Raw genomic sequence first — 41,781 nt, forward strand, 5'->3', positions numbered from 1 at the left:
ATGTGCATCCGCAAGAGACTGGTCGGCTGACAGGCCGCCTTCGCAGGCAAGCCAGCTCCCACAGGGGATGATGTGCATCCGCAAGAGACTGGTCGGCTGTCAGGTCGCCTTCGCAGGCAAGCCAGCTCCCACAGGGGATGATGTGCATCTGCAAGAGACTGGCCGGCTGACAGGCCGCCGTCGCAGTGATGCGGCGACCCGACAAGCCAGCTCCCACAAAAAATCAGAGCGCATCCGCTGTGCTTTTCACCACTCAACAGGCCGAGCGTTAGCTCGCCTGCAGCTTTTGATGTTGACGCACCGCCCCCTCGAGAGGCTGAGTGGAGGTTCTGCGCAGTGGGCAACCCGGCATGGATGCCGGGTTAGCCGCGCACGGCCATGGATGGCCGATCGCGGCGGGCCCACGGAGCAGGACCGGAGCGAGGGCATGCCGAGCCTGGGCGAGGCACCGAACGAAAGGGGCAGAAGCGCTTTGGTTACTTTCGCGCTTTTCGAAAGTGACTCGCTGTAAAAGCGAAACCAATAGAAGCCGTTACCGCAGAAACGGATATGTACACAACCAAAGAGCCGGGAAGGCCCCAAGGCCCACAAACAAAAACGGCCTCTATCCAATAGAGGCCGTTTCCGGTACAGCTCAAGACGTTATCGCAAGACAGCGCCTATCAGCGGTCTTCAAGCCGAGTGATATCACGCGACTCATAGCCAGTGTACAGCTGACGCGGACGGCCAATCTTGTACGGGCTGGAGAGCATTTCCTTCCAGTGGGAAATCCAGCCGACAGTCCGCGCCAGAGCGAAGATCACGGTGAACATGCTGGTCGGAATGCCGATCGCCTTGAGGATGATCCCCGAGTAGAAGTCGACGTTCGGGTACAGCGAGCGCTCGATGAAGTACGGATCGGTCAGGGCGATCTCTTCCAGGCGCATGGCCAGTTCGAGTTGCGGATCGTTGGTGATGCCCAGCTCTTTCAGCACTTCGTCGCAGGTTTGCTTCATGACGGTGGCGCGTGGGTCGCGGTTTTTGTAAACCCGGTGACCGAAGCCCATCAGTTTGAACGGATCGTTCTTGTCCTTGGCCTTGGCGATGTACTTGTCGATGTTCGAAACATCGCCAATCTCGTCAAGCATGGTCAGAACGGCTTCGTTCGCACCGCCGTGGGCAGGGCCCCACAGTGCAGCGATACCGGCGGCGATACAGGCGAACGGGTTGGCACCCGACGAGCCGGCCAGGCGTACGGTAGAAGTCGATGCGTTCTGCTCGTGGTCGGCATGGAGGATGAAGATCCGGTCCATGGCCTTGGCGAGTACCGGGCTGATCGGTTTGATCTCGCACGGGGTGTTGAACATCATGTGCAGGAAGTTTTCCGCGTACGACAGGTCGTTGCGCGGGTACATCATGGGTTGGCCCATGGAGTACTTGTAAACCATTGCGGCCAGGGTCGGCATCTTGGCAACCAGGCGGATCGCGGAGATTTCGCGATGCTGCGGGTTATTGATGTCGAGGGAGTCGTGGTAGAAGGCCGAGAGGGCACCCACTACGCCGCACATGACGGCCATCGGGTGAGCGTCGCGACGGAAGCCGTTGAAGAAGGTCTTCAACTGCTCGTGAACCATTGTGTGGTTCTTCACGGTGCCGACGAACTGGGCCTTCTGTTCTGCGGTCGGCAATTCGCCGTTGAGCAGCAGATAGCAGGTTTCCAGGTAGTCCGACTTTTCAGCCAGCTGTTCGATCGGGTAGCCGCGGTGCAGCAGAATGCCGTTGTCGCCGTCAATATAGGTGATCTTCGACTCGCAGGAGGCAGTCGACATGAAACCAGGGTCAAAGGTGAAACGGCCCGTGGCCGTCAGGCCCCGAACGTCGATAACATCGGGACCAACGGTGCCGGTTAAAATGGGCAGCTCGACGGGGGCTGCGCCCTCGATGATCAACTGCGCTTTTTTGTCAGCCATGTGGCCTCCTATTTATGCTTGAAATCATCAGACAGACCCCCCACGCAGGGCCCGCACCACTATAGTGAGATAAATTCGAATGTCAATTTGCCTAAAGTCTTGCTCCAGAAGGCTTTAACCGGACTTTTTCCTCGAAATTGACTGCCATTTACGCCTTTTATGTCACTTGTGCAATCAGCTATTAGGGGAAGGTGAACGCGTTGTCATTAGTAGCCTAACTGTCTATACTCGGCCACCGACCGCCAGGGGCTTTTGGGCCTGCTTTATTGGGGGTCGCATCCCTGGGTGGTGGTTACCTGACCAGTGCACTCCCCAACAACTTTGCCCTGATTGTTAGGGGCTCTTCAGTGTGAAAAAAAGCCGTGAAAAGCCAACGACCTGTAAACCTAGACCTAAGGACCATCAAACTCCCCATCACCGGCGTTACGTCGTTTCTTCACCGTGTTTCCGGCATCATCCTCTTCCTGGGCCTTGGCTTCATGCTTTATGCATTGGGCAAATCTCTGGGTTCCGAGGAAGGTTTTGCCGAGGTGAAGGCATGCTTGACCAGCCCGCTGGCCAAGTTCGTAGCATGGGGCCTCCTGTCCGCTCTTCTGTATCACCTGGTAGCCGGTGTGCGCCATTTGATTATGGATATGGGCATCGGTGAGACGCTGGAAGGCGGCAAACTGGGCTCGCAAATCATTATCGCCGTATCTGCGGTGTTGATCGTTCTGGCGGGAGTTTGGATATGGTAACCAGCGTTACGAACCTGTCGCGTTCGGGCCTCTATGACTGGATGGCGCAGCGTGTGTCTGCGGTCGTTCTCGCGGCTTATTTCATCTTCCTGATCGGATACCTCGTTGCGAATCCAGGCATTGGCTACGACCAATGGCATGCCCTGTTCGCCCACAACGGGATGCGTATCTTCAGTCTGCTGGCCCTTGTAGCCCTGGGCGCTCACGCCTGGGTCGGCATGTGGACCATCGCGACTGACTACCTGACGCCGATGGCGCTGGGCAAGTCCGCGACTGCAGTACGTTTCCTTTTCCAGGCAGTATGCGGCGTTGCGATGTTCGCTTACTTCGTCTGGGGTGTGCAGATTCTCTGGGGTATCTGATCCATGGCTAACATTCCAACGATTTCTTTCGACGCCATCATTATTGGTGGCGGCGGTGCCGGCATGCGCGCAGCGCTGCAACTGGCACAAGGCGGTCACAAGACTGCCGTGATCACCAAGGTTTTCCCGACGCGTTCGCACACCGTATCGGCTCAGGGTGGCATCACCTGCGCTATCGCTTCTGCGGACCCGAACGATGACTGGCGCTGGCACATGTACGATACCGTCAAGGGTTCCGACTACATCGGTGACCAGGACGCTATCGAATACATGTGTCAGGAAGGCCCGGCTGCGGTGTTTGAACTGGACCACATGGGTCTGCCGTTCTCCCGTACCGAGCAAGGCCGTATCTATCAGCGTCCATTCGGCGGTCAGTCGAAGGATTACGGTAAAGGCGGGCAGGCTGCCCGTACCTGCGCCGCTTCCGACCGTACCGGTCACGCGCTGCTGCACACCCTTTATCAGGGCAACCTGAAAGCTGGCACCACGTTCCTTAACGAGTACTACGCTGTTGATCTGGTGAAGAACCAGGACGGCGCATTCGTCGGCGTGATTGCCATCTGCATCGAAACCGGCGAAACCACCTACATCCGCGCCAAGGCTACCGTACTGGCCACCGGCGGTGCAGGTCGTATCTACGCTTCGACCACCAACGCCCTGATCAACACCGGTGACGGCGTTGGTATGGCGCTGCGTGCAGGCGTGCCGGTACAAGACATCGAAATGTGGCAGTTCCACCCGACCGGCATCGCCGGCGCCGGTGTACTGGTTACCGAAGGTTGCCGTGGTGAAGGTGGTTACCTGATCAACAAGCACGGCGAGCGTTTCATGGAGCGTTATGCTCCGAACGCCAAAGACCTTGCCGGTCGTGACGTCGTTGCCCGTTCGATGGTTAAAGAGATCATCGCCGGCAACGGTTGCGGTCCGAATGGCGACCACGTAATGCTCAAACTCGACCACTTGGGCGAGGAAGTGCTGCACAGTCGTCTGCCAGGCATCTGCGAACTGTCCAAGACTTTCGCACACGTTGACCCTGTTGTTGCTCCAGTTCCGGTCGTTCCGACCTGCCACTATATGATGGGCGGCGTTCCGACCAACATTCACGGTCAGGCAATCACCCAGAACGACGAAGGCGTCGACCAAATCATCCCTGGCCTGTTCGCAGTGGGTGAAGTGGCGTGCGTATCGGTTCACGGCGCCAACCGTCTGGGCGGCAACTCGCTGCTCGACTTGGTGGTATTCGGCCGCGCTGCCGGCCTGCACCTGGAAAAAGCGCTGAGCGACGGTATCGAATACGATGACGCCACCGACGCTGACATCAACGCGGCCCTGGCACGTCTGTCCGCTCTGAACGAGCGTACCGAAGGTGAAGACGTGGCAACCCTGCGTCGCGAACTGCAAAGCTGCATGCAGAACTACTTCGGTGTGTTCCGTACCGGCGAATACATGCAGAAGGGTATTGCTCAGCTGGCTGATCTGCGCGTGCGTATCGCCAACGTCAAGATCAACGACAAGAGCCAGGCCTTCAACACCGCGCGTATCGAAGCGCTGGAACTGCAAAACCTGCTGGAAGTGGCCGAAGCCACTGCTATCGCTGCAGAAGTGCGCAAAGAGTCCCGCGGCGCTCACGCCCGTGAAGACTTCGAAGACCGTGACGATGAAAACTGGCTGTGCCACACCCTGTACTTCCCGGGTGACAAGCGCGTTGCCAAGCGTGCTGTGAACTTCTCGCCGAAGACTGTTCCGACTTTTGAACCTAAGATTCGGACTTATTAAGGGTGGCCGCCATGTTGCAAGTCAGTGTTTATCGTTACAACCCTGATCAGGACGCTGCGCCGTTCATGCAGGAATTCCAGGTTGATACCGGTGGTAAAGACCTGATGGTGCTGGACGTGCTGGCCCTGATCAAAGAGCAGGACGAAGGTTTCTCCTATCGTCGCTCTTGCCGTGAAGGTGTTTGCGGTTCCGACGGCATGAACATCAACGGCAAAAACGGTCTGGCATGCATCACGCCGCTGTCTGCCGTCGTGAAACGTAACAAGCTGATCGTTCGTCCGCTGCCAGGTTTGCCGGTTATCCGTGACCTGGTCGTCGATATGAGCATCTTCTACAAGCAATACGAAAAGGTTAAGCCATACCTGCAGAACGACACGCCGGCTCCGGCCATCGAGCGTCTGCAGTCCCCTGAAGAGCGTGAAAAGCTCGACGGTCTGTACGAGTGCATCCTGTGCGCTTGCTGCTCGACTTCGTGCCCGTCCTTCTGGTGGAACCCGGACAAGTTCCTGGGTCCGGCTGCTCTGCTGCAAGCCTATCGCTTCCTGGCAGACAGCCGCGACAACAAGACATCCGAGCGTCTGGCTTCGCTGGATGACCCGTTCAGCGTATTCCGCTGCCGGGGCATCATGAACTGCGTCAACGTTTGTCCGAAAGGCCTGAACCCGACTAAGGCCATCGGTCACATCCGTAACATGCTGCTGCAAAGCGGCGTGTGATTCAGCTGCTGTAACCCGGCTGTTGTAAAAGTTGTACCGCTGTACCCGTAGATGCTACGGCGCAGGCTTCAACCGGCGCCGTAGTTTTAACCTGGGCAGCAGCTTATAAGGCTGCGGCTCTTATTTTGAAGAAATGAGACAAGCAGGGGCATCCGGGCTGGTACCCGGACTATCAGCGTGATCCTAAGTGGCTTGTTTTAGTCGCTGCATTCGGACTTCTGCAAGTTTTCTCGGTGTCGACGCCGGTGGTGTTCCCCTAACCGAGGGTGACCAAGCATGCAAGAAAGCGTGATGCAGCGCATGTGGAACAGCGCCTACCTATCCGGTAGTAACGCTGCCTATGTGGAAGAGCTCTACGAGCTCTACCTGCACGACCCTAACGCTGTGCCAGAAGAGTGGCGCACCTACTTCCAGAAGTTGCCTGCTGATGGCAACACTGCCACCGATGTTTCGCACTCCACAATTCGCGATCATTTCGTCTTGCTGGCAAAGAACCAGCGCCGCGCCCAACCGGTTTCCGCCGGTAGCGTGAGCAGTGAGCACGAGAAGAAGCAAGTTGAAGTGCTGCGATTGATCCAGGCCTACCGTATGCGTGGCCACCAGGCAGCCCAGCTTGACCCGCTGGGGCTGTGGCAGCGTCCTGCACCTGCAGACCTGTCAATCAATCATTACGGCTTGACCAATGCCGATCTTGATACGACCTTCCGTGCCGGCGACCTGTTCATCGGCAAAGAGGAGGCGAGCCTACGCGAAATTCACGAAGCGTTGCAGCAGACATATTGCCGCACCATCGGCGCTGAATTTACGCATATCACCGATTCCGAGCAGCGCCAGTGGTTCCAGCAGCGTCTGGAAAGCGTGCGCGGCCGTCCGACGTACTCCGTCGACATCAAGAGCCACCTGCTTGAGCGCGTCACCGCCGGCGAAGGCCTGGAAAAATACCTCGGGACCAAATACCCGGGTACCAAGCGTTTCGGTCTGGAAGGCGGCGAGAGCCTGATTCCGATGCTCGACGAGCTGATCCAGCGTTCCGGTTCTTACGGCACCAAGGAAATCGTGATCGGCATGGCCCACCGTGGCCGTCTCAACGTGCTGGTCAACACCTTCGGCAAGAACCCGCGCGAGCTGTTCGACGAGTTCGAAGGCAAGAAGAAGGTCGAGCTGGGTTCCGGTGACGTTAAGTATCACCAGGGCTTCTCGTCCAACGTGATGACCACCGGCGGTGAAGTTCACCTGGCCATGGCGTTCAACCCTTCCCACCTGGAAATCGTTTCCCCGGTGGTCGAGGGTTCGGTTCGCGCCCGTCAGGATCGTCGTAACGACCCTACCGGCGAGAAGGTTCTGCCGATCTCCATCCACGGTGATGCGGCATTCGCCGGTCAAGGCGTGGTGATGGAAACCTTCCAGATGTCGCAGACCCGCGGTTTCAAGACCGGCGGCACCGTGCACATCGTGATCAACAACCAGGTCGGTTTCACCATCAGCAACCCGCTGGACTCGCGCTCCACCGAGTACGCGACCGACGTTGCGAAGATGATCCAGGCGCCGATCCTCCATGTGAATGGTGATGATCCGGAAGCCGTGTTGTTCGTGACCCAGCTGGCCATCGACTACCGCATGCAGTTCAAGCGTGACGTGGTGATCGACCTGGTCTGCTACCGTCGTCGCGGCCACAACGAGGCCGACGAGCCTAGCGGCACCCAGCCAATCATGTATCAGCAGATCACCAAACAGCGCACTACCCGTGAGCTGTATGCCGATCGTCTGACCCAGGGCGGTGTGCTGGACGCAGAGCGTGTTCAGGCGAAAGTCGACGAATACCGCAATGCGCTGGACAACGGCCTGCACGTGGTAAAAAGCCTGGTCAAAGAGCCGAACAAAGAGTTGTTCGTGGACTGGCGTCCGTATCTGGGCCACGCCTGGACCGCGCGTCACGACACTCGCTTCGATCTGAAAACCTTGCAGGAACTGTCCGCCAAGCTGCTGGAAATTCCGGAAGGCTTCGTGGTTCAGCGCCAGGTCTCGAAAATCTACGAAGACCGTCAGAAAATGCAAGCCGGCGGCCTGCCGATCAACTGGGGTTACGCCGAAACCATGGCGTACGCGACCCTGGCGTTCGAAGGTCACCCGATTCGCATGACGGGTCAGGACATCGGTCGCGGTACGTTCTCGCACCGTCACGCTGTCTTGCACAACCAGAAAGACGCGGGTACCTACGTCCCGCTGCAAAACCTGTACAAGGGCCAGCCACGTTTCGACCTGTACGATTCGTTCCTGTCCGAAGAAGCCGTGCTGGCGTTCGAATACGGTTACTCGACCACCACGCCTGAGGCGCTGGTGATCTGGGAAGCCCAGTTCGGCGACTTCGCCAACGGTGCCCAAGTGGTTATCGACCAGTTCATCACCAGTGGCGAGCACAAGTGGGGCCGTCTCTGCGGTCTGACCATGCTGCTGCCGCACGGTTATGAAGGTCAGGGTCCGGAGCACTCTTCGGCTCGTCTGGAGCGTTACCTGCAACTGTGCGCCGAGCACAATGTTCAGGTTGCCGTCCCGACCACCCCGGCTCAGATCTACCACTTGCTGCGTCGTCAGGTGATTCGCCCGCTGCGCAAGCCGTTGATCGTCCTGACTCCGAAGTCGCTGCTGCGTCACAAACTGGCCATCTCGACCCTGGAAGATCTGGCCGAAGGTTCGTTCCAGACCGTTATCCCGGAAATCGATGCCCTGGACCCGAAAAAGGTCGAGCGCGTTGTTCTGTGTAGCGGCAAGGTCTACTACGACCTGCTGGAAAAACGCCGTGCCGAAGGTCGTGATGACATCGCCATCGTGCGTATCGAGCAGCTGTACCCATTCCCTGAGGACGACCTGAAAGAAGTCCTGGCTCCTTACACCAACGCCAAGCATGCCGTTTGGTGTCAGGAAGAGCCGATGAACCAGGGTGCCTGGTACTGCAGCCAACACCACTTGCGTCGTAGCATCAGTACGCTCAACAAGTCTCTCGTACTCGAGTACGCGGGCCGTGAGGCTTCTGCTGCACCTGCTTGTGGTTATGCATCGATGCACGCTGAGCAGCAGGAACAACTGCTGCAAGACGCCTTTACTGTTTAACGCCTTCGCGCACCTGAAACCGAATTTAAGGACCCACAGATAATGGCTATCGAAATCAAAGCCCCCACTTTCCCGGAATCGGTTGCCGATGGCACCGTTGCCACCTGGCACAAAAAACCGGGCGACGCCGTCAAGCGTGATGAGCTGATCGTCGACATCGAAACCGACAAAGTCGTGCTGGAAGTGTTGGCTACCGCTGATGGCGTGCTGGGCGCTATCGTCAAGAACGAAGGCGACACCGTTCTGTCCGACGAAGTTCTGGGCTCCATCGGTGAGGGCAGTGCTGCCGCCGCTGCTCCAGCCGCCGCTGCTGCACCTGCTGCTGCCGCTGCTCCTGCCGAAGCGGGCGAAGACGATCCTGTTGCTGCACCGGCTGCTCGCAAGCTGGCTGAAGAAAACGGCATCAACATCGCTTCCGTTGCCGGCACCGGCAAAGGCGGTCGTGTGACCAAGGAAGACGTTGTTGCCGCTGTAGCTGCCAAGAAAGCCGCTCCGGCTGCCGCACCTGCCAAGGCTGCTGCGCCTGCCGCTGCTGCTCCAGTGTTCGCTGCCGGCGATCGCATCGAGAAGCGCGTACCGATGACCCGCGTGCGGGCCACCGTCGCCAAGCGTCTGGTTGAAGCTCAATCGAACATGGCGATGCTGACCACTTTCAACGAAGTCGACATGACCGAAGTCATGGCGTTGCGTTCGAAGTACAAGGATCTGTTCGAGAAGTCCCACAACGGCGTGCGCCTGGGCTTCATGTCGTTCTTCGTCAAGGCTGCCACCGAAGCACTGAAACGCTTCCCGGCTGTCAACGCGTCGATCGACGGTGCCGACATCGTTTACCACGGCTACGCTGACGTCGGTGTTGCTGTTTCCAGCGACCGCGGCCTGGTTGTACCGGTTCTGCGTAACGCCGAACTGATGAGCCTGGCTGAAATCGAAGGCGGCATCGCCACCTTCGGCAAGAAGGCTCGTGACGGCAAGCTGTCGATGGACGAAATGACCGGTGGTACGTTCACCATCACCAACGGTGGTACCTTCGGTTCGATGATGTCGACTCCGATCGTCAACCCGCCACAAGCGGCCATCCTGGGCATGCACAACATTCTGCAGCGTCCTATGGCGATCAACGGTCAAGTCGTTATCCGTCCGATGATGTACCTCGCTCTGTCCTACGATCACCGTTTGATCGACGGCAAAGAAGCTGTGACCTTCCTGGTTACCATCAAGAACCTGCTGGAAGACCCGGCTCGTTTGCTGCTGGATATCTGATTTCGTTGCACGGGCCGCTCAGTGATGGACGGCCCTTCTGTAATGACCAGCTTCGTCCCACGACGGTCCCCAAAAGGGGCCGTCCGGTTTGATTCGAGAAGGAATGACACATGACTCAGAAATTCGACGTGGTAGTGATTGGCGCGGGCCCTGGCGGCTACGTGGCTGCCATTAAAGCAGCGCAACTGGGCCTCTCCACTGCCTGCATCGAGAAATACACCGACAAGGAAGGCAAACTGGCCCTCGGCGGTACTTGCCTGAACGTCGGCTGCATTCCATCCAAGGCGCTGCTGGACAGCTCCTGGAAGTTCCACGAAGCCCAAGACGGCTTCGCGATCCACGGTATCAACCACGCTGGCGTGACCATGGACGTGCCAGCAATGGTCGGCCGTAAAGCCAACATCGTTAAAGGTCTGACCTCGGGTGTTGCCACCCTGTTCAAGGCAAACGGTGTGACCTCGATCCAGGGCCACGGCAAACTGCTGGCCGGCAAGAAAGTCGAAGTCACCAAGCCTGACGGTTCGGTAGAAATCATTGAAGCCGAGAACGTGATTCTGGCTCCAGGTTCGCGTCCGATCGACATTCCACCGGCTCCGGTCGACCAGAATGTGATCGTCGATTCGACTGGCGCGCTGGAATTCCAATCGGTTCCAAAACGTCTGGGCGTGATTGGCGCTGGCGTGATCGGTCTGGAACTGGGTTCGGTCTGGTCCCGTCTGGGCGCAGAAGTTACCGTTCTCGAAGCGCTGGATACCTTCCTGATGGCCGCTGACGCTGCCGTTTCCAAGGAAGCGCTGAAAACCCTGACCAAACAAGGTCTGGACATCAAGCTGGGTGCTCGCGTTACCGGTTCCAAAGTGAACGGCGACGAAGTCGTTGTGAACTACACCGATGCCAACGGCGAACAGAACATCACTTTCGACAAGCTGATCGTAGCCGTTGGTCGCCGTCCGGTGACCACTGATCTGCTGGCTGCCGATTGCGGCGTGACCCTGGACGAGCGCGGTTTCGTGCACGTTGACGATCACTGCGCCACCACCGTACCGGGCGTTTACGCCATCGGTGACGTGGTTCGCGGCATGATGCTGGCACACAAGGCTTCGGAAGAGGGCATCATGGTTGTCGAGCGCATCAAGGGTCACAAAGCCCAGATGAACTATGACTTGATCCCGTCAGTTATTTATACTCACCCGGAAATCGCGTGGGTCGGCAAAACCGAGCAGACCTTGAAGGCTGAAGGCGTTGAAGTTAACGTTGGCACCTTCCCGTTCGCAGCCAGTGGCCGTGCCATGGCAGCCAACGACACCGGCGGTTTCGTGAAAGTCATTGCCGATGCCAAGACTGACCGCGTATTGGGCGTCCACGTGATTGGCCCGAGCGCTGCAGAACTGGTTCAGCAGGGCGCGATCGGTATGGAATTCGGCACCAGCGCTGAAGACCTGGGCATGATGGTTTTCTCCCATCCGACCCTGTCTGAAGCCTTGCACGAAGCAGCTTTGGCTGTGAATGGCGGCGCCATCCACATCGCCAACCGCAAGAAGCGTTAAGACAATAAGAAACCACGGCGGTACGGCCCGTCGTGAGCCTTGCGTGCAAGACTCACCGCGGAATGTCCGCTGGACGCAGTCTTGCGTAGCTGCACCGGGTAACTGGAAAGCTACGCAAGCAGCAGTCACAGGTGGTGCGGCACCAGAACGGTGCAGCACCGAATGCGCAGTACCTAACGAAGACGGTAATAAGCATGAATCTTCACGAGTATCAGGGTAAGCAGCTGTTCGCTGAATACGGCCTGCCAGTTTCCACCGGCTACGCAGTAGACACCCCGGAAGCAGCAGCAGAAGCTTGCGACAAAATCGGCGGCACCGAGTGGGTTGTCAAAGCCCAGGTCCACGCTGGTGGTCGCGGTAAAGCGGGCGGCGTAAAGCTGGTTCGCAGCAAAGAAGACGCCAAAGCATTCGCTCAACAGTGGTTGGGCAAGCGTCTGGTGACTTACCAGACTGATGCCAATGGCCAGCCAGTCACCAAGATCCTGGTTGAATCGTGCACTGATATCGCTAAAGAGCTGTACCTGGGCGCTGTCGTTGACCGTTCGAGCCGTCGCATCGTGTTCATGGCTTCCACCGAAGGTGGCGTGGACATCGAGAAAATCGCTCACGACACCCCTGAGAAAATCCTCAAGGCCACTATCGATCCACTGGTTGGCGCTCAGCCATTCCAGGGTCGCGAGCTGGCATTCCAGCTGGGTCTGGAAGGCAAGCAAGTTGCTCAGTTCGCCAAGATCTTCGTAGGTCTGGCCAAGCTGTTCAAGGATCACGACCTGGCTCTGCTGGAAGTGAACCCGCTGGTGATCAAGGCTGACGGCGATCTGCATTGCCTCGACGCCAAGATCAACATCGACGCCAACGCCATGTACCGTCAGCCTAAGCTGAAGACTTTCCACGATCCGTCGCAAGACGATCCGCGCGAAGCGCACGCTGCCAAGTTCGAACTGAACTACGTAGCACTGGAAGGCAACATCGGTTGCATGGTCAACGGTGCTGGCCTGGCCATGGGTACCATGGACATCGTCAACCTGCATGGCGGCAAACCAGCCAACTTCCTCGACGTGGGCGGCGGTGCTACCAAAGAACGCGTTACCGAAGCGTTCAAGATCATCCTGTCCGACACTAACGTCGCTGCAGTATTGGTCAACATCTTCGGCGGCATCGTTCGTTGCGACATGATTGCCGAAGGCATCATCGGCGCTGTGAAAGAAGTCGGCGTGAAAATCCCGGTTGTTGTTCGCCTTGAAGGCAACAACGCTGAGCTGGGCGCTAAAGTACTGGCAGAAAGCGGTTTGAACATCATCGCTGCTACCAGCCTGACCGACGCTGCTCAACAAGTCGTTAAAGCTGCGGAGGGCAAATAATGAGCGTCCTGATCAATAAAGACACCAAAGTTATCTGCCAGGGTATTACCGGTTCGCAAGGTAGTTTCCACACCCAGCAAGCCATCGAATACGGCACCAAGATGGTTGGTGGTGTAACTCCAGGCAAAGGCGGCACCGAGCACCTGGGTCTGCCAGTGTTCAACACCGTGAAAGACGCTGTAGCTGCCACTGGCGCCACCGCCAGCGTGATCTACGTTCCAGCTCCTTTCTGCAAGGACTCCATCCTGGAAGCAGCATTCGGCGGCATCAAGCTGATCGTTTGCATCACTGAAGGCATTCCTACCCTGGACATGCTGGACGCTAAAGTTAAGTGCGACGAACTGGGCGTAGTCCTGATCGGTCCTAACTGCCCAGGCGTGATCACTCCAGGCGAATGCAAGATCGGCATCATGCCAGGTCACATTCACTTGCCAGGCAAGGTCGGTATCGTTTCCCGTTCCGGCACCCTGACCTACGAAGCTGTGAAGCAGACTACTGACGCCGGTTTCGGTCAGTCGACTTGCGTCGGCATCGGTGGTGACCCGATCCCGGGTTCGAACTTCATCGACATCCTGAAGCTGTTCCAGGAAGACCCGAAGACCGAAGCGATCGTGATGATCGGCGAGATCGGCGGTTCGGCTGAAGAAGAAGCGGCTGCCTACATCAAGGCACACGTGACCAAACCGGTTGTTTCCTACATCGCTGGTGTGACTGCTCCTCCGGGCAAGCGCATGGGCCATGCTGGCGCAATCATCTCTGGCGGCAAAGGCACTGCAGACGAGAAATTCGCTGCTCTGCAAGACGCAGGCGTTAAAACCGTGCGTTCGCTGGCAGACATCGGCAAGGCCCTGGCCGAGCTGACCGGTTGGGCTGTCAAGTAAGCCTCGCGCTTAACTGACGCTTCACCAGGCAAAGGCCACCTTCGGGTGGCCTTTGTCGTTTCCGGGTGATCGTTCCCACGCTCTGCGTGGGAATGCCGCCAGGGACGCTCCGCGTTCCGCCTTTGAATGTGACGCGGAGCGTCATGGGATGCATTCCCACGCAGAGCGTGGGAACGATCTGTGCCAAGGTAGGAAAATTAGGTATGTAAACGCGACATTGAAATGTCGCGTATCGGATAGTTCGCCCTGTAACAGTGCGTTTGTCGTGCAAATTCGTTAGGCTAGCAGCCATTTTTGCGTCCGCGGCCCACAAGGCAGCGACGCGCTAAACGGGTTAGTCCTATACGGGCCGACAGCATTTCCCTCACCCATAAGGGAAATCCCTCTCTAAATTCCGATTCAGTAGTGTGGTATTTCCTTAATGAAAGTGTTGAAAGGCCAGGACATCCTGGCACTGGGTTTTATGACATTTGCCCTGTTCGTCGGGGCTGGCAACATCATCTTCCCGCCTATCGTCGGTTTGCAGTCCGGGCCTAATGTCTGGATGGCGGCGCTGGGTTTTCTGATCACCGCGGTTGGTTTGCCGGTGATCACCGTTGTCGCCCTGGCCAAGGTCGGTGGTGCAATGGATGCCTTGAGCAGCCCGATCGGTAAAGTCGCTGGTGGCCTGCTGGCAGCCGCGTGCTACCTCGCTGTCGGCCCGTTGTTCGCAACGCCGCGCACCGCGACCGTGTCGTTCGAAGTGGGCCTGGCGCCGCTGACTGGCGAGAGCCCGCTGGCGTTGTTTCTCTATAGCTCGGTGTACTTCCTGGTGGTGTTCTTCATCTCGCTCTACCCGGGCCGCCTGCTCGATACCGTAGGACGTTTCCTCGCACCGCTGAAGATTATCGCCCTGGCCGTTCTTGGCATCGCCGCGTTTGCGTTGCCGGCCGGTGATATCGGCGTGGCCACTCCTGAATATGTCGCAGCACCGTTCTCCCAGGGTTTTATCAATGGTTACCTGACCATGGATACCCTGGGTGCGCTGGTATTCGGCATTGTCATTGTCAATGCGATCCGCTCCCGTGGCGTGGAATCACCAGCGCTGATCACCCGTTACGCGATCATCGCCGGTCTGATTGCCGGCGTGGGTCTGGCGCTGGTTTACGTCAGCCTGTTCCGTCTCGGTTCGGGGAGCCATGAAGTGGCCGCCGGTGCTGCCAACGGCGCGGCGGTATTGCACGCGTATGTTCAACACACGTTTGGTTCGTTGGGCAGCGGCTTCCTTGCGGTACTGATCTCCCTGGCCTGCCTGGTAACAGCGGTCGGCCTGACGTGTGCCTGTGCCGAATACTTCAGCCGTGTACTGCCACTGTCCTACAAGACGCTGGTGATCATCCTGGCTGCGTTCTCCCTGTTGGTGTCCAATCTGGGCCTCACCAAGCTGATCGCGTTCTCGATCCCGGTGCTGACCGCCATCTACCCGCCGTGCATCGCCCTGGTAGCGCTGAGCTTCTGCAAGGACTTCTGGCATGAGCAGGGCCGCATCGTCGGTCCGGTGATGCTGGTGTCGTTCATCTTCGGTCTGATCGACGCCCTCAAGGGTGCCGGTCTGGCAGACTGGATGCCGACTCAATTGGCTCATCTGCCGCTGAGCGAGCAGGGGCTGGCGTGGCTGGTGCCGTCGGTCATGACCCTGGTGGTTGCGGTGGTCTGCGATCGCCTGCTGGGCAAGCGCGAAGAAGCGCTGGCTTAAGCTGCTTCCTGGCTCGCCACAAGCGGGCCTCGCGCTGAGTCCTGGCAAAAATGGAAATGCCCCGTATCAATCGATACGGGGCATTTTTTATGGCCGTACACAAATCTAATGTGGGAGCGGGCTTGCTCGCGAAGAGGGCTTAACATTCAATAGCGATATTGACTGGAAGTCCGCTTTCGCGAGCAAGCCCGCTCCCACAGGATTTCGGTATTCCTCCTATACCTCACAAGGAACTGCATGTCGTTCATCCACGCCAATCTGATCCACATCCTCGCCGCGCTCTGGTTTGTCATCTGCTGGGGTGGCTACACCCGTTATGCGACATGGAAAGGCCGCGACACCGCGTGCCTGGCCAGCGTGTTGCACCTGTATCGCGAAGACTGGATGCGCCGCATGCTGTTGCGCGACAACCGCATTGCCGATGCCAGCGTGATCGGTAACCTGGAGCGCAATGCCTCGTTCTTCGCTTCCAGCACGTTGATTATCCTGGCCGGTATTCTCACGGTATTGGGTGCGTCCGACAGAGCCGTGTCGTTACTGGCGGATATCCCGATGGTGCAACAGGCTTCCCAGGGCATGTCGGAGATCAAGTTGTTGTGCCTGGCGCTGGTGTTTGTCTATGCGTTCTTTACGTTCAGCTGGTGCATGCGTCAGTACAACTTTGCGGCCATTCTCGTGGGCTCGGCGCCGATGATCGGAGAGCGCCACGTGTCCGAGCAAGAGCGTAAAGCCTTCGCTTCCCGAGCGGCACGTGTCATTTCCATGGCGGCCAACCAGTTCAACTTCGGTCTGCGTTCCTATTACTTCGGCATGACCATGCTGGCGTGGTTCGTCAGTCCCTGGTTGTTCATGTTGATGAGTGCCGGCGTCGTGCTGGTGTTGTATCGCCGCGAGTTTCACTCCGACGTTCTTGATGTGATGGTCTATACCCCTACGGAGGCGCCATTGCCTGAAGCAAACAAAGAGGCTGCTTGATGAGTATTCCGTTCTGGTGTGTGTTTATCAGCGCATTGTTGATTTTCGTGGCAAAGATTCCAGTGGCCAAGGCCATGAACGAGCAGGGTGGTTACAACAATCATCTGCCGCGCCAACAGCAGGCGCAACTTACAGGCTTCGGTGCCCGTGCATTGGCGGCCCATCAGAACAGTTTCGAGGCGTTCATGATCTTTGCGGTGGGGGTGTTGATGGCGCATACCACGCAGACAGCGGGATGGCTGATCGATACGCTGGCGATCGTCTTTGTGGTCGCGCGCATCATATATCTGTTGTGCTATTGGGCGGACTTGGCCTGGCAGCGCAGCCTGGTGTGGTTCGTCGGCTTAGTGTGTTCATTGTTGCTGATGATTAGTCCGACTTTTAGGACGATTTTGCTCTAAGGCTGCACGACAAACAAAAGTCGCAGGCAAAAGAAAACCCGCACTTGGCGGGTTTTCTTTTAGCACTAAAAACGCGTTTAGTTTTTAGGTGCTTCTGGCGCGGCTTCTTTTGTCGCTGCTGCGTTAGATTCGGCCTGAGCTTTGGCAGCTTCGGCGTTTTCTTTTGCTGCCTCGTTCACTTTATCCTGAGCTTCACCCATTTTTTCCTGAGCTTGCTCAGCATGTTTGGTGGCTTCTTGAGCTTTGTCCTCGGATTTTTTATCGCAGGCAGCGAGACCGAGGGAAGCGGTCAACATCAAGGCAATAGCTAAAGTCTTACGCATGGGGTGTTTCTCCTGATGGAAAGTATCTACTGGCCTTTCGAGCGCAGCGATCAGGGTTAAGTTCCTTAATTCGCACAGATATATAAGTTTGTTTTTCTACGGAACTTTTACCCACTAGCCTGCTACTTTCCCGGAACACTAAGAAGAGTTTAATCCAATGGCCGAAAACCCCGTTTTTGAGCGTGCGACGCGATTCCTGTCGGCATTGCGGCATTGTCAGGTACTCGGCATGCGCGTTCACAGCGCCAGCAGCGAAGGATTGACGGTGATTCTGCCGTACAGCCCGCAGATCGTCGGCAATCCGCAAACCGGGGTGATTCATGGCGGAGCGTTGACCTCGCTGATGGACACCGCCTGCGGCATGGCTACCCTTTGCGTGCTGCCTGAGTTCGAAGTCTGTCCGACGCTCGACTTGCGGATCGACTACATGCACGCCGCCGAGCCGCACAAGGACGTGTACGGCTTCGCCCAATGCTACCGAGTGACCACCGACGTGATCTTTGCGCGCGGTTTTGCCTATCAGGACGACCCCGAACAGCCTATCGCCCATGTGGTGGGCACCTTTATGCGCATGGGCAAGGGCATCAAAGGCACCAAAGGTTTTGCCGGTGCCATAGCTGGAGGTGCGAAATGACCGACGCGTTCAAGGAGCAACTTCAACAGGCCCATGCGCAGGGGGACTACGCCTCTCTGCTGCACCTGATTCCTTACGCCAGACTGATCGGCGTCGAATGTTCGCGTGTCGGGGATGAGCTGCTGTTTCGCCTGCCGGCCAACAAGGACAACATTGGTAACCCTTTATTGCCGGCGATCCATGGCGGGGTGATTGCCGGGTTCATGGAGCTCTCGGCGGCACTGCACCTGCTGATCTTCACCGGCTCGCCCGGCGTGCCGAAGATTATCGACTTTTCCCTCGACTACCTGCGCGCGGGGCAGTTTCGCGATACCTGGGCCAGATGCCAGGTGTGCCGACAGGGGCGGCGGGTGGCAAACGTGGCGATTACCGCCTGGCAAAGCACTGAAGCCGAGCCCATTGCCACGGCCCGCGCTCATTTCAAAATCGAAGAGCCCTTGAAATCCTGATCTCAGCCCCCAACTCTGAGGACAACCCGCCGTCGACCTTCAAGGTCGCGGCTTATGCCATCTGATTGGAGTTTGATGACCATGAGTGTGGAAACTCAAAAGGAAACCCTGGGCTTCCAGACCGAGGTGAAGCAACTGCTGCACCTCATGATCCATTCGCTGTATTCCAACAAGGAAATTTTCCTTCGCGAATTGATCTCGAACGCCTCTGACGCTGTCGACAAATTACGCTTTGAAGCGCTGGCCAAACCTGACTTGCTGGAAGGCGGCGCGGAACTGAAAATCCGTGTGAGCTTCGACAAAGACGCTAAAACCGTCACCCTCGAAGATAACGGCATCGGCATGAGCCGTGACGACGCGGTCACCCATCTGGGTACCATCGCCAAGTCCGGCACTGCCGATTTCATGAAACACCTGTCTGGCGATCAGAAAAAAGACTCGCACCTGATCGGTCAATTCGGTGTCGGTTTTTACTCGGCCTTCATCGTTGCCGATAAAGTCGACGTATTCAGCCGCCGTGCCGGCCTCGCTGCCAGCGAAGGCGTGCACTGGTCGTCCAAGGGCGAAGGCGAATTCGAAATCGCCACCGTCGAGAAAGCTGACCGTGGTACCCGCATCGTCCTGCACCTGAAGTCCGCTGAAGACGAATTCGCCGATGGCTGGCGTCTGCGCAACATCATCAAGAAGTACTCCGACCACATCGCTTTGCCGATCGAGCTGCCGAAAGAAGTGGCCGCTGCCGAAGGCGAAGAGCAGCCGGCCGTCGAGTGGGAAACCGTCAACCGCGCCAGCGCCCTGTGGACTCGTCCTCGCACTGAAGTGAAAGACGAGGAATACCAGGAGTTCTACAAACACGTCGCTCACGATTTCGAGAACCCGCTGAGCTGGAGCCACAACAAGGTCGAAGGCAAGCTCGAGTACACCTCGCTGCTTTATGTACCGACCCGTGCGCCATTCGATCTGTACCAGCGTGAAGCGCCGAAAGGCCTGAAGCTGTACGTGCAGCGTGTGTTCGTCATGGATCAGGCCGAGTCGTTCCTGCCGCTGTACCTGCGCTTCATTAAAGGCGTGGTCGACTCCAACGACCTGTCGCTGAACGTGTCGCGGGAAATCCTGCAGAAAGACCCGATCATCGATTCCATGAAGTCGGCGCTGACCAAGCGCGTTCTGGACATGCTGGAAAAACTGGCGAAGAACGAGCCTGAGCAATACAAAGGCTTCTGGAAGAACTTCGGTCAGGTCATGAAAGAAGGCCCGGCAGAAGACTTCGCCAACAAAGAAAAAATTGCTGGCCTGCTGCGTTTCGCGTCCACTCAGGGCGACGACGGCGAGCAAGTTGTGGGTCTGGCCGACTACCTGGCTCGCGCCAAGGAAGGTCAGGACAAGATCTACTACCTGACTGGCGAAACCTACGCGCAAGTCAAAAACAGCCCGCACCTGGAAGTCTTCCGCAAGAAAGGCATCGAAGTGCTGCTGCTGACCGACCGCATCGACGAGTGGCTGATGAGCTACCTCAACGACTTCGACGGCAAGAGCTTTGTCGACGTGGCACGCGGTGACCTGGACCTCGGCAACCTGGACTCGGAAGAAGACAAGAAAGCCGCGGAAGAAGTCGCCAAGTCCAAAGAAGGCCTGGTTGAGCGTCTGAAGACTGCACTGGGCGACTCCGTTGCTGAAGTGCGGGTCTCCCATCGTCTGACCGACTCCCCGGCGATTCTGGCCATCGGCGAGCAGGACCTGGGCCTGCAAATGCGTCAGATCCTGGAAGCCAGCGGTCAGAAGGTTCCGGATTCGAAGCCGATCTTCGAATTCAACCCGGCTCACCCGCTGATCGAGAAACTCGACAACGAGCAGAGCGACGAGCGCTTCGGCGATCTGTCGCACATCCTGTTCGATCAGGCGGCCCTGGCGGCCGGCGACAGCTTGAAAGACCCGGCCGCTTATGTGCGCCGTCTGAACAAGCTGTTAGTTGAACTGTCGGTTTAACCGCGTTGTAAAAAAACCCGCTTCGGCGGGTTTTTTGATCGTTCCCACGCTCTGCGTGGGAATGCCTCTAGGGACGCTCCGCGTCCAGTGATGCGGAGCGTCACGGGCTGCAACCACGCAGAGCGTGGAACGATCAGCCGATCAATTACAGGGGCGTTGGCGGGCTTCGGTGTTTCGGCAATTCGATCCGCTCACTTTCCCCCGGCACTGTCGGCCAGTCCCCGGCCGCCCAGCGCCGACGTGCTTCATCGATCAATGCCGGATCACTGGCCACGAAATTCCAGTTGATCCGCCGTGGTCCATCCAGCGGCGCGCCGCCAAACAGCACGGCATGACAGTCGCTCTCGGCGAACAGTGTCATCTCTTCCCCGGCCGGCAACACCACCAGCGAGTGCGGTTCCAGCGGCTCGCCATCCAGTTGCGCTTCACCGCTCAGCACATACAGTGCCCGTTCTTCATGCTCGGTGGGAATCAGCAATGTGGTCGCCGTTTGCAGGTTCAATTCGGCATACAGCGTAGGAGAAAGCACCGGAACCGGCGATTCGAGGCAAAAGCCTGACCCGGCGATCATCCGTATCTTCACGCCAAGGTTATCGCTGACAGGCAGCGTGGCAGCCGGATGGTGGCTGTAGTGTCCTGGGCCGTGTTCACGATCTTTGGGCGAAGCCAGCCAGATCTGTAAGCCATGCATCGTAAATTCGCTGTCTTTCAATGGTTCGGGTGTGCGTTCGACGTGGGCGATTGCGCTACCCGCCGTCATCCAGCTGACATCGCCGGCATTGACCACCTGATCGGAACCGAGGCTGTCCTTGTGCTGGATTTGCCCTTCGAACAGGTAGGTGAGGGTGGACAGGCCGATGTGTGGATGCTGACGGATGTTCATGCCTTTGCCCGCCGGATAACGGGTTTCGAGCATGTGGTCGAAAAACACGAAAGGCCCGACGTTGCGGCATTTGGCTGACGGCAACGGGCGAAGAATCGGCTGGCCTTCGACATCTTCGGCGCGAGGGCGGATCACGAGTGGCGTGTTCATGGTGCATTCCAGGCTGAGCGGGTGACGCAGGGAGCATAACCCGCTTGCGCAGCCCTTGCCGCTATTGGCTGAAGGCACCTTCGGACAGATGGGTTTCGATGCTGACTTCAGAGGTGGTCATCAGCTTGTGTACCGGGCAGCGGTCGGCCACGCGGTGCAACTCGTCACGCTGGGCGTCGGTGAGCACACCCTTGAGCGTGAGTTCGACGTGCAGAGCGTATTTGCCTTTCTGCTCTTCACTGTTGTCGCGCGTGACCTCAACCTCGACGCCCGTCAGCGGGATGCCCTTTTTCCTGGCATACATTTTCAGCGTCAGGGCCTTACAGGCACCCAGTGCTGCGTCGAAGTAGTCGTGTGGTTCAGGCGCGGAGCCTTCGCCGCCAGAGGTTTTCGGCACATCGGCAAAGAGTTCGTGGTCATCGATCTGGACGCTGTGACGAAAACCTTCGGCGGAGACGGTGTTGACGGTAACAGTCATAAGAAACCTCGCAGACATTGGGAAAAGTCATTCGATCAAAAAAGACCCTGAAGTTATAGAGCATCCCTTCAAATTCGCGTTCCACTTTCTTGCCTGGCGATTTGACTAAGATGCAGAACCTGTAGGAGCGAGGCTTGCCCGCGAAGAATGCACCGCGGTTTTTCAGGCATTACGCGTCATCGTTCTTCGCGGGCAAGCCTCGCTCCTACAGGATTTCACTGAACTTGTCATCGTCCTGTCACCCCGGCGTCATACCCTCGCGCTCATCTCAATCAAGGAGCGCACCATGCACCTCACCCGTTTAACCGCCCTGGCCACAATGATGTTTGTCAGTGGTCTGGCCAGTGCCGAAGTCCGCGTCGAAGGCCCAGTGGAATACGGCGTGTTCGCTGGCCCCAAAGCCGAACTGCAATCGGGCGAGCGAGTTTTGCGCCGCAGCAATGAACAGATCCAGCAAACCGAAATCGTCCCCGCCAAACTCGGCACCAAGTTTGGTATGCGCTACCAGTTGGCCGGCAAGGTCGCCGAAGACCAGCCGCTGACGTTGCTCTATTTCACGCCGGGCATTCGTACTCCGGATGGCGTTCGTCACGACAAACTGGAAGTGACTCAAAAACTGGTACCCGGTGCTCCGCAGGACCTGATGGCCTTCGAGTTCACCGAAAGCCATGAAGTCGTTCCCGGTGAATGGCGCTTCATGGTGTTCCAGGGCGACCGTCTGCTGGCCCAGCAACGCTTTACCGTGCGCTGATCGCGCTCGCCCAGCCCAAATTCGGACGAAAAAAAGCCCCGCGTTTGCGGGGCTTTCATGTCGTTGCAAATCAGCTGCCTTTGACCGTCTTGCCGTTGACCGTACCGTCAAGGAGCATGATGTTGTACTCCTTGCCGTCGGTTTCAACCTGTTGCAGGCGAACCAGCAGGTAATCCCAGTCCTTGGCGAACCACAGGACGGTGATGCGCTTGCTTTGTGTCGGGTCGCGCACGCGCTCGACCTTGATTGCATCGATCTGGCCAGCCTTGGTGTCGACTTTTTCCGAACCCAGCACGCGGAAGTCATAGGTATCGACTTCGCCATCGTCGACGACCTGATAGCTCATGCTTTTCTTGCCAGCGGCGACGTCATGCTGCAGAGCCAGTTGATAAGTGGATTTATCGACCATGCCGCGGTTCAGTGGGATCTTGACCGCGTCGCCGCGATCGGTGCCGGTGACCATCTTGTTGGTCCAGTCGAAATCCAGATCAGCCTTCTTGGCTTTGCCCAGGCCACCACGTTCGAAATGGTAGGACTGCGGCAGCAGCGTGTCCTTGTCCAGGGTCAGGGTGCTTTCTTCAGTCAGGCTGGCGATCATCATCGACGCCTTGAAGCTGAGTTTCCAGACGCCGTTGGCGCCCTTGGTCAGGCTGCGTTCGGCGGTGCCGCTCATGGGCAGCTGCTTCCAGTCGGCGGTGTAGCTGGCGGAGAAAGGTTGAAGGTCTGCGGCCTGCGCAAACGGCAGGGCGAGCAGAGCGCAAGCGAAGAGCAGGGCGCGACGCATAAAATCTCCTAGGTTCGAATCAAGTGGCCGCTGGCCGCGAGTAACTGTCCGTCCAGTAAAGCACCTTGTTCGCCGAGTGATAAACGACCTTCGGCAAACCAGCGTACGGCCATCGGGTAGATCAGGTGTTCCTGGGTATGGACTCGCTGCGCCAGACTCTGCGGCGAATCGTGCAACTCTACCGGTATTACTGCCTGTACGACCAGTGGTCCGCCATCGAGTTCCTCGGTGACGAAGTGCACGGAACAGCCGTGTTCAGTGTCGCCGGCTTCCAGCGCGCGCTGATGGGTGTGTAACCCTTTGTATTTGGGTAGCAGCGAGGGATGGATGTTGAGCAGGCGACCCGCGTAGTGGCGCACGAAGTCAGCGCTGAGAATGCGCATGAAACCGGCCAGTACCACGAGTTTGGGGTTGAAGGCGTCGATCAGTTCGATCAGCGCGGCATCGAAGGCCTCGCGACCTTCGAAAGCCTTGTGATCCAGGGTGCGGGTATCGATACCCGCATCCCTGGCGCGATGCAGGCCGTAGGCGTCGGCGCGGTTGGAGATCACCGCAGCGATGCGGGCCGGGCTGTCGCCGGTCCGCGTGCTGTCGATCAAGGCCTGCAAGTTACTGCCGGTGCCGGACAACAGCACCACCACATCACAGGTCTGGGACATCAATGAGCCTTGAGGTTCTTCAGTTCAACCTGGGCCGCGCCTTCGGCAGCGGTGGCGATCTGGCCGATGACCCAAGGCTGCTCGCCAGCTTCACGCAGCACATTCAGCGCGGTTTCAACGTGCTCTTGCGCAACGCAGATAACCATGCCGACGCCGCAGTTCAACACGCGATGCATTTCGTTTTCGTCGACGTTGCCTTTCTCTTGCAGCCAGTCGAACACGGCAGGACGGGTCCAGCTCGCGACGTCAACCACCGCTTGTGCGCCTTTTGGCAGAACGCGCGGGATGTTGTCCAGCAGGCCACCACCGGTGATGTGGGCCATGGCTTTGACGGCGCCGGTTTCCTTGATCAGCTTGAGCAGCGGCTTCACGTAGATACGGGTCGGGGCCATCAGCAGGTCGGTCAGCGGTTTGCCGTCGAGCTGGATGTTTTCGATGTCTGCACCGGACACTTCGATGATCTTGCGGATCAGCGAGTAGCCGTTGGAGTGCGGGCCGGAAGACGGCAGGGCGAGCAGGGCATCGCCGGCAGCGACTTTGGAACCGTCGATGATTTCGGACTTTTCCACGACGCCGACGCAGAAGCCGGCCAGGTCGTAGTCTTCGCCTTCGTACATGCCAGGCATTTCAGCGGTTTCGCCGCCGACCAGGGAGCAGCCGGACAGTTCACAGCCAGCGCCGATGCCGGTCACGACCTGGGTCGCGGTTTCGACGTTCAGTTTGCCGGTGGCGTAGTAGTCGAGGAAGAACAGCGGCTCGGCGCCGCAGACCACCAGGTCGTTCACGCACATGGCAACCAGGTCGATGCCGATGCTGTCGTGCTTGTTCAGGTTCAGCGCCAGGCGCAGTTTGGTGCCGACGCCGTCAGTGCCCGAGACCAGTACCGGTTGCTTGTAACCGGCCGGGATTTCGCAGAGGGCGCCGAAACCGCCCAGGCCGCCCATGACTTCCGGGCGCGCAGTGCGCTTGGCGACGCTCTTGATGCGTTCGACCAATGCTTCACCGGCGTCGATGTCTACACCGGCGTCCTTGTAGCTCAGGGAGGGTTGCTTGCTCATGATCCAGGCCTTTAGGGGGGATTCAGGGGTAACGACCGAGTCCAGTGGGGCCACTGAAGCTGGCGAAGGGCAATTGCCGTACGCGAATTTCAGGGTGCCCGGCTGTTGCCGGTCTGCGAAGGCGCGCGATTTTATCAGGCTTGAGGGGCAGCGGCCATCCTCGTGCCGACGGGCAGGGGCATATCGCGTTAAAAAAACCGATATTGCCCGTGTTGGTGGCGTCCCGGATGGCTGTATAAGGTATCGACATTAACCGTCTATCGTTATGACAGTGCGAAAACTTACCGGGATCGGGTGAATGTTTTGCTTGAGCGTGTGGTCAACAGACCCTTGGTTCAATCATCTTCACGCGGTCTGTTCCAGCCGCTCTTGTCGTCAGGAATCTTTTTATGCGTTTTCTTAAATTCTTGTTCGTGGGCTGTTTAACCATGGTCAGCCTGACCGGTCATGCCGAAACCGTCAAAGGCCTCTATCAAGTACGCGAGCCTGTCAGCAGCCAGACACCGGAGGAGCGCGATCAGGCGACTCAGCGGGCGCTGGATACGTTGGTGTTGCGCCTGACTGGCGACCCCAAGGCGGCGCAGAGCCCGGGGTTGGCGACCGTGCGCAAAGACCCTCAGCAGATCATCAGTCAGTTCGGTTATGAGGCCGGGCCACCGCAAGTGCTGAAAGTCGATTTCGACCCGGCCACCACCGAACAGGCCTTGCGGCGTGCCGGGTTGGCCGTATGGGGTGCCAATCGGCCGTCGATCCTCGGCTGGTGGTTGAACGATTCCACTGAAGGTTCGAGCCTGGTCGGCGATGGCCAGGCCAGCGCTACGCCACTGCTTCGAGCGGCGCAACATCGTGGTCTGCCGCTGCGTTTGCCGCTGGCGGACCTGGACGAGCAGATTGTCGCCACTGCGCCGAATCTGGAAAGTGCAGACCCGGCGCCGTTGCGTGACGCATCCGACCGTTACAATGCCGACGCTTTGCTGGCGGTGCATGCCCGTGAAGAGGGTGGCCAATGGCAAGCCAAGTGGCGTTTATGGTTGGGCGATCAGAAAGAAGCCGGTAGCGTGCAGGGCGCCGATACCGCTGCGCTGGCCGATGCGGTGATGCTGGCTGTCAGTCAACGCCTGGCGCCGCGTTTTGCCGCCAAACCGGGTGCCTCGAGCGAGCAATTGCTGGAAGTGCAGGGAATGAGCCTGGAGCGTTATGCGACGCTCGGGCGTTTGCTGGAGCCTTTTGGTGCACGCCTGCAAAGTGTCGACGGCGACCGCGTGCTTTATCGGGTCAACGGCAGCCCCGATCAGCTGCGCGCGCAGTTGTCCTTGGGCAGGTTGCAGGAAATCCCGGCCGGTGAGGCGCAGGTTCCGACGGCGCCTGTTCAGCCCGTGGTTGTTGGCTCGACACCGGCCGTAGCGCCAGCCCCGGCACCGACACCACAGTTACGTTTTCGCTGGTAGTTTTTCTTTATATAGAAGCAGGAGTGGTACATGGCCGATACACGGCGTTGGTTCTGGCTCGGTGGGGTGGTCCTGCTTTGCGCGTTTGTTTACCTGTTGCACCCGATCCTGACGCCTTTTTTGGTGGCGCTGTTGCTGGCTTATCTGTTCGACCCGCTGGTGGATCGGCTGGAAAAGTACGGCCTTTCACGGACCTGGGGCGTGGTGGCGGTGTTTGCCTTGTTCACATTGCTCGTCACCGCGTTGCTGTTGGTGTTGGTGCCGATGCTCGCCAAGCAACTGTTTCGCTTGTATGAACTGGCGCCGCAAATGCTCGACTGGTTGCAGCACACCGCCGTGCCGTGGGCGCAATCGAAGATGGGGTTGTCGGACGGTTTCTGGAAGTTCGACAAGCTCAAGGCGGCGTTCAGCGAGCACATGGGCCAGACCACCGACGTCGTCGGCGTGGTGCTGAGTCAGGCGACGGCTTCAGGTCTTGCGCTGATTGGCCTGCTGGCCAATCTGGTGCTGATTCCGGTGGTGAGTTTTTATCTGCTGCGCGACTGGGATCTGATGATGGCCAAGATCCGCAGCCTGCTGCCGCGTGATCGTGAAGAGCGCGTGATGTCCCTGGCGGGAGAATGCCATGAGGTACTCGGGGCGTTCGTGCGCGGGCAGTTGCTGGTGATGCTGGCGCTGGGCGTGATCTATGCCGCAGGCTTGATGATCGTCGGGCTGGAACTGGGGCTGTTGATTGGTCTGATTGCCGGGTTGGCGGCGATCGTGCCGTACATGGGGTTCGTCATCGGGATTGGTGCGGCATTGATTGCCGGTCTGTTCCAGTTCGGTGGCGATTTGTATCCCATGATCGGTATTGTCGCGGTGTTCATGGTCGGCCAGGCGCTGGAAGGCATGGTCCTGACACCATTGCTGGTGGGAGACCGGATCGGCCTGCACCCGGTGGCGGTGATCTTCGCGATCCTGGCCGGCGGCGAGCTGTTTGGTTTTACCGGTGTGTTGTTGGCATTGCCGGTGGCGGCGGTGATCATGGTGTTGGTGCGTCACATGCATGATTTGTATAAGGACTCGGATATCTACGGCGGTGTCGAAGAATCCGAGGTGTAAGGTTTTTTGATCGCTCGTAGCGGGCAGTCTGGTTGTGTGCCAGGTTTGCCCGTCTCCCTCGTGTGGCTGTCACATGCGCCGCCAAAGAAACTGTCAAAAAACCAGTGTGTTAACGCAAACCTTTGATTTTGCTTGTGGTCTGTCGCATTGTGCGGCCAGCCCCACGGGTATAAACTTCGCAAACTTTACACAGAGGCCACTAACGGTTCCTTTGGAACTGTTCAGTCAGCATGAAACCGATTCAGCTGCCCCTAGGTGTGCGTCTGCGTGATGACGCTACCTTTATCAATTACTACCCAGGCGCCAATGCCGCTGCACTCGGCTATGTCGAGCGGCTCTGCGAAGCCGACGCTGGCTGGACGGAAAGCCTGATTTACCTCTGGGGCAAGGACGGGGTAGGGCGCACGCATTTGTTGCAGGCGGCGTGTCTGCGCTTCGAACAACTGGGGGAGCCGGCGGTGTACCTGCCGTTGGCCGAGTTGTTGGACCGCGGCATTGAAATCCTCGATAACCTCGAACAATACGAACTGGTCTGTCTGGACGATCTGCAGGCAGTCGCCGGCAAGGCGGATTGGGAAGAGGCGCTGTTTCATCTATTCAATCGCTTGCGTGACAGCGGCCGGCGTCTGCTGATCGCCGCCTCGACGTCCCCGCGTGAACTGCCGGTGAAGCTGGCAGACCTCAAGTCGCGGCTGACGCTGGCACTCATCTTCCAGATGCGTCCACTCTCTGATGAAGACAAACTGCGTGCCTTGCAGTTGCGCGCATCCCGTCGTGGTCTGCACCTGACCGACGAAGTCGGGCATTTTATCTTGACCCGTGGGACCCGCAGCATGAGTGCGCTTTTCGAGCTGCTTGAACGCCTCGATCAGGCCTCCCTTCAAGCTCAGCGCAAGCTGACAATCCCGTTCCTGAAAGAAACGCTGGGTTGGTAAAAAACTGATCAAGCCCAGGTTTTACGCAGGTTTCGGCATATTCCAGGCGTCAACAAACCCGCTTTCCTGCAAGAGGGCAGGCTGCGCAAAGGTTCAAAATGGGCTTAAGCGCTTAGATGTAAACGAGAAACCGAAAAGTCACATACAGATCGATTGAATTTGCAAATGAGGTCGATAGCGGGCATAGTCGCGGCTTCTTTAGAAACTATCAGCCACGGTCGTGCCCATGCTAAATCGCTTCGCACCCCTCGTGCCTCTCGCACTCGTCACCCTGTTGTTCGGTTGCGCTGCCCACTCTCCAGTGTCCCAGCAAGAGCCAAAACAGCAGGTTTCAAATTCAGTTACCGCGCAGTCTTCTTCCGTTCTTTTCCAGGAAGAGCTAGCCACCGATAAAGAACTGGCAGACTTCGCCGGCGGCAAGTCTTACCAGCTTCCGGTTCTCGCCGACAGCATCCTCGAACGTGGCATGTCCCTGATCGGTACCCGTTACCGTTTCGGCGGCACCTCCGAGGCTGGTTTCGACTGCAGCGGCTTCATCGGTTATCTGTTTCGTGAAGAGGCCGGCATGAACCTGCCGCGCTCCACCCGCGAAATGATCAATGTTGACGCTCCTCTGGTTGCTCGCAGCGCCCTCAAACCGGGTGACCTGCTGTTCTTCGCCACCAATGGTCGTCGCGGTCGTGTCAGTCACGCCGGGATCTACCTGGGTGACAACCAGTTCATCCACTCCAGCAGCCGCAAAAGCGGTGGTGTCCGGATTGATAGTCTGGGCGACAGCTACTGGAGCAAAACCTTCATCGAAGCCAAGCGCGCACTCGCGATGGCGCCGACTGCGGCCCCGGCTATCGTCACGGCACGCAAGTAAGCGGACAGTTTGTAAGGCGAACTTAAAGTCTTACTTGAAGTTTGCCGCGTAGCCGCTAGAATCCTGATCTATTATTGATGGCAAACCGCCTGCGTTCTGCGCAGGCGGTTTTCTTTTCTGCCTTTTCGGTGGAAAAAGCCGCAGCCAGATCAGGATGTTCTGTTTATGACGATGTCGGCCCGCCTCACACTCATATTCTTCGCAGCGCTGCTCAGCGCCTGCGCCAGCCGCACACCGCCACCTGCGCCAGTGGTTCGCGCTCCCATTGTTTTCGGTCCTTCCCAAGCCTTTTCCCCTGCGGCAGAAGACGTGCTGTTTCGCGCGCTGGGCCTGGTGGGAACACCTTATCGCTGGGGCGGCAACACGCCGGATTCCGGATTCGATTGCAGCGGTCTGATCGGTTACGTTTATCGCGATGTCGCCGGCATTTCCTTGCCGCGCTCCACTCGCGAGATGATCGGCATGCAAGCCCCCAGTGTCGGCAAGGAAGGCCTGCAAACTGGCGACCTGATTTTCTTCGCCACCAATGGCGGCTCCCAGGTCAGCCACGCCGGTATCTACGTCGGCGAAGGCCGCTTCGTCCACGCGCCAGCCACGGGCGGCACGGTCAAGCTGGACAGCTTGTCCAAGGCTTACTGGCAGAAAGCGTACCTGAGCGCCAAGCGCGTCTTGCAACCTGAGCATTTGGCACATAATCCGTAGCGGAAGTTGTCATGGCCGCTCGCACGCTCTGTCGTAAACGCTGATCCTCTGTGGGAGCGGGCTTGCCCGCGATGACGTCGGCACATTCAACATCGATGTAGTCTGGGCTGTCGCTATCGCGGGCAAGCCCGCTCCCACAGGGTTTTCGTCTTGCAGTAATCACATTACTTAGCCGCGGACACGCGCCACACCTTGTTCCCCACATCATCCGCCACCAGCAAGCCTCCTTGCTGATCGATCACAACACCCACCGGCCGGCCCATGGCTTTTTCGTCGTCAGTGAGAAAGCCGGTGAGCACATCCACCGGCTGCCCGGTCGGTTTGCCGGCGGTGAACGGCACGAAAATCACTTTATAGCCGCTGTGAGGTTTGCGGTTCCACGAGCCGTGTTGGCCGATGAAGGCGCCTTGGGTGAACGGCGCGGGCAACTTGCTGCCTTCGGCGAACGTCAGGCCCAGTGACGCGGTATGCGGCCCCACCGCGTAGTCCGGTGCAATCGCCTTGGCCACCAGATCGGGGTTTTGCGGCTCGACGCGAATGTCGACATGCTGGCCATAATAGCTGTAGGGCCAGCCGTAGAACCCGCCATCCTTCACTGAAGTGATGTAGTCCGGCACCAGGTCGCTGCCGATTTCGTCACGCTCGTTGACGGCTGTCCACAGTGCGCCGCTCTGCGGTTCCCAGGCCAGGCCGTTTGGATTGCGAATCCCCGAGGCGAAGATCCGATGGTTGCCGGTGGCGCGGTCCACTTCCCAGATCGCCGCGCGGCCTTCCTCCTGATCCATGCCGTTTTCACCGACGTTGCTGTTCGAGCCCACGGTGACGTACAGCTTGCTGCCATCCTTGCTGGCGATGACGTTTTTGGTCCAGTGGTGATTCAGCGTGCCACCCGGCAGATCGACCACCTTGATGGGCTGCGACTTGATCGCCGTCTCACCGTTTTCATAGTGGAAACGCAGCAGGCGATCAGTGTCAGCGACGTACAGGTCATTGCCGACCAGGGTCATGCCGAAGGGCGAGTTGAGGTTTTCCAGGAATACCGTGCGGGTTTCGGCAACGCCATCGTGGTCCTTGTCCCGGAGCAGGGTGATGCGGTTCGGGCTGGGGACGCCAGCACCGGCACGGCCCATGACTTTACCCATGACCCAGCCGCGAATGCCTTGGCCATCATCGGGTTTAGGCGGTGCGTTGGTTTCGGCCACTAGCACATCGCCGTTGGGCAACACATAGAGCCAGCGCGGATGATCGAGGCCTTCGGCAAACGCCGCCACTTGAGTTCCGGTCGCGGCGACAGGTTTCTTACCTTCAGGCCAGCCGATCGCCGGGGCGATGTTCACCGTCGGGATCAGGGTTTTATTCGGTTCTGGCAGCTTGGGCGAGGGGCCTGTGCCATCCGAGACTTGCAGGCTGGAGGTTTCACCACAGGCGGCGAGCCCTCCGGCGAGCGCGATGATGAAAACGAGTTGGGGGTTGCGCATTACTGATCTTCCCTATGAATGCATTGACGTAATCATAGAGAAGCGTAGACGTTCGATGGTTCAACCGGTCAGCCGCGGGCTTCCTTGAGCAGAACAGCGATGCCTGGATGGTAGTTGCCGGCTTCATTGCGCAACTTGCGGTAGGCGTAAGGGAAATACCAGGCCACGGCGCAGGTATGTTGCTTTTGCAGGTCGTCGACCATGTCCTGGAGTTCTTCCGGGGTGGCGCTGTGTTGGGCTTTTTGTGGCGCGACAAACAGACAGCCGAGTTTCAGATCGCTGGCGTAGCTGATTCGCTTCGCGTCACTGGTGATGTCCGCCAGTGCCTGCGTCAGGTTCAGGCTATTGACCCGTGGCCAGCGCTGGGTGGCCTGGAGATACGCGCGTTCTTCGCTGCTGGCGATAAACAGATCGGCGCGGGCGTTGCGTTCGCCTTCTTCGATCTGTTTGCGGGTCGACGTCTGTGCCAGCGTGACCATTTCTGCCATCCAGGCCGCGGCGGAGAGCAGACCGAGGTTGGCGTTTTCGTCGTACCAGTAAGGTGTATCGTTATCGCCGCGCACAGTGTTGTAGCGGTCGATACAGTCAAACCAGCGTTCCAGTACCGGCCGCAGGAATTCCAGCTTCGGATTGCTGATGATCATGCCTTGCATGTGGCTCACCCTTGTTATTGTGTTGTCAGGTTGTGGCTCTTTGATATCACTGCTGGCAGTGTGGCACAAGATTGGCGTCAGTTAATTGATCGGCGGCAGTTATTCGCTCAGCGGCAGTTATTCGCTCAGCGGCGCCCCGGCTTTAATTGACGCTCCACCCCCAACCCTCTAACCTTCGCGGCTTGTTTCAGGTGCTCTGTGGCGGTGGCCGACAGAGTGAAACAGGGAAGCCGGTGAGTGAATTTCTTCCAGTGAAGAATGATCACGATCCCGGCGCTGCCCCCGCAACGGTAAATGAGAGAAGACTGCGCCTTGAGCCACTGTGTTGATGTCAACATGGGAAGGCGCGCAGTCAGGCAAAACGCCGCTCATGAGCCCGGAGACCGGCCTGATTCATCCAACGGCATCACGGTGGGCGATGCCAGGCTTCTTGCCGTCTATTCTTGTGCCTGCCCGCCGTTATCCAGCCTCAACGGAGAGCTCCCCCATGACTGATACCCCCGATCGTGACGAACGCCATCTGGCGCGCATGCTGCGAAAAAAAGCGGTGATCGACGAACGCATCGCCAACTCGCCGAATGAATGCGGTTTGCTGCTGGTGCTTTCCGGTAACGGCAAAGGCAAAAGCAGCTCGGCGTTCGGCATGCTTGCGCGGTCCATGGGCCACGGCATGCAATGCGGCGTGGTGCAGTTCATCAAGGGGCGCACCAGCACCGGCGAGGAGCTGTTCTTCCGACGCTTTCCGGAGCAGGTGCGTTTTCATGTGATGGGCGAGGGCTTCACCTGGGAAACCCAGGATCGCCAGCGTGACATCGCCGCCGCCGAAGCCGCTTGGGCGGTGTCCCGCGAATTGCTGCGTGATCCGGCCATTGGTCTGGTGGTGCTCGATGAGTTGAACATCGCCCTCAAGCACGGCTACCTCGATCTCGATCAGGTGCTCAGCGACTTGCAGGCGCGACCGCCGATGCAGCACGTGGTGGTCACCGGTCGCGGCGCCAAGCCCGAGATGATCGAACTGGCCGACACTGTCACTGAAATGGGCATGATCAAGCACGCCTTCCAGGCCGGAATCAAAGCGCAAAAAGGCGTCGAGTTGTGAACTGCACTTTATGAATAGCCATCGTCAATGCCCGGCGGTACTGATCGCCGCACCGGCCTCCGGTCAGGGCAAGACCACCGTCACCGCCGCGCTTGCCCGTTTGCATCGCAATCAGGGGCGCAAGGTTCGCGTGTTCAAATGCGGCCCGGATTTTCTCGACCCGATGATTCTCGAGCGCGCCAGCGGTGCGCCGGTTTATCAACTCGACATGTGGATGGTCGGCGAGCAAGAAAGTCGGCGTCTATTGTGGGAGGCCGCTGGTGAAGCCGATCTGATCCTCATCGAAGGCGTCATGGGGCTGTTCGACGGTACGCCGTCCAGCGCCGATCTGGCGCGGCACTTTGGTGTGCCGGTGCTCGGCGTGATCGACGGCACCGCGATGGCGCAGACGTTTGGCGCGCTGGCCCTGGGTCTTGCACGCTATCAGCCGGATTTGCCTTTTGCCGGTGTGCTGGCCAACCGGGTCGGCACCGTGCGCCATGCGCAGTTGCTCGAAGGCAGCCTGACTGAAGGCTTGCGCTGGTATGGCGCGCTGTCCCGGGAGACCGGCATCGAATTGCCAAGTCGGCATCTCGGCCTGGTTCAGGCCAGCGAATTGAACGATCTCGACCTGCGTCTCGATGCAGCCGCCGAGTCACTGGCCAGCAGTTGCGATGTGGCTCTACCGCCAGCCGTGGAATTCGCCGCGCCTGAAATGATCGCAGCCGAACCATTGCTGGCCGGTGTGCGGATTGCCGTGGCCCGGGACGAAGCTTTCGCGTTTACCTACGGCGCGAGCCTGGATCTGCTGCGGGCCATGGGCGCCGAATTGACTTTCTTTTCGCCGATCCGCGACAGCGAGTTACCTGAGGCAGACAGCCTCTATCTGCCGGGCGGCTACCCCGAATTGCACCATGTAGCGTTGTCGCAAAACACGCCGATGCTGACCGCGATCCGCGCTCACCACGCGGCGGGCAAACCGTTGCTGGCCGAGTGTGGCGGCATGCTGTATCTGCTGGATTCCTTGACCGATGTCGAGGGCACTCGCGCTGAACTGGTTGGCTTGCTGGCCGGTGAGGCGGTGATGCAGAAGCGTCTTGCCGCGTTGGCCTTGCAGGCGGTCGAATTGCCGGAAGGTTTGCTGCGTGGGCACACCTATCACCACTCGTTGACCAGCACTGATCTTGAGCCGATTGCTCGAGGTTTGAGCCCCAATGGCGGGCGAGGGGCGGAGGCGGTTTATCGTGAGGGGCGGATGACGGCTTCTTATGTGCACTTTTATTTCCCGTCCAATCCATCGGCGATTGCTGCGTTGTTTGTGCCTGACCTTGAGGACGCCTTCGCGAGCAAGCCCGCTCCCACAGGGGAATGCAATTCAAATGTGGGAGCGGGCTTGCTCGCGAAGAGGCCATGACGGACAACGCATTTTCGGAAGCCGAACGCGCAGCCGTTTACCGAGCCATCGCCGAACGCCGCGACATGCGGCACTTCAGCGGCGGCACGGTCGAACCCGAGTTACTGAGGCGTCTGCTCGAAGCCGCGCACCAAGCGCCGAGTGTCGGCCTGATGCAACCCTGGCGTTTCATCCGCATCAGCGATCGGGCATTGCGCGGCAAGATCCAGCATCTGGTGGAAGACGAACGCATCCGCACCGCCGAAGCCCTCGGCGAGCGCTCCGACGAATTCATGAAGCTCAAGGTCGAAGGCATCAACGACTGCGCCGAGGTACTGGTTGCCGCGCTGATGGACGATCGTGAACGGCACATTTTCGGCCGTCGTACGCTGCCGGAAATGGACATGGCCTCGCTGTCCTGCGCCATCCAGAACCTTTGGCTGGCGTCCCGCGCCGAAGGCCTGGGCATGGGCTGGGTGTCGCTGTTCGAGCCGCAAGCGTTGGCGGACTTGTTGGGCTTACCGGCCGGGGCCAAGCCTTTGGCTGTTCTTTGCCTGGGGCCGGTCAAGGAATTCTATCCGGCGCCGATGCTGGTACTTGAAGGCTGGGCGCAGGCGCGTCCACTCAGCGAATTGCTGTATGAAAATTATTGGGGAGTGAGTCAATGAGTGTGGCGTTGTTGAGTGTCGCCGCGGTCGCGCTGGATGCGCTGCTGGGTGAACCCAAACGCTGGCATCCGCTGGTGGCGTTCGGTCGTTTTGCCGATCGCATCGAGCAACGTTTCAACTCCGGTGGCCGCGGCTGGCGCAGTCACGGCGTTACGGCCTGGGTGATGGCGGTCGTGCCGCTGACCTTGTTGGCCACCGCACTTTCCTGGGCGCCTTACGTTGGCTGGATTGTCGAGATTCTCTTGCTCTATTGTGCCCTCGGCATGCGCAGTCTCGGCGAGCACGTCGAGCCGGTGGCCAAGGCCCTGCGCAGCGATGATCTGATCGAGGCGCGCAAACGTGTTGGTTATCTGGTCAGCCGTCAGACCAGCGAACTGGATGAAACCGAAGTCGCCCGCGCCGCCACCGAGTCGGTGCTGGAGAACGGCAGCGATGCGGTGTTCGCCGCGCTGTTCTGGTTTGCCGTGGCGGGTGCGCCCGGCGTGGTGCTCTATCGCCTGAGCAACACCCTTGATGCGATGTGGGGTTATCGCAACGATCGCTTCGAACGTTTCGGTTGGGCCGCGGCGAAGATCGATGATGTTCTGAACTACATTCCTGCACGCCTGGTGGCGTTGACCTACGCGCTGCTGGGTAAAACCCGACTGGCGCTGAAGTGCTGGCGTACCCAGGGTCCGACCTGGGACAGCCCGAATGCCGGGCCGGTGATGGCGGCCGGTGCTGGCGCGCTGGGTGTCGAGTTGGGCGGGGCGGCGATTTATCACGGCGAACTGCATCAGCGGCCGCAATTGGGCGAAGGCGTGCCGGCGGATGCCGATTCCATCGACCGTGGCTGGCAATTGGTCCAGCGCGGGGTATGGTTATGGCTGCTGATTCTCTGCGTGGGGGCTGAATTCTATGCTTGAACACGGTGGCCGCTTGCGCAAGGCGGCGCTTGAATACGGCATTGCCGAAGCCGATTGGCTCGACCTGTCCAGTGGCCTGGCGCCTTGGCCATTCCCGGTTCCGGACATCCCGCTGCGGGCCTGGGCGCGGCTGCCGGAAACCGATGACGGTCTGGAGCAGGCTGCCTGCGACTATTACGGTGCGGCTCAGGTGTTGCCGGTGGCCGGGTCGCAAATGGCGATTCAATTGCTGCCGCGTTTGCGCCGGGCCGGCAAGGTCGGCGTGCTGTCACCGTGTTACGCCGAACACGCCGAAGCCTGGCGTCGCAACGGGTACATCGTGCGTGAAGTGCTGGAATCGGAAGTTGATTTCTTTCTCGACAGCCTCGACGTGCTGGTGGTGGTCAACCCGAACAATCCCACGGGGTTGAGCCTGACTCCGGCTCGCCTGCTGGATTGGCATGCGCGGCTGGCCCAGCGCGGAGGCTGGCTGGTGGTGGACGAGGCGTTCATGGACAACACCCCGCATTTGAGTCTGGCGCCGTTTGCCAATCAGATCGGTTTGATCGTGCTGCGCTCCTTCGGCAAATTCTTCGGCCTGGCCGGTGTGCGACTGGGGTTTGTGCTGGCCGAGCGCAAGTTGCTCAAGCTGCTGGCCGAACAGGTCGGACCCTGGGCGGTCAGTGGGCCGACCCGAGTGCTGGGTCAGGCGTGCCTGACGGATACGGACGGGCACACCCGACAGCGCATTCGTACTGACGAGGCCGGCGAACGTCTGGCGTTGCTGCTTGAACAGTACGGTTTCAAACCTCAGGGCGGCTGCGCATTGTTCCAATGGCTGATCACCGAGTGCGCCGAAGCGCTGCATGAATTCATGGCCCGGCGCGGCATTCTGCTGCGGTTGTTCACCCACAACAGCAGCGTGCGGTTTGGCTTGCCCGCCGATGAAGCGGATTGGCTGCGTCTTGAGCAAGCGCTTGAAGCCTACGTTAAGGAAGCGCAATGACTACGTTGAAGGTGCAGGGCGCGACTTTGATGGCGCAAGGCGCGACTTTGATGGTGCAGGGCACCACGTCCGACGCCGGTAAAAGCACGCTGGTGACGGCGCTGTGTCGCTGGGTCACGCGCCAGGGCGTGAGTGTCGTGCCGTTCAAGCCGCAGAACATGGCTCTCAATAGCGCGGTGACTGCTGACGGTGGCGAGATCGGTCGCGCTCAAGCGGTGCAGGCCCAGGCCGCCAACCTTGAACCGCACACCGACATGAACCCGGTGCTGCTCAAACCCAATAGCGATACCGGCGCCCAAGTGATCATTCATGGTCGCGCGGTCACGACGATGAACGCGGTCGCCTATCACGACTACAAAGCCATCGCCATGCAAGCGGTACTGGCCTCCCATGAGCGGTTGAGTGCGGCGTATCCGGTGGTGATGGTCGAAGGCGCGGGCTCGCCGGCAGAGATCAACCTGCGGGCCGGCGACATCGCCAACATGGGGTTTGCCGAGGCGGTGGACTGCCCGGTCGTACTGATTGCCGACATCAATCGCGGTGGAGTTTTCGCGCATTTGGTCGGTACGCTGGAGCTGCTGTCCCCCAGCGAACAGGCAAGGGTCAAAGGCTTCATCATCAACCGGTTTCGCGGCGACATCGCCTTGCTGCAACCAGGCCTCGATTGGCTGGAAGAGCGCACCGGCAAGCCGGTGATCGGCGTTTTGCCTTATGTGATGGATCTGCATCTTGAGGCCGAGGACGGTATCGATCAGCGTCAGACCGACAAGGCCGATCAAGTATTGAAAGTGGTGGTGCCGGTACTGCCGCGTATCAGCAACCACACCGATTTCGATCCGCTGCGCCTGCATCCGCAAGTGGACCTGCAATTCATCGGCCCCGGTCAGGCGATTCCGCCGGCCGACCTGATCATTCTTCCGGGCTCGAAAAGCGTGCGCAGCGACCTTGCGTATCTGCGGGCCAACGGCTGGGACACGGCGATCTCGCGGCACTTGCGCTACGGCGGAAAAGTGCTGGGGATCTGCGGCGGTCTGCAAATGCTCGGCGAGCAGGTGCACGACCCGCTGGGCCTTGAAGGCGCGCCGGGTTCCAGTGCCGGTTTGGGCTTGCTGGCGTTCGAAACGCAGCTCGAAGAAGAAAAGCAGTTGCGCAATGTGCGTGGGCGCTTGGCGCTAGAAGATGCGCAGGTCAGCGGCTATGAAATTCATGCCGGCGTGACCACCGGGCCGGCGCTGGAAAACGCTGCGGTGCAGCTCGACGATGGTCGCTGCGATGGCGCGCAAAGTGTTGATGGGCAGATATTCGGCACGTACTTGCATGGGCTGTTCGAGTCACCGGCGGCGTGCAGTGCGCTGTTGCGCTGGGCCGGGTTGCAGGATGTGCAGGAGGTCGATTACCACGCTTTGCGCGAGCGCGATATCGAACGATTGGCGGATCTGGTGGAGAAGCATCTGGATACCGGATTGTTGCGGGAGCTCTGTGGGATTTGAGGTGGCTGCACAAGCCTCATCGCGGGCAAGCCCGCTCCCACAGGTTCCGCGGGTGGACAAAAATCTGTGAACAGCCTCGATCCTTGTGGGAGCGGGCTTGCCCGCGATGAGGCCCGTCCCGACACCGAAGATTTTAAGGAATGAACATGCTGCAACTGATCCTCGGCGGCGCCCGCTCCGGCAAAAGCCGTCTGGCTGAAAAACTGGCGACAGACAGTCAGCTCCAAGTCACTTATATAGCCACCTACATCGCCACCAGCCAATCTCAAGACGGTGAAATGAACGAGCGGGTGGCCCATCACCGTGCCCGTCGTCCGGCCGAGTGGGCGTTGATCGAAGAACCGCTGGAGCTCGCCCGTGTGCTGCGTGAAACCGCCAGTGCCGATCGTTGCTTGCTGGTGGATTGCCTGACGCTGTGGCTGACCAATCTGCTAATGCTCGACGATGCCGAGCGCTTGTCGGCCGAGCGCGAAGCCCTGCTGGACTGCCTGGCGTCATTGCCGGGTGAAATCATTTTTGTCAGCAACGAGACCGGGATGGGTGTCGTGCCGTTGGGCGAATTGACTCGCCGCTATGTCGATGAAGCCGGTTGGCTGCATCAAGCCTTGGCCGAGCGCTGTCAGCGAGTCGTCCTGACCGTCGCCGGCCTGCCCCTGACTTTGAAAGGAACTGCGTTATGACTCACGCCTGGTGGCTGAACCCGTGCAAGCCCATCGACGCGCAAGCGGTCGAACAGGCGCAGGCGCGTCAACAGCAACTAACCAAACCCGCGGGCTCACTCGGCCGGCTCGAATCGGTGGCGGTGCAACTGGCCGGGTTGCAGGGGCAGGTCAAACCGACGCTCGATCAGCTGTGGATTGCGATTTTTGCCGGTGACCATGGTGTGGTTGCTGAAGGCGTGTCGGCGTTTCCGCAGGAAGTCACCGGGCAGATGCTGCACAACTTTGTCAGCGGCGGCGCGGCGATCAGCGTGTTGGCGCGGCAGTTGGGGGCTTCCCTGGAAGTGGTCGACCTCGGCACCGTGACGCCGTCGTTGAACCTGCCGGGTGTGCGTCACCTCAACATTGGCCCGGGCACGGCGAATTTCGTCCAGGGACCGGCGATGACTCAGGCTCAGGGTGAACTCGCCTTGCAGGCCGGCCGCGACAGTGTACAGCGCGCCATCGCGGCAGGCGCACAGTTGTTCATCGGTGGCGAAATGGGCATCGGCAACACCACGGCGGCCAGCGCGTTGGCCTGTGCGTTGCTCGATTGCCCGGTGGTGCATCTGGCTGGCCCGGGCACCGGGTTGAACGCGGCGGGTGTCAGCCATAAAGCCCAAGTCATTGAACGTGCCTTGGCGTTGCATGGCGCTCAGCGTAGCGATGCGCTGCAGACCTTGTTCAACCTCGGCGGTTTCGAAATCGCTGCGCTGGTCGGCGCGTACCTGGCCTGTGCTCAGGAAGGCGTCGCGGTGTTGGTCGACGGGTTTATTTGCAGCGTCGCTGCGTTGGTGGCGGTGCGTTTGAATCCGGCCTGCCGGGAGTGGTTACTGTTCGGTCATCGCGGCGCCGAGCCAGGCCATCGCCATGTGCTCGAAACCCTGAACGCCGAACCGTTGCTGGACCTTGGCCTGCGACTGGGCGAGGGCAGTGGTGCGGCATTGGCGGTGCCATTGTTGCGTCTGGCGTGTGACCTGCACGGGCAGATGGCGACGTTCGCCGAAGCCGCAGTGGCGGATCGCCCGGCATGACCTTGCGCCTGGACCTGTTGCGCCATGGCGAAACCGAACTCGGCGGCGGTTTGCGCGGCAGCCTCGACGATGCACTGACCGGCAAGGGTTGGGCGCAGATGCGCGCCGCGGTGATCGAGCAGGGGCCCTGGGATCGACTGGTCAGTTCGCCGTTGCAGCGTTGCGCACGCTTTGCGGACGAGCTTGGGGTGCAACTGGGGTTGCCAGTGCAGCTGGATAAGGACCTGCAAGAGCTGCACTTCGGCGCCTGGGAAGGGCAGAGCGCGGCGGCGCTAATGGAGACCAGCGCCGAGGCGTTGGGCTTGTTCTGGGCCGATCCTTATTCGTTCACGCCGCCCGAGGGTGAGCCGGTTGCGGACTTTTCAGCGCGGGTGTTGGCGGCCATCGAACGGCTGCACACGGCCTATGCGGGTGAGCGAATCTTGCTGATCAGCCATGGCGGCGTCATGCGTTTGTTGCTGGCTCAAGCGCGCGGATTGCCGCGTGAGCAGTTGCTCAACGTTGAAGTTGGCCACGGTGCGTTGTTCTCGTTGTCGGTCGAACCCGGCGTCTTGTTAAGGGAAGCGATCTGACCATGTTGCCGTTCTGGATCGCCCTGCAATTTTTGAGCAGCCTGCCGATTCGTTTGCCGGGTATGCCGACACCCGAGGAATTGGGCCGGTCGCTGCTGTTTTATCCGCTGGTCGGTTTGCTGTTCGGTGTGATTCTGTGGGGGCTGAACTGGTTATTGCTGGGCGCGCCATTATTGCTTCACGCCGCACTGTTGCTGAGTGTTTGGGTCGTGCTCAGCGGGGCATTGCACCTGGATGGCCTGGCCGATAGCGCCGATGCGTGGCTCGGGGGTTACGGCGACCGTGAACGCACCTTGACCATCATGAAAGACCCGCGCAGCGGGCCCATCGCGGTGGTGACGCTGGTCTTGGTATTGCTACTCAAGTTTGCCGCGTTGCTGGCGTTGATCGAGCAGCAGCACAGCGTGATCCTGATCATCGTCCCACTGCTTGGCCGCAGCGCGTTACTGGGTTTATTCCTCACCACACCTTACGTGCGTCCCGGTGGGCTGGGACAGGCGCTGGCCGACCATCTGCCGCGTTTGGCCGGCAAACAGGTGTTGGCGATCAGTGCTTTGGCCTGTGTGCTGATGGCTGGCTTCAGCGCCGTATGGGCGCTTGCACTGGCGGCAGCGATGTTTGTCTGGTTGCGGCAAGTGATGGTGCGACGATTGGGCGGGACGACGGGCGATACCGCGGGAGCGTTGCTGGAATTGCTGGAAGTGGCGGTGCTGGTGGGGGTGGCGCTGCTCTGAACCCCTGTAGGAGCGGGGGGGGGGGGGGGGGGGGGGGGGGGGGGGGGGGGGGGGGGGGGGGGGGGGGGGGGGGGGG

40 protein-coding genes and 1 riboswitch are annotated in these 41,781 nt (G+C 59.3%); of the genes, 31 read left to right on the plus strand and 9 right to left on the minus strand.

All coding sequences use genetic code 11. From position 1 onward, the window contains the following. Window positions 1-662 precede the first annotated feature (662 nt). Window positions 663-1,949, minus strand: a complete 1,287-nt coding sequence (gene gltA / locus AC1RQB_RS23995; protein ID WP_008071464.1) for a citrate synthase — start codon at window positions 1,947-1,949, stop codon at window positions 663-665. A 362-nt stretch (window positions 1,950-2,311) separates the two neighbouring features. Between gltA and sdhC the strand changes: the two genes are divergently transcribed. The 12 genes from sdhC (at window position 2,312) to AC1RQB_RS24055 (ending at window position 16,808) form a co-directional block, all read left to right on the plus strand. Then, window positions 2,312-2,686 carry a succinate dehydrogenase, cytochrome b556 subunit gene (sdhC, locus tag AC1RQB_RS24000; RefSeq protein WP_032830362.1) on the plus strand — a complete coding sequence of 125 codons (375 nt, stop codon included), beginning with the start codon at window positions 2,312-2,314 and terminating at the stop codon, window positions 2,684-2,686. Further along, window positions 2,680-3,048, plus strand: coding sequence for a succinate dehydrogenase, hydrophobic membrane anchor protein (gene sdhD / locus AC1RQB_RS24005; RefSeq protein ID WP_008071469.1), 369 nt, complete (start codon window positions 2,680-2,682; stop codon window positions 3,046-3,048). The genes sdhC and sdhD overlap by 7 nt, the downstream gene beginning before the upstream one ends. A 3-nt stretch (window positions 3,049-3,051) precedes the next feature. Continuing rightward, window positions 3,052-4,824 (plus strand): succinate dehydrogenase flavoprotein subunit, encoded by a 1,773-nt coding sequence (sdhA, locus tag AC1RQB_RS24010; RefSeq protein WP_008071470.1) that lies wholly within the window; start codon window positions 3,052-3,054, stop codon window positions 4,822-4,824. A gap of 11 nt (window positions 4,825-4,835) precedes the next feature. Further along, window positions 4,836-5,540 (plus strand): succinate dehydrogenase iron-sulfur subunit, encoded by a 705-nt coding sequence (locus AC1RQB_RS24015; RefSeq protein ID WP_007898989.1) that lies wholly within the window; start codon window positions 4,836-4,838, stop codon window positions 5,538-5,540. Window positions 5,541-5,816: 276 nt separating this feature from the next. Beyond that, window positions 5,817-8,648 (plus strand): 2-oxoglutarate dehydrogenase E1 component, encoded by a 2,832-nt coding sequence (locus AC1RQB_RS24020; RefSeq protein ID WP_008071472.1) that lies wholly within the window; start codon window positions 5,817-5,819, stop codon window positions 8,646-8,648. A gap of 42 nt (window positions 8,649-8,690) precedes the next feature. After that, window positions 8,691-9,908: a 2-oxoglutarate dehydrogenase complex dihydrolipoyllysine-residue succinyltransferase gene (gene odhB / locus AC1RQB_RS24025; protein ID WP_008071474.1), complete on the plus strand. Its 1,218-nt coding sequence runs from the start codon at window positions 8,691-8,693 to the stop codon at window positions 9,906-9,908. Window positions 9,909-10,018: 110 nt separating this feature from the next. Beyond that, the gene (gene lpdA, locus AC1RQB_RS24030) at window positions 10,019-11,455 is read left to right on the plus strand and encodes a dihydrolipoyl dehydrogenase (protein WP_007898983.1); all 1,437 of its coding nucleotides are present in this window, start codon (window positions 10,019-10,021) and stop codon (window positions 11,453-11,455) included. A gap of 194 nt (window positions 11,456-11,649) precedes the next feature. Then, complete coding sequence (gene sucC, locus AC1RQB_RS24035; protein ID WP_007898980.1) at window positions 11,650-12,816, plus strand: ADP-forming succinate--CoA ligase subunit beta; 1,167 nt, start codon at window positions 11,650-11,652, stop codon at window positions 12,814-12,816. Next, on the plus strand, window positions 12,816-13,697 hold the full coding sequence (gene sucD, locus AC1RQB_RS24040) for a succinate--CoA ligase subunit alpha (protein WP_007919877.1): 882 nt from the start codon (window positions 12,816-12,818) through the stop codon (window positions 13,695-13,697). The genes sucC and sucD overlap by 1 nt, the downstream gene beginning before the upstream one ends. A 421-nt stretch (window positions 13,698-14,118) precedes the next feature. Then, window positions 14,119-15,432, plus strand: a complete 1,314-nt coding sequence (gene brnQ / locus AC1RQB_RS24045) for a branched-chain amino acid transport system II carrier protein (RefSeq protein WP_063342945.1) — start codon at window positions 14,119-14,121, stop codon at window positions 15,430-15,432. 237 nt (window positions 15,433-15,669) lie between these two features. Continuing rightward, window positions 15,670-16,407: a DUF599 domain-containing protein gene (locus AC1RQB_RS24050; protein ID WP_008071484.1), complete on the plus strand. Its 738-nt coding sequence runs from the start codon at window positions 15,670-15,672 to the stop codon at window positions 16,405-16,407. Further along, window positions 16,407-16,808 carry an MAPEG family protein gene (locus AC1RQB_RS24055; RefSeq protein WP_063342946.1) on the plus strand — a complete coding sequence of 134 codons (402 nt, stop codon included), beginning with the start codon at window positions 16,407-16,409 and terminating at the stop codon, window positions 16,806-16,808. The genes AC1RQB_RS24050 and AC1RQB_RS24055 overlap by 1 nt, the downstream gene beginning before the upstream one ends. A 77-nt stretch (window positions 16,809-16,885) precedes the next feature. Here AC1RQB_RS24055 and AC1RQB_RS24060 read toward each other — a convergent pair whose 3' ends face one another. Beyond that, entirely contained in the window at window positions 16,886-17,131 is a 246-nt protein-coding gene (locus AC1RQB_RS24060) for a hypothetical protein (protein WP_008071487.1), read from the minus strand. 157 nt (window positions 17,132-17,288) lie between these two features. Between AC1RQB_RS24060 and AC1RQB_RS24065 the strand changes: the two genes are divergently transcribed. The 3 genes from AC1RQB_RS24065 to htpG all read left to right on the plus strand — a co-directional run bounded on the left by AC1RQB_RS24065 (window position 17,289) and on the right by htpG (window position 20,200). Further along, window positions 17,289-17,765 carry a PaaI family thioesterase gene (locus AC1RQB_RS24065; protein ID WP_008013863.1) on the plus strand — a complete coding sequence of 159 codons (477 nt, stop codon included), beginning with the start codon at window positions 17,289-17,291 and terminating at the stop codon, window positions 17,763-17,765. Next, window positions 17,762-18,214, plus strand: coding sequence for a PaaI family thioesterase (locus AC1RQB_RS24070; RefSeq protein WP_063342947.1), 453 nt, complete (start codon window positions 17,762-17,764; stop codon window positions 18,212-18,214). Before AC1RQB_RS24065 ends, AC1RQB_RS24070 begins: the two co-directional genes overlap by 4 nt. Before the next feature lie 81 nt (window positions 18,215-18,295). Further along, window positions 18,296-20,200, plus strand: coding sequence for a molecular chaperone HtpG (gene htpG, locus AC1RQB_RS24075; RefSeq protein WP_008071491.1), 1,905 nt, complete (start codon window positions 18,296-18,298; stop codon window positions 20,198-20,200). A 145-nt stretch (window positions 20,201-20,345) separates the two neighbouring features. On the opposite strand, the gene AC1RQB_RS24080 is transcribed toward htpG, so the two are convergent. Further along, the gene (locus tag AC1RQB_RS24080; protein WP_063342948.1) at window positions 20,346-21,233 is read right to left on the minus strand and encodes a pirin family protein; all 888 of its coding nucleotides are present in this window, start codon (window positions 21,231-21,233) and stop codon (window positions 20,346-20,348) included. A gap of 61 nt (window positions 21,234-21,294) precedes the next feature. After that, window positions 21,295-21,711: an OsmC family protein gene (locus AC1RQB_RS24085; protein ID WP_063342949.1), complete on the minus strand. Its 417-nt coding sequence runs from the start codon at window positions 21,709-21,711 to the stop codon at window positions 21,295-21,297. A 286-nt stretch (window positions 21,712-21,997) separates the two neighbouring features. On the opposite strand from AC1RQB_RS24085, the gene AC1RQB_RS24090 reads away from it, so the two are divergent. After that, entirely contained in the window at window positions 21,998-22,462 is a 465-nt protein-coding gene (locus AC1RQB_RS24090; RefSeq protein WP_008071496.1) for a DUF3859 domain-containing protein, read from the plus strand. Between the two features lie 70 nt (window positions 22,463-22,532). Here AC1RQB_RS24090 and AC1RQB_RS24095 read toward each other — a convergent pair whose 3' ends face one another. Genes AC1RQB_RS24095 through purM form a run of 3 tightly spaced genes read right to left on the minus strand, consistent with a single transcriptional unit; the run spans window position 22,533 to window position 24,963 of the window. After that, on the minus strand, window positions 22,533-23,246 hold the full coding sequence (locus AC1RQB_RS24095; RefSeq protein ID WP_063342950.1) for a DUF3108 domain-containing protein: 714 nt from the start codon (window positions 23,244-23,246) through the stop codon (window positions 22,533-22,535). An 8-nt stretch (window positions 23,247-23,254) separates the two neighbouring features. Continuing rightward, complete coding sequence (gene purN, locus AC1RQB_RS24100) at window positions 23,255-23,905, minus strand: phosphoribosylglycinamide formyltransferase (protein WP_063342951.1); 651 nt, start codon at window positions 23,903-23,905, stop codon at window positions 23,255-23,257. Beyond that, entirely contained in the window at window positions 23,905-24,963 is a 1,059-nt protein-coding gene (gene purM / locus AC1RQB_RS24105) for a phosphoribosylformylglycinamidine cyclo-ligase (RefSeq protein WP_008013877.1), read from the minus strand. The genes purN and purM overlap by 1 nt, the downstream gene beginning before the upstream one ends. 389 nt (window positions 24,964-25,352) lie before the next feature. Between purM and AC1RQB_RS24110 the strand changes: the two genes are divergently transcribed. From AC1RQB_RS24110 to AC1RQB_RS24130, 5 genes are all read left to right on the plus strand, one after another. Beyond that, on the plus strand, window positions 25,353-26,411 hold the full coding sequence (locus AC1RQB_RS24110; RefSeq protein WP_063342952.1) for a DUF2066 domain-containing protein: 1,059 nt from the start codon (window positions 25,353-25,355) through the stop codon (window positions 26,409-26,411). Between the two features lie 30 nt (window positions 26,412-26,441). Continuing rightward, window positions 26,442-27,515 carry an AI-2E family transporter gene (locus AC1RQB_RS24115; RefSeq protein ID WP_063342953.1) on the plus strand — a complete coding sequence of 358 codons (1,074 nt, stop codon included), beginning with the start codon at window positions 26,442-26,444 and terminating at the stop codon, window positions 27,513-27,515. A gap of 230 nt (window positions 27,516-27,745) precedes the next feature. Beyond that, entirely contained in the window at window positions 27,746-28,450 is a 705-nt protein-coding gene (gene hda / locus AC1RQB_RS24120) for a DnaA regulatory inactivator Hda (RefSeq protein ID WP_007898944.1), read from the plus strand. A gap of 226 nt (window positions 28,451-28,676) precedes the next feature. Further along, window positions 28,677-29,315 carry a C40 family peptidase gene (locus AC1RQB_RS24125; protein WP_008071506.1) on the plus strand — a complete coding sequence of 213 codons (639 nt, stop codon included), beginning with the start codon at window positions 28,677-28,679 and terminating at the stop codon, window positions 29,313-29,315. 165 nt (window positions 29,316-29,480) lie between these two features. Beyond that, complete coding sequence (locus AC1RQB_RS24130; protein ID WP_063342954.1) at window positions 29,481-30,017, plus strand: C40 family peptidase; 537 nt, start codon at window positions 29,481-29,483, stop codon at window positions 30,015-30,017. Between the two features lie 164 nt (window positions 30,018-30,181). Here the strand turns inward: AC1RQB_RS24130 and AC1RQB_RS24135 are convergent, their stop codons facing one another. Both AC1RQB_RS24135 and AC1RQB_RS24140 read right to left on the minus strand, forming a co-directional pair. Further along, window positions 30,182-31,495, minus strand: a complete 1,314-nt coding sequence (locus AC1RQB_RS24135; RefSeq protein ID WP_008071508.1) for a PQQ-dependent sugar dehydrogenase — start codon at window positions 31,493-31,495, stop codon at window positions 30,182-30,184. Window positions 31,496-31,563: 68 nt separating this feature from the next. Further along, window positions 31,564-32,148, minus strand: a complete 585-nt coding sequence (locus tag AC1RQB_RS24140; RefSeq protein WP_008071510.1) for a hypothetical protein — start codon at window positions 32,146-32,148, stop codon at window positions 31,564-31,566. A gap of 172 nt (window positions 32,149-32,320) precedes the next feature. Continuing rightward, window positions 32,321-32,554: riboswitch (cobalamin riboswitch) on the plus strand. An 81-nt stretch (window positions 32,555-32,635) separates the two neighbouring features. On the opposite strand from AC1RQB_RS24140, the gene cobO reads away from it, so the two are divergent. The 10 genes from cobO to AC1RQB_RS24190 all read left to right on the plus strand — a co-directional run bounded on the left by cobO (window position 32,636) and on the right by AC1RQB_RS24190 (window position 41,705). Next, the gene (gene cobO / locus AC1RQB_RS24145; protein WP_008071512.1) at window positions 32,636-33,247 is read left to right on the plus strand and encodes a cob(I)yrinic acid a,c-diamide adenosyltransferase; all 612 of its coding nucleotides are present in this window, start codon (window positions 32,636-32,638) and stop codon (window positions 33,245-33,247) included. 10 nt (window positions 33,248-33,257) lie between these two features. Beyond that, window positions 33,258-34,640 carry a cobyrinic acid a,c-diamide synthase CobB gene (locus AC1RQB_RS24150; RefSeq protein WP_063342955.1) on the plus strand — a complete coding sequence of 461 codons (1,383 nt, stop codon included), beginning with the start codon at window positions 33,258-33,260 and terminating at the stop codon, window positions 34,638-34,640. Then, window positions 34,637-35,287, plus strand: coding sequence for a 5,6-dimethylbenzimidazole synthase (gene bluB / locus AC1RQB_RS24155; RefSeq protein ID WP_063342956.1), 651 nt, complete (start codon window positions 34,637-34,639; stop codon window positions 35,285-35,287). The genes AC1RQB_RS24150 and bluB overlap by 4 nt, the downstream gene beginning before the upstream one ends. Then, window positions 35,284-36,192 carry an adenosylcobinamide-phosphate synthase CbiB gene (gene cbiB / locus AC1RQB_RS24160; protein ID WP_063342957.1) on the plus strand — a complete coding sequence of 303 codons (909 nt, stop codon included), beginning with the start codon at window positions 35,284-35,286 and terminating at the stop codon, window positions 36,190-36,192. The genes bluB and cbiB overlap by 4 nt, the downstream gene beginning before the upstream one ends. Beyond that, window positions 36,185-37,177 (plus strand): threonine-phosphate decarboxylase CobD, encoded by a 993-nt coding sequence (gene cobD, locus AC1RQB_RS24165; protein ID WP_063342958.1) that lies wholly within the window; start codon window positions 36,185-36,187, stop codon window positions 37,175-37,177. Before cbiB ends, cobD begins: the two co-directional genes overlap by 8 nt. Window positions 37,178-37,206: 29 nt before the next feature. Next, a complete protein-coding gene (locus AC1RQB_RS24170) occupies window positions 37,207-38,667 on the plus strand; it encodes a cobyric acid synthase (RefSeq protein ID WP_063343933.1) in 1,461 nt (486 codons plus the stop codon). 146 nt (window positions 38,668-38,813) lie between these two features. Next, on the plus strand, window positions 38,814-39,347 hold the full coding sequence (gene cobU / locus AC1RQB_RS24175; RefSeq protein ID WP_063342959.1) for a bifunctional adenosylcobinamide kinase/adenosylcobinamide-phosphate guanylyltransferase: 534 nt from the start codon (window positions 38,814-38,816) through the stop codon (window positions 39,345-39,347). After that, complete coding sequence (cobT, locus tag AC1RQB_RS24180; protein ID WP_063342960.1) at window positions 39,344-40,399, plus strand: nicotinate-nucleotide--dimethylbenzimidazole phosphoribosyltransferase; 1,056 nt, start codon at window positions 39,344-39,346, stop codon at window positions 40,397-40,399. The genes cobU and cobT overlap by 4 nt, the downstream gene beginning before the upstream one ends. Then, on the plus strand, window positions 40,396-40,971 hold the full coding sequence (gene cobC, locus AC1RQB_RS24185; RefSeq protein WP_008071525.1) for an alpha-ribazole phosphatase family protein: 576 nt from the start codon (window positions 40,396-40,398) through the stop codon (window positions 40,969-40,971). The genes cobT and cobC overlap by 4 nt, the downstream gene beginning before the upstream one ends. A 2-nt stretch (window positions 40,972-40,973) precedes the next feature. Further along, complete coding sequence (locus AC1RQB_RS24190; RefSeq protein WP_063342961.1) at window positions 40,974-41,705, plus strand: adenosylcobinamide-GDP ribazoletransferase; 732 nt, start codon at window positions 40,974-40,976, stop codon at window positions 41,703-41,705. The last annotated feature ends 76 nt before the right edge of the window (window positions 41,706-41,781 follow it).

This window comes from Pseudomonas sp. GW822-FHT02E03 (genome assembly GCF_058802325.1).

Coding starts and splice junctions, on each gene's coding strand:
- gltA (WP_008071464.1), bottom strand. CDS start 1,949: ATGGCTGACAAAAAAGCGCAGTTGATCATCGAGGGCGCAGCCCCCGTC.
- sdhD (WP_008071469.1), top strand. CDS start 2,680: ATGGTAACCAGCGTTACGAACCTGTCGCGTTCGGGCCTCTATGACTGG.
- sdhA (WP_008071470.1), top strand. CDS start 3,052: ATGGCTAACATTCCAACGATTTCTTTCGACGCCATCATTATTGGTGGC.
- AC1RQB_RS24015 (WP_007898989.1), top strand. CDS start 4,836: ATGTTGCAAGTCAGTGTTTATCGTTACAACCCTGATCAGGACGCTGCG.
- AC1RQB_RS24020 (WP_008071472.1), top strand. CDS start 5,817: ATGCAAGAAAGCGTGATGCAGCGCATGTGGAACAGCGCCTACCTATCC.
- odhB (WP_008071474.1), top strand. CDS start 8,691: ATGGCTATCGAAATCAAAGCCCCCACTTTCCCGGAATCGGTTGCCGAT.
- lpdA (WP_007898983.1), top strand. CDS start 10,019: ATGACTCAGAAATTCGACGTGGTAGTGATTGGCGCGGGCCCTGGCGGC.
- sucC (WP_007898980.1), top strand. CDS start 11,650: ATGAATCTTCACGAGTATCAGGGTAAGCAGCTGTTCGCTGAATACGGC.
- sucD (WP_007919877.1), top strand. CDS start 12,816: ATGAGCGTCCTGATCAATAAAGACACCAAAGTTATCTGCCAGGGTATT.
- brnQ (WP_063342945.1), top strand. CDS start 14,119: ATGAAAGTGTTGAAAGGCCAGGACATCCTGGCACTGGGTTTTATGACA.
- AC1RQB_RS24050 (WP_008071484.1), top strand. CDS start 15,670: ATGTCGTTCATCCACGCCAATCTGATCCACATCCTCGCCGCGCTCTGG.
- AC1RQB_RS24055 (WP_063342946.1), top strand. CDS start 16,407: ATGAGTATTCCGTTCTGGTGTGTGTTTATCAGCGCATTGTTGATTTTC.
- AC1RQB_RS24060 (WP_008071487.1), bottom strand. CDS start 17,131: ATGCGTAAGACTTTAGCTATTGCCTTGATGTTGACCGCTTCCCTCGGT.
- AC1RQB_RS24065 (WP_008013863.1), top strand. CDS start 17,289: ATGGCCGAAAACCCCGTTTTTGAGCGTGCGACGCGATTCCTGTCGGCA.
- AC1RQB_RS24070 (WP_063342947.1), top strand. CDS start 17,762: ATGACCGACGCGTTCAAGGAGCAACTTCAACAGGCCCATGCGCAGGGG.
- htpG (WP_008071491.1), top strand. CDS start 18,296: ATGAGTGTGGAAACTCAAAAGGAAACCCTGGGCTTCCAGACCGAGGTG.
- AC1RQB_RS24080 (WP_063342948.1), bottom strand. CDS start 21,233: ATGAACACGCCACTCGTGATCCGCCCTCGCGCCGAAGATGTCGAAGGC.
- AC1RQB_RS24085 (WP_063342949.1), bottom strand. CDS start 21,711: ATGACTGTTACCGTCAACACCGTCTCCGCCGAAGGTTTTCGTCACAGC.
- AC1RQB_RS24090 (WP_008071496.1), top strand. CDS start 21,998: ATGCACCTCACCCGTTTAACCGCCCTGGCCACAATGATGTTTGTCAGT.
- AC1RQB_RS24095 (WP_063342950.1), bottom strand. CDS start 23,246: ATGCGTCGCGCCCTGCTCTTCGCTTGCGCTCTGCTCGCCCTGCCGTTT.
- purN (WP_063342951.1), bottom strand. CDS start 23,905: ATGTCCCAGACCTGTGATGTGGTGGTGCTGTTGTCCGGCACCGGCAGT.
- purM (WP_008013877.1), bottom strand. CDS start 24,963: ATGAGCAAGCAACCCTCCCTGAGCTACAAGGACGCCGGTGTAGACATC.
- AC1RQB_RS24110 (WP_063342952.1), top strand. CDS start 25,353: ATGCGTTTTCTTAAATTCTTGTTCGTGGGCTGTTTAACCATGGTCAGC.
- AC1RQB_RS24115 (WP_063342953.1), top strand. CDS start 26,442: ATGGCCGATACACGGCGTTGGTTCTGGCTCGGTGGGGTGGTCCTGCTT.
- hda (WP_007898944.1), top strand. CDS start 27,746: ATGAAACCGATTCAGCTGCCCCTAGGTGTGCGTCTGCGTGATGACGCT.
- AC1RQB_RS24125 (WP_008071506.1), top strand. CDS start 28,677: ATGCTAAATCGCTTCGCACCCCTCGTGCCTCTCGCACTCGTCACCCTG.
- AC1RQB_RS24130 (WP_063342954.1), top strand. CDS start 29,481: ATGACGATGTCGGCCCGCCTCACACTCATATTCTTCGCAGCGCTGCTC.
- AC1RQB_RS24135 (WP_008071508.1), bottom strand. CDS start 31,495: ATGCGCAACCCCCAACTCGTTTTCATCATCGCGCTCGCCGGAGGGCTC.
- AC1RQB_RS24140 (WP_008071510.1), bottom strand. CDS start 32,148: ATGCAAGGCATGATCATCAGCAATCCGAAGCTGGAATTCCTGCGGCCG.
- cobO (WP_008071512.1), top strand. CDS start 32,636: ATGACTGATACCCCCGATCGTGACGAACGCCATCTGGCGCGCATGCTG.
- AC1RQB_RS24150 (WP_063342955.1), top strand. CDS start 33,258: ATGAATAGCCATCGTCAATGCCCGGCGGTACTGATCGCCGCACCGGCC.
- bluB (WP_063342956.1), top strand. CDS start 34,637: ATGACGGACAACGCATTTTCGGAAGCCGAACGCGCAGCCGTTTACCGA.
- cbiB (WP_063342957.1), top strand. CDS start 35,284: ATGAGTGTGGCGTTGTTGAGTGTCGCCGCGGTCGCGCTGGATGCGCTG.
- cobD (WP_063342958.1), top strand. CDS start 36,185: ATGCTTGAACACGGTGGCCGCTTGCGCAAGGCGGCGCTTGAATACGGC.
- AC1RQB_RS24170 (WP_063343933.1), top strand. CDS start 37,207: ATGGCGCAAGGCGCGACTTTGATGGTGCAGGGCACCACGTCCGACGCC.
- cobU (WP_063342959.1), top strand. CDS start 38,814: ATGCTGCAACTGATCCTCGGCGGCGCCCGCTCCGGCAAAAGCCGTCTG.
- cobT (WP_063342960.1), top strand. CDS start 39,344: ATGACTCACGCCTGGTGGCTGAACCCGTGCAAGCCCATCGACGCGCAA.
- cobC (WP_008071525.1), top strand. CDS start 40,396: ATGACCTTGCGCCTGGACCTGTTGCGCCATGGCGAAACCGAACTCGGC.
- AC1RQB_RS24190 (WP_063342961.1), top strand. CDS start 40,974: ATGTTGCCGTTCTGGATCGCCCTGCAATTTTTGAGCAGCCTGCCGATT.